Here is a 57,671-nt window from a genome sequence, read left to right on the forward strand (position 1 = left end):
ACTACCAGATCAATGCTTCAGAAGCAAGGCCTGGTAGTAATAATTGAACGTTACCCGAGTAAATAATGAATTCAATTTATTGATTACCCGATTGTTCTGAAAAGATGATTAATTTTTTGTTGCAGGGCTATCTAAGTTTGTCAAAATGGCTGCAATGAGATCATCAATTCCTTTGTCCGTGCTTTCTATTGTAATATAAGGGTCAGTCGTTAACTCCTGAATGGCAGGCCAAAGTTTTGCCCAGGCTTTCCCAGCTTGTTTTGAATATAGTTTAATAAGAGCCTTTGCTTTGAGCTTTTTATCTTCAGCATCATTGGTCATTCCTTCCACTTTATTACTCACAACTGTCAGGTTACTTGAAAGGGAATTCCAAGCATTTTTTACTGTATTGGTATCATTAATTGCCTTTTGGGTCAAATCTTTTGCTTTTGTTAAACCTTCGTTTGCAAGTGATTGAACATTGTGTGCATTAGTAGCAACTTCAAGTTCGCTTTTTGCTGCTGCAAATTGGGCCTTCATTTTATTGAAATTCTTCAGTGCTTGTACTGCTTTATCTCCATAAATCCCGGCAACAACTGTCGCTGCAATGGTTCCAAATGGAAAAACCCAGGCATAGGTAGGGGAAGTAGATGCCACGATAACATTATGGTCATACTCTTTTTGAAAAGTATTCATGAGTGTTTTGAAATTTTCAATTGACCCAGTCATCTCTTTTCCACCTTTTAATTCCTTTATTCGTGTACTAGAAACGTTTGCATCAGATTCTACTTTTTGCTGCGTGGCCTTCACTGTTGACTCTGCTGCTACTAGTTTAGCCGAATAGTCGGCGAGTAATAGCCCCACATTTTCGGCATCAGAAACATTTTTAGCCGCTTGACTTTGAAGGTCTTCAATTAATTCTAAAACGGCAGCAAGAGAATCAGCATCACCAGCATCTATTAATTCATTTATGGCATCAAAAGTGCCATCATCACCTGTTTTAGCTGCTTCTGCAAATCGCCTAAGGGAATTACCCATGGCAACTACTTCGGGAAAAACCTTTTTTTGAAAATGATCAGATGCTTCAAAAATTTGTTGATAGCCCTGTAGCATTGAAGGGTAAAACTGATAAGGCCCTGTGTCGGATATCCCTAGTGTTTGTTTAAGTGTACCGTCAGTGTGTGGTAGCCTTAATCCCCATGTAGAATAAACCTGAAGAAAATGCCAGGCTTTCCAAAGTTCGCCTTTGGGAGAATCTCCAGTCATTAAAACTCCCTGTAATTGGTCCATTGAAGCATTGAGATCCATTACTTCTTGTGGATTGTTGTTTTCTGCCATAATTTATTTGGTTTTTGAGTTAATAAAAATTTCAATTAAAAATCAATACCCATAAAAACTTTCATTTCAAGAAAATGGAAAGGAAGAAAGGGTCTTTATAATATATATTATTTATTCTGTTTTAAGTATAAATTTGTCTTAGTCTTTTTAAGTAGGTTTGTTTCTATTTTCAAGATTAATAACAATTAAATCTTGAAATTTATATTAGCGTAGAGCAAAATTCATCTGTAATTTTTGCTAGAAAAAGAGTCGATTTTACAGAATCACTCAATTGGGAGTTTTAATCTTCGGAAGATTAAAAAACAACTATGGTCCTTTTAATTTTATTTGTCGAAAAATTAACAAAGGTTCTAGTTTGAATACTAAATAGTATTTCTTCAAATGGGTTGTTTTAGTTGATTATAACATTTATTTATAAACCCAAAAGCGTTAATATTTAGTATGTTTTAGTTCAAAATTTTGATTTAATTTAATAAAAATTTTGGGATAAAATATTCTTATCCAAAGAAAAACGATAATAATATTCAATAATCAATTTCCCAAAATCGAAATTTCAACATATTTTAAGCGAAGTGATAAGAATGACAATTTAATTCTGAATCGAAATACCCAGTTTTGGATATTTTTTGATCGGGTTTGAAACCCTAAAAATAGAAAATAAACTTTTATTCATAGGTTCCCTGGGGTTGAACGATTAACCACAAAGCATAATGGGAAACCCAAAAAGTATATCGTTTGACTATCATAAAGAGGGTAGAACCTTGAACTTCGATGATGTAAACTCCAAGTTCGATCTGAATATTTAAAACCTTTGAGGTTTTTGAAACCTCAAAGGTTACCCGGATTACATCCACGATGTTTATCTGGCCCTGAATAGGAGCTTCTTCCAATCAGTCTAAAAAGTATAGCCAGTAAGGCTCAGGAGTATCTAAAACAGGAGGAACAAAGAAAAAAACTAGAAAATGAACTTTTGACTATTCATGGAAGCTACTGTTCTTAGGAGTTATTTTATTGATTCTAAAAATTTTTCGATTCGCTTCTTCTGTTTTAAATGGTGCCTCATATGCATTTCTGAATATTGAATCCATTCGAAACAATTCAAAAATCCAATTCCAGGATGTTCTGATTTTCCATATTTTGAGGTACCAGTCATTTTTACCCAGATTACGTTGGTGTTCTTTTTTAATCGTTCCAATTCTGATTTTAATTGAGCTTTATTGGTGGGCTGTTTGATATTTTCCGAAATAAGTGGGTCGCCTTGAAATCGTTTGTTTTCAAATGAACCCCTATCCAAAAGAATTTTAGCACTATCTGAAGTCTCTTTTTCAATATTCTTTTCGTTACCAAGAGTCATTAGAATTTGATCGTTGTACCAACTAGTCTCTTCTATCAGATGTTGGTAGAGCTGTCCAAGAGACCAACTTCTGTCATCCGGTTTAGTCTGAAGTTGCCCAATATTGAATCGAGTTAGTTCTTCTATCCAAATATCGATTGTATCATTGAATTTTTTAATTCCCATGATTAAATGGTTTGATTTTCTAAAATTTACAAACCGAGGGAACAACGCTTCTTCATGTTCCTGAGCTCCAATGACGTAAACTCTAAGTTCGATCTGAATATTTAAAACCTTTGAGGTTTCAAAAACCTCAAAGGTTACCTGGATCACATCCATGATATTAATCTGGCCCTAAATAAGAGCTTCTTCCAATTGGTTGTACTTTCCTTATTCCTCCAATTCTTTTTCTATTGCTGTTTTTAAATCTAATAAAGTAGTTCTTATTTGAATTAATCGTGAGGTATATTGTTCGTATTTATCTTTCTCTAATTGAAGAGCCCAAAGAAAATCTTCATTAGTTAGGACATCATCCACTTTTAGATTGTTAACTAGATTACTTGAGCCGTTTGGAAGATTTTGCTGCCTTATTCCTATAAGCTTATAAAACAACTCATCAATTTTAGGTTTGGTCTCGTAGTAATATTCATTCGCGAAAAGAACCAATGTTGGTAATCCAGATGTATAGCTGTTGTTGATATGTGTTCTCAGAGAATCATTTCTTATTAAATCCAGACCACTTGATTTAAGTGCTTCAAAGGGGCCATTGCCATATCGAAAATGAACATCTTGTCTTGCCATGTTGTAAAAATTAATAAAAAGAGAATCATTAATTCCTTTGTTATCTATCATGTAAGCATCAAGACTATCGATTCCACTTTTTTTTATCTGAAGCCTGGGATCTAAATAACTATCATATTCATAGAAATCGTTGTTTATTGAATTCAGTAGCTCCTTTAAAACCAATGATTGCTTATGAATGGCTTTTTGCTCTTCATTCCAATTATTTATCTGCAACGCGATTAAAATTCCGATAACCACAAGAATAATTTCTCCAATAGCGTATTTCAGATACCTGCCTACTGGCCAAGAAGGATTTCCGTTTTTGTTTTTTTCCATGAGGTTATATCGGAGTCTCCGAAAGAATTTTATCATTTACCTTTCATTTGATTGATCATTTAAATTCCCCAGAGTCCACATCTTTAATAAACTTGATTATCCCATTAAAATACGTTTCAGGGTCATCCAATTGCGATAAATGACTACCATTGGTCGTAACACTTCTTCCTTTTTGAACTTGCGTTGCCATCCATTTCATATATTCAGGATCCATGGTGTCGTGTGTGGCACCCACCATGAGTGTGGGTACTTTTATTTCTTTTAACCGGTCGGAAATATCCCAATCGCTTAGCGTTGCTTCTTCGGTAATTCCAAACTCGCTTGGACCTTGCATATATACATAGATGTCTGGGTTAAGATGCTGAAAAAGTAATTCTACGGGTTTGGGCCATTTTTCTAAAGGCATACGTAGTGTATGCTCCGTGTAAAAATGTTCCATAAGAAGCTCTTCGTATTTTGGGTTGCCATAGTCTTTATTGGCTTCGATTTCCCTTATTTCTTTTAAAACATCTTCGGGTAATTGTGGACCTAAGACCTCTTCCGCATATTTATTGTACTCAGGAATGCTGGCTACCATATTTGAAACGATCAACCCTTTTAAATTATCCTGGTATTTAAGGGCATATTCCATCGCAAGAATTCCACCCCAAGATTGCCCAAGAAGGTAGAAATTATCTTTGTCCAGGTTTAAAGCCTTGCGGACTTGCTCTACTTCTTCTACAAAATGCTCAATGGTCCAAAGGGATGAGTCGTTGGGCTTATCGCTGTAGTAGGAATCAAGTTGATCGTAATAGATGTATTCAATTTCTTCAACGGGCAGATATCCATCAAAATTTATAAATTCCTCATGCGTTAGGCCAGGGCCTCCATGTAAAAGCAATAAACGCATTTTAGGATTGTTTCCCATGCGTTTGGTATATACATTGAATGTTCCTTTTGGTGTTTCAATAGGGATCATGTTAATACCACCGGTAAGCTGATCCTCACTGTTGGAATAATCCCAATAGCTGCTCTTCTTATCAATACTGATGTCTTTTTCCTGATTATTGGTACAGCTTGAAACCAGCAGCATGATAAATAGTAGGGATGTTGTTACATTTTTCATGGTTTTAGATTTTCCATTGAATGGTATATTAATGACTGAATCAATAATAAATGGAATCAATATGTTATTGAAACTTGTCATCTATACTTTTACTTTTCTTCTTTGGAATAAAAGATAGCTACTGTGAATAAGTTATTCATTTGGATCATTAATTTTTTAATTAAGCCAAATATTTTGAAGGATTTTTATTTTATCTTTATTTCCTTAACTAATGAAGAAATAGGTATAGCATAAACATTTTCGTCATTAAGTATGAAAATCACATCTTTCGTTTTGCCTATTAATTTTCCTGACCTAATTTCATTGTCTTCTAGTCTTATTGAAGTATTTTCAAGACTATTTATTTTATCCTTTGTATATGTTCCATAAAAATCAGCAGATATATATAAATAAAGAATAAAACTTACTCCGAATACAATAATTCTATATGTTTTATACCAAGATTTTTTGTTGCCTCCAAAGTTCAATCTCGCATAAGATTTTGGCCACTTTTTTTCCCAAAACGAGTCCATTTTAATTAAAATAAAAACAATTGTTATTGATCCGACAGCAAAAAGTAGTATATAGAAATCAGAAAAAGGAGCAATGAGAAAGTCAAATACATCCGAGTAATCAAATATATTTATTCCAAATTCCGAATATTTCTGAAAGTTAAAAAGCATCCCTATTCCAACGACAATAATATAAGATAAAGTAATAATTGTCTGTATTTCTTTTAACACCAATTCGTAAGTGTCTTTTATTAAACCTTCTTTCATTTGTTTTTAAATCGATCTAGTCATGCATTTTATAAAATCACTGTCATCAGTTGTATAAGCCAAAGAGGGGTTATATCAAATAGGGTTTTATAGAGGATTGAGTTTAAAAGGTATTGATAAATAATGAGATAAAATATTTTTATTGATAACAAATGGTTAAGATTGGTTTTTTCAACCTTACTATTTCAAAATGAAAGTTTCATTCCTTTTACGCGAAGTAAGAAGATTGTCAACTGAATTCTTTATCGGAATATTCAGTAAAGGGTGTTTTTTGTTTCGGTAGGAATATTATAACTAATTATAATCGGAGTGGTATTAAACTTTGGAAAACGATATGCGATATCGTCCTGATAAATAACATGAAATATGGCATCAGATCATTTATTGTGTGGGTGTTCTTTATAATGCTGCTTAAGTAGATCTTTTCCATAATCATTGCCATTCGGTGTTCGCACAACTGCATGGATATGTTGTCGATGGACTTCAGTTCCGTATAATTTTCTTGTACCAACTGGTGGCTGATGATCAAATTCAATGATAATGACAGGACTTTGAATCCGATAGTAATAGACTGAATTGTCTTCGTCTCCTCCGATCCAGGCAAACCAGGTGTCATCCACATATTTCTCTACCTCGTCCATTTTTACTTTCGCATGACCATCGTCCATATTGTCGACATAAAGTTTTATAAGTTGGAGTAGCTGTGCCTTTTGTTCCGCTGAAAATGAAGATGCTTTAGTACCCGCATAGTCCAACACCACATTATCTTTGAAAGCCTCTGTCAGGTTATTACTTTTTTCTTTGGACAGCTCGATTACAGCCTCACTCTTTTGCTTGTCATTTAATGACCTTAGCATCATTAAGCCTGAATCCTGCTCATCCTGCAGGATCGAAATTCCTTTGTACTTTCCTGTTTCAGCAATGACGGGTTCTGACCCAACAAATAAAGGAGTCATTACAACTTGATCACCTAAAACAAAATAGTTGATGATCAGATGGTGTCCATCCATTTGCCAACCCCATGGTTCAGTATCAGAGGGCTCTCCCATAATAGTTATCCAATAAAGCCATTCACCATATCTGTCGAAGTTCTCGTTGATCTCTCCCAGCGTATAATTCAACTTCATGATGTCTTTGCTCAATTTTAATCCTTTTGCGCTAAGCCCAGCACTCATAAGTTCAAATGCAGCACTACGTTGCTTATCTGACATGTCAACGAAACCAACACCTTGCCGAACATAGAAGTCTTGATTCATCCATTTTCGCCACTCATCGTCATTGATTGAGAATTTTATTTTTTCTTGCTGCTCGGCATCCAGAGATTCCAGGAACGCGACAGCTGCCTTACGGACAGGTTCGGTAGAGACTCCGGTGGAGTGAAGTCCGAAGAGACCTTCCTTAACATTCCCATCAGTTGTAATTCCTTTAAATGGTTCTGCCAAGCCCTTATTTTCAAGCTCAATGGATCTTGTTCTAAATCTTTCTTTTAGCTCTGGGTCCGATACCTGGGCTATTATTTGATTACTGAAAGAACCTAATAAAAACAAAAAGATAAATTGGGCGAAGTACGGTTTCATGGTTTTGAAATTTTTGATGTTGTATCTAACACATATACAAACCCACTAACGTTTATTTCTAATAGGTTTTTTAAATAGAGTTGATTTTTTAAGTTACTGATAAATAGCGAGATAATTTGGTTTTAATCCGACAGCAAACTTTTACAATTGGTATTTCTAACCTTGCTATTCTAAAGGAGAGTTTTATTTCTTGTTTAGCGAAGTAAAAAGTATGTTAGCTAATTGTTTTATCGCAATAAGCAGTATTGGATGAAAGATTAAATAAATCCTGGGAAGGCTGTTATTCAATTGTTTGTTGGGTGTACACGCCTAATAAGTCTATTGGGAGATACAAAAGAATCTCGATTAATATAAGAACTACTACAGAGATACTTTTGATTCCTTTATGGCTACTATAGTAAGGCCTGTTCTTGCCGGCTTTCTATTCTCTTTACTGGTTATTACAGGTTAATCATACTGTCATTCAACATGGGAGGTGTAATTAAGTCTCCGCTAAAATTAACTTGTTCGAAATAATCTAAAAAACCAGCCTCTTTTGCTGCTTTTTCAAGCTTATCTGAAAATTCTTTAGTTGGAAATTTCCAAATTGCCATAAACTGATAATCGATTCTTTCATTTCCGGTGTTATTATTTACTGCACAGCCTAATAATTCAGCTCCTTTTCCAATCATTTCCATTAACAAAGGATTAATTTTATCATCGAAATAGGTTTTTCGTTGAACATCTGTCATTTCTACCCAAGATGGCCTTGCTTTCCAAATTTCCGTTAATATATATCCTGCATTTTCCATAGTTCTTTATTTATTAGTTAATTAGATAATTTTGAAAATTTAATTTTTTATTAGTTGGAGAGAACACTTGTATAAACCTATTAGCATTTATACCTCATTCTGTTTTTATAAAAAGTTGAATTTATAAGGTACTGATAAATAGTGAGATAAAATGGTATCACCCAGAACAAACGGAAATAACCTTTTTTTAAACCTTGCCATTCAAAAAGAAAAGTTTCAATTCTCTTTAAGTGAAGTAAAAGAATGTTAGCTAACTTCTTAATCAGATTAAACAGTAAAGGGTGTTTTTCGTGCTGGAAGGAGGCTGGATAAGTCGAAATCAGCGTATTATTAAAAGGTTTCAAGGAGTTTAATGACTAACCAATTAACCATCCGGAGATATAAAAAGTGACTTATAAAATTCTATTAGCACTCTGGGAGAGAATAACTGGAAGTGGATCTTACATTTTCTGGAGAGCATGCAATATATCCGTTGTTGTGCTTTCGTTATTTTTCCAGTTCTAATTGTATCTCCTTAATCAATGCTTCAATTTCCTGATTCAATTCATTGTATTTTATTAATTGCACGTTTGCCATTTGAGTTCTAATCTGAATAAGATTAAATAGGTTTAGCGCATTCTCTGGTTTTTCTAAAACATCTCTTGAAGCCGAGTATAAATTTTCTAATGATTCTGAGTCGAATATTCTGTTTTGATCATTTGATATGTCTTTAAATACTGTCTTGGTATAATCTGATTCATATTCGTATTTGTGTATAAATACGGTTGACTTAAGCAATAAAGGGTTGTATAGTGCATCAACAATATTGGTATTGTTTTTTGCGCTTATTTCTGATATTCTATCCATCTCATTGAAAAACTGAATTAATTTTCTTCTAAGTTTTTCATTCCTTATTAATCCTATATTTCCAGTGGATATTAGTTCTTGAAAAGTAGTATTAATGGGTTTGAACGTTATTCTTGCTCCCAGAATATTTAGTTTTGAAAAAAGTGTGTCATTAATTTGAAATTCCTTGTTTTTGGCATAATGCTCGGATAAATAGATCCCAGATTCATAATATTCATTTTCTCCTGAAATAAAATCGACTAGCTGATTTGATTGTTCCTCTAAATCCAAAATCAGATTAGCCAAAGCTCTATTTTCTTTTTCAATTGCGATTTGATTTTGATTCCAGTTATTTATTCCCAAGGCAATCAAAATACCAATAACCACTAGCACAATTTCGCCAATCGCATAAAGTAGATATTTGCTGACTTTATTTTCAGTCAACAATTGTTGCCTAATCTTTCGAAAGAATTTTATCATTGGTTAGCGGTATCTTAATGAAGAACGACACGCTTTGGCTATGCCGATCCTAGCTGTTTTTTAGCCTTTCGTTATTTTTAAATTCTTAATATATCTCTTTAATTCAATCAATCAGATTTCATCAATTCAGCCTTTATAAGTTGAAGTATTCTATGGGTTTCTTCAAGACTCTGAAGTAATGACGAGTTAATCCAGAGTCTAATTGCTTTAGTCGAAGCCAACTTACTCTTGAAATGTTTGTTTTTAATCAAATTGTCAAAATCCAAAGGCATGTGACCTATTTGTTGTCTTACAGAATCTGTTTGGAAAAGAAAATGTTGTTCTCTAAAATTATTTAAATCCGGAGTTGATATCAAATTCGTACGATTGTACTTGGCTTGTAAGTCCCTATAAATCCCCTCGAACAAATTGATTATTTCTTTTTTTAGTTGGTCATCATGAATAATTTCGAACCCCTCATTTTTCAAGGATTCAAACCCAACGTAGGACAAAAATGATCCTTCATCAACTGGATTCAGTGCAAAATAAAAGTATGTGTTTAATGAATCAGAATAGGATAAATTATTATCAATTACAGAAGTAATAACATCAGATGCTTGGTTATCTATATTGCCCCTTTCTATCAATGACTGCAACCTTAAAATATTCGCTTCCAGATTTTCGGCTACTTCTTTTAATACCTTGGACTCTGTTTTCCGCTCTTTTTGATACTCATTCCAATTATTAATCTGTAAAGCAATGAGAATTCCTATAACTACAAGCACAATTTCTCCAATGGCATAAATAAGGTATTTGCTGACTTTATTTTCAGTCAGCAATTGTTGCCTAATTTTTCGAAAGAATTTTATCATTGGTTAGCGGTTTCTGATAATAAAGAACAATACGCTTTGGCTATGCCGATCCTATCTGTTTATGGACTTTGGTTATTTTTATTTACACTCCTTAATTATTTTCCCCATTTGGAAATAGTCAATTATCCGATATTAATTTTTCAAGTTCATTATTTATATCTGAAAGAACCGATTCTATTCTTTCAATACCGGTTAAATTCAAATTAATTTTCCGCCTTCTAATCTGAAATGTTTCTTGAAGATCAATTTGTAATCCATTATCATTTCTAATCTCATCAAGTGATTTTAATATTAATTTATATTCAGGATATCGAGAATAACTTATTTGATTCTCCACTAATTGATCTGTTATAATGAAATGCTTATTAACATAAGGATGAAGGGCCATACTAATGTCCCATCTGGGATTCGATTCGTCCCATTCTTTTATCCTCGGGAAAGTAAGTTCATATAGTTCGGCAATTTCTAATCTAAGTGTGTCATTTGAAATTATATTCATTTCAGAGGTTTTAAATGATTCATAACCTACTGAATTTGGGAAAAAATGTCGGTCTTGACTTAGGTAACTAAAGTGCAGAAATATTGAATCCTCTAACATCTTCTCACCCAATAAGAAGCGCTTAAATCTATTGCCATATTTTTGACTTTCCAGATGATACTCATAGTCATCTTTGAGATCAATTAAGGTTCTGTCCAAATCAGTTTTTATAGTTTTAAGTAACTCAATTTCGACAACTCTGCTTTTACGCGATTCATTCCAATTATTAATCTGTAAAGCAATGAGAATTCCAATGACTACAAGCACAATTTCTCCAATGGCATAAACAAGGTATTTGCTGACTTTATTTTCAGTCAGCATTTGTTGCCTAATTTTCCGAAAGAATTTTATCATTGGTTAGTGATTTCTGATAATGAATCACAACACCTTTTTAAACCCAATAGCCTTTATATCTAATAGGATTTTACAAAGAGTTGAATCTTTAAGTTACCGATAAATAGCGAAATAAAATTCTGATGACGACGGCAAACGTTTTCATTCAGTTATTCCAACCTGGATACTCCAAAAGGAAGGGTTCATTCCTTTTAAGCGAAGCAAAAAGGAGACCAGCTATATTTATTATTGAACTGTCCGATACTTGATTTTTTTCTGGTGGAAGATGAAATAACCATAATCAGAAAAGTATAGGAGGGTTACATAACATTTCTATTTTTTTCTGGGCTTTTGCCATTCGTCCCAAACATCTTTTAGGTCAACTCCCGTAGCTTCAGACATAATAGATTCTATTTGATCATATTCAAATGCTCTGCCGTTTTCTTTAGTCCAATTCAATAATCCCAAAATAGCATCTTTAAATGATTTCTCTCCGCTTGTCTTCTCTTGTATTACTACATCAAGATCATGTGCTAAAAGAGCTCCTCTTGAAAATAAATTTTTTCCAATTCTAAAGTCCAATCCATATTGTGTAGATCCAAGTATTGACAAATCTTTTAGAGATTTTTCCTGAATGTAATCAGGAGCCTCATCCATATTTTTATTGAAGAAATAGAATGGAATGGTTTTATCATTCAATACATTATAAAATGATATGTACCACATAAAACCTTCATTCATCCATATGGTCTCTATAATAGGTGCTGTTTGCCATTCAAAGGGACGATAACCAGTTCCATATGAGCGCAAAGGAAGCCAGGAATGACCTATATGATGAACAATAGTCCCAATGTTGGCATTTTCCTGATACGCCAGAATGGCTTTGGAAGTATCCATACTGGCGGTCATGCTGTTAAGATGCTCCATCGAAAACCCATAGTCATGTAATCTGGAAATAGGCTTGAGAAACTCATAACACATAGTATAGTGAGGCATGGGAATATATCCGAAATAATTAGCTAGCCCATTCAGGGACAACAAACCTCTTCTACCAATTTCTTCCATATTTATGGGCGTTTCAGAATAAGCAGCAACAAACAAAGGAATTTCAGCGTCCTTGACCTGAAAAATTTGAACCGCTTTTCCTAATAGGAACTGCGCATCTACTAATAAAGAAAAGTTATCCACCTCATAAAAATCAGTACCTTTTTTTTGTTCGATAGAAGGTCTTAACGTGCTAAAAATAGGCCAGTCCTTGTTTGTGTTTATTGTTAACTCAATTGGCTTACTTTCTAATCCTTCCACAAAACCAAAAACAGAATAACCAAGAATCCCTAAATAATTATCTCTCATTTTAGAACTGGCATAGCTACCTAATAAATCCAATTCCATTTTTCTTACATCTACTTCATAACTTATCTTTTTTACCGATTCATCACTCTCCTCAAATAAAAAATAGGAGCCATCTCCCATTATACCATTTAATGTTTTACCTGAAACAGTATATCCTTTCACTTGATCAACAAATGCAAAATAGTTTGTTAGCTCGTACGTTCCGGGTGCACTTCTTGGGATTACTAATTTGATACTACTAGATGGTAACGTCTCAAATTCTAACACCACTTCAATTTTATCAGAATTAGGAGTATGATTGAGTAGGTATGCTACTTCACTTTGGGCGTAGGAAAAACCAGCAAAAAGAATGAGTAAAAATTGTAAGGTGAGTTTTTTCATTTCTAAGGTTGTATAACATGTTTATTAACCCAATAGCATTTATATCTAAAAGGATTACAAAAAAGAGTTGAATCTTTAAATTACTGATAAATAGTGGGGTAATATATTTTATTGAAAAAATGGTGGTTATCGATTTTTCTTTCTAAAGAGGGCTACATTTCTGAGGGTAAGGTCTATTGCTCTAGCAGGATGATTTATAGTTTCTTTGATATTATCGGCTTCATTTTACAAACAGCACCAAAAAGAGGGATCAAGGAAGGCCGATACTATCTTAAGTTATTCATTAATATCGATGTTAAAAAGCTACATTTATTGCAGCACCGAGTTTGATTAATTATGAAATATTAATATTGCTTGTTTAGGCATTTTTTAAAAAATAGCAATAAGCAAATACGGAAATTTGTTGCTTCGTATTTTCTCGAAAGTCAACAATTAGATTTCGACCAAAAAAACTTTCTTTTTTCAATCTTTTGTTAAGTTTTTAATTTCCTGCTCTATTGCTTCTTTAATTTCAATTAAGATGGATGTTCTTTGATAGCATTGCTTGACAATGCGTGTTTGAATATGGTACATGCCAACCAGCAAAGCCTTAAAATCTTTTTGAGTTTTAATGGATTCTATAAATTGTCCAAATTCCGAAAAATCGTTGAGGTTTTCATAAATACTATCCAAATCAACTTGATTATAAGCAGTTCTAGCTTTTAGGGGTAGAATATGGTTAACTGCCAAATCTACCTGTGTTCTGTTTGGGAGGTAAGATTGATTCCAGTCGTTATGCACTTTTTGGAAGTTATAATAATTAGTCAATTCATTTTTAAGTTCGATATTGGTGAGCAATTTAATATTTCCGGTCGCTCTTAAATCGGTAATGGTATTTTCAAAAATATGAGGAAACTGCACAAAGCCTGCCTGTGAAATAGATAGCCATAAAGCTGCGGTATCTTGAACTATGGTTTGGCCCCATTCGACATTTGAAATTTCAGTTTGCGTAATGTCATAACCACTATCAATAAAGTTTAAGATATTGGTCAATTTCATCATATTTTGTTGGGCATTCCTGCTCTTAAACTCAAACTCTAAAGAATCCTTAACCAAATCAGTTTTTAGATTTTATAATAGCTGAGTTCCAGTTTCCTTAATTTCTGTTGTTCATTCCAGTTATTAATTTTCAGGGCAATCAAAATTCCAATAACCACCAGCAATATTTCTCCTTAGGCATAGAGTAAATACTTCCCAGTTTTGCCTTCTGTAATTATATTCTGTCTTATTTTTCTAAAGAATTTTATCATTGGAATTTCCGCGTTTTAATGAAGGCTAACTGCTTGTATGAAAGGAGTGACAAAGGAATGGGAGCCATAAACATTTTAGGCATTGATACCCCTCCGTCATTTCTTAATCTGATCTATTCAAGTTTTTATTAATCAAAGTAATTAGCTTTTCGGCTTCATCTATTTTTTCAGCCATAATAGTAATGTATTCTTTGTGATAGCCAAATGATTTTTGTAATGCATTTCTTACATCTCTTTTATTAGCGATTTCTTTGAAATTGAAATCAAGTTTATTGGTATTGGGATCTATATAATTGTAATCGACATTTGGATGAATCTTAAGAATTTCCAGCTGTTGTAATGTTTCCCCCAACTTTGTAATAGCAGCATTAATTTCAAGAGTTTCTTGAAGGTATTTAAGGAATTCTTGATTCAGCTCTTTGTCAATTCTATCAATTGTACCTTGTGCGATAATTAGATCATTTCGATTGATATTTTTATCAATTGGAGAAAACATTTGAAATTGACTTAGAGCTGAAACAATTACCTGCTGTTCAGCAGAAGTAAGATTTTCATCACCTCTATCAAAAAGTTTAATTGTATTTGCTATGTTATAATTTATTGCTTGATATTGAGTTTTTCTACTCGAAAGGGAGGAAATATCTACGGTTAATTCAACCTTCAGATTTCTTAGAAACTCATTATCTTGATTGTGAGTCTTTCTTAATTCATTCCAATTATTAATACTTAATGCAATCAAAATACCAATAACAACTAGCAATATTTCACCAAGAGCATATTTCAGATATTTGACAGTATTACCTTCTGTCAGTAAATTATGTCTAATTTTTCTAAAGAATTTTATCATTAGCTTATTGGTTGGGAATGATGAAAGCTAACACTTTTATAAACCCTATAGCGTTTAGGTCTAATCGGATTTTAATAAAGAGTTGAATTTTTAATTTACCGATAAATAGTGAGATAAAATGGTTTTATCCACAACAAACGGAAATTACCTTTTTTTCAACTTTGCTATTCCAAAAGATAAGTTTCAACCTTTTTCAAGCGAAGTAATAAGACCGTCAGCCATTTTTTTATATAGAAATATCTAGTATTGGGTATTTTTTATCCTGGGTGGAAGATTAGAAAAATTATGATGTGGCTTTATTCAATCGTTTATTGGTTTTATAGTCATTTGAAACAGGTTCAGTATTACAGATTCTGAAAAGCAGGTTTGTTTCTTCTCTTGGTATAATCCAGTTTGTTTTACAAACAGAACCAAAAAGAATAGATCATGGACGACCTATTTTATCTTAAGTTATTCATTAATTACGATTTGCATAATCCACATCCAAGTCCACATACTACCCAATCTTGACTTCTTCCAATCAGGCCAAAAAGTAAGCAATCAAAACCAGTCCGCCTCAAGAGGATCAAAAACAGATTAAGCCAAGGAAAAATGCTAGAAAATGAACGCTTTATTATTCAAGGAAAGCGTTGTTCTGCTTTCGTTATTTTTTAAATATTTAAAACCTAACTTTTCAAGTGTTCGAGTTCGTCTCGAATGAGAGACAATAGTTCGTTGATAGCCTCTTGACAATTCTGAAGGGAATCAAGAGCATTACTAACTGTACTAATACTACTACTTAATTCTATTACAAGTTTAGGGTAAAATCTTTCGAATTTCTTTATGTCGAATACGCTTGCAGGCTGTATATTATTACGGTCATAAAAAATTTGAAGATCTCCCTTAATAATTGGCTTGATATGAAATTCCGATTTCTCATCAATGCTTGCGTCTATATGCAAATAGCGTTGGTATCTTCTGTCATATAGCTCTAACAATTTGGATTTTATCTCTTCAGATTGGAGAAGTGCATGGAAACCACCGTTTGACAATTGATTATATGCGCTATATCTAGGAAAAAAACTGGCGCCGATTTGTCCAGCTTTTTTAATAGAATCTTCGAGCTGTTGAATTGTATAGTTCTCAACAAGTTCTTGATATGAATTGCTGATGAAAAATTTTTGAGCTTCCATTCCAGCTCTTATAAGTCCACTAAATGTTACTACATCTGTAGAATCTGCAGTCAAACTTACCAATAGATTTTCATAGAGTTTGATTTCTTGAACTCGCTCTTTTCTGGATTCATTCCAATTATTAACCTGAAGAGCCAATAAAATCCCAACCATAACTAATGCAATCTCGCCAATAGCATAAAGTAGATACTTGCTAAATTTATTTTCAGAGAGTAGCTTTTGGCGAATTTTTCTAAAGAATTTTATCATTAAATTTTCTTTATAATGAAGTGAAACTGTCCTGCTATAACGCCTACCGCTCTAGCAGTATGATTTATTATTCCTCTGAAATAATCTTATTCGTTTTAGCAACAGTACCCAAAATAATAGATCAAGGAAGACTAGGTTACAATACGTTTTTTTATTTATCGGAAAGCCAATGTAACGTATTGATTACAAATTGCTTCCAATCATATCCCTCAAGATTCAATCCAGCTCTTTGTTTAGAACCATCTTCTAATTCAAAAATCATTGCTGTAAAACCGTTAGAGTCTCCAAACGCCACCACTTTCCCTTTTCCTTTTGTTCCAGCTAATCCCTGAGAATTACCCATTCCAATGGGGCCTACTCCCGTTGGATGCATTACGTTTTCAGATGATTCTGATAAAATCAATAAATTTGAATAGCCTTCACCCGAAAGGCCACTTCCTCCGAAAGTTAGAAGCCGATTAACACGATCCGATGGGTTTTGACCTGTGATAATTGGATGTTCACTATTTAGTAATCCATTTTCATTCGAAAATTCAATCCAACCAGTTCTTCCTATATTTTGGTCATAATGGGAGGTGTCAATTGTTGTCCCGATACTTGATGTAATACCAAATTTATTCAGTAAAGGATTAATGGCTTGGTCGAATGGTGCGTGTTCACTAAAAATAAGCAGCGAGCCCCCATTATCTACCCAGTCATACAAACTATTTATCTCTTCTGTTGAGAATGTTGATTCATCAGTGACTTCTTTTTTTGTCGTAAAGTCGAATGGAAGTGCTGTTACAATAATTACAATATCAAAGCGATTTAAGTATTCAGGCGTGAATTCCGAACTATCAACTAGAGTTTGATATCCATCGGCTTTTGCGAGATCAGAAAAGGGTTTAATGAAATCCCACTGAATGAAAAAGTTATGATGAGCCCCATCTAAAAGAATTTTTGGCCCTTTTCCTTTTTCGTATGTTGGCGCTTCAACCTTAGAATTAAATTCTGAGTCGTTTGACATTGGCCATTGAGCAAATGATAAATTGCAAGACAGAGTCAGGACAAAAAGTGTAGAGTATATTTTTCTTAGATTCATTATTTCATAAAAGTAAGCTAACGTTTAGTGTAAATAGGCTTTTCAATTTTTTTTACTTTCAGTTGTAATTTGTTTTGATAGAATATTTCTGCAATTCTATTTTTAATAATTAACACTTTCTTGCATTTACTTACCCGTTATATAGTTTGTTCGCCTTAACAAAAGACTTTTTCAAGAACTCGATTTTTAGTTTTTTATTCCTGACTAAAATCTAAATAGAAATCAAAAAAAGGTAACATCTGGTTAGGAATACGCCCATCTGTTGTATAAATGTTATTAACATGGGTCCCAATGTATTCCTCTGCATAATGTTTAATCCCTACATTTTCCAATTTCTGGCTGAACATTTTGCATTGTATTGTAAACCGGTCACCTGCATTTCTTCCCCAATCAAATTTTATGGCTTTAAGTTTATTTAAATTATCCAGGTAATCATCAATCATATAAAAGGGCATATTTTTATACCATTTTTCCAGTACTTCCTGGTTCACTTCTAGCACTCCTTCATTGTATTCAAAAGGGACATCGCAATAAAAAGGTGGATTGTTTGGATTGGGAGACCACGATTTACCAAAGGCCACGATTACTTTACCAAAATATAGTTTATTGAGGTCTTCTTGATTTTTTACAGTGGCAAAATCCCTATATGTACTGCTGTTTGGTCCATATTCTCTGACAATTGCCAATGCTCCAGGACTTAATGCATATACACTGCTGAATATTTCCGGATGATGCATTGCTATTTTAATTGCACCGTACCCTCCCATACTGTGTCCTGTAATTCCGCGACTTTCACTTTTGGCAATTGTACGGAAATTAGTATCCACATATTCTACTAAGTCGAAAGCTGTAAAATCTTCCCAATTACCGAAAATCTGACTATTACTATAAAAGCTCCCATCATAGGTTGTTTTTTGGTCGGGTATAACGAGTATAAAAGGTCGAATTTTATTTGATGAAATGGCAAAATCCAATAACCCAGCCATTGGAGTTAACATTCTATTATCTCCGGAAAATCCATGAAGAAAATAGATCACTGGATAGCGTTGTTCGCTTTCATCGTATCCTGGGGGAAGATATACTGAAACGGCGCGGTTAGGATTCTCTCCAAAATCATTTTCAAGATTTTCTGAATAAATCGTGTCTGTTAATACTTTCCCTTCATTGCTTTGTGGGTAGGCTATAAAAAGGATACTAAAAAATATTAAGCATACTAGGAATAGGTTTTTCATATTTATAATTTTTTTCACATAGAAGTTAGTTGTCATTTTCTCTATATTTCATATAAAAGACAGACAAATTTATTTATCATTTTACGCTTTTTTTTGTGGGAGACAACGATTAGTGCGTTGTGGATTTTATCTCACAATCCTCCAGGTTTTAAACTAACCTTCATTACATATTTACAACTTCTTTTTATCACTTATACGCCTTGAAAAAAACATAACAGAATAATAAAGTCAGTTACTCAGAAAGTTTTTCAAGCTTTATTCTAAAACCAATGAGAATTAAGAAATAAATTAAAAAAACGCAATTAGATTCTGAACTTTAGTATTATGCCAATAAACTTCCAAAAAACTAATTATGATCAGGAAAACTTATATAGCATTCATCTTCGCTAAGAAAGATGAATTCATAACAATTTGATGAATTTCCCAACGACATTAATCACTGCCTGTTCATATTTCCAGGAATTCCAATGTTCTTCTTTTCCGTAAAATGGATCCGCGGTAGTAACAATGATCATATCTAGGTCTTTTAGTAAAACAATTAATTGTCCACCATGACCCCATGCAAAACTGAATTGATGCTCACCTACTTTTCCAGACCACCATTGATAGCCATATCCAACATCGTGAAAGTAGCGCCCCAGTCTACTGGATTTAACTCCGACTGAATTTATATTTTCTGAATAATTTTGCAATGATGCTTTGATCCAATCGGCTGGAATTATCTGCTTGTCTTTAATGCGTCCTTCATTTAAATATAATGAACCAAATTTGGTCATATCTCTTGCTGTAAACTGAATATCACCTGCGCCTATATTATAACCGTCAAGGTCTTCAGGCCAATCACCCAATTTTACTTTTAGAGGTTCAAACAGGTTTCTTTGACCAAAGGATTTTAAGTTGGTGTTGCAAGCCCGGGCTATAATTATCGCAAGCCAGTTAGATGTCAAATTGCTATATTGAAAAGTAGTTCCTGGATCACTGGTTAGTGGAATAGCATCTATTTTGTCCAAATATTTTCCGGACCATAAAGCATCCCAGTAAGCCGAATCAATTTCTTCTGAGGGAAAACCAGCTCTCATTTGTAACAGCTGTTTAATTGTTATATTCTTCTTTCGGGGATCAGTTATTTTACTTTCAATTTCAGGGAAAAAATCCAACATCCTTTGGTCGATGCTTGAAATGCATTTATTTTCGATTGCAATACCCATTAAAGCCGACATATAACTTTTGGTGACCGATGCGCGTTGTGATAATTGATCTACCGAACCTTTATTAAAATATCCTTCTCCTATGAGATAGCCGTTTTTGACAATCAATAAGCTATACAATGTTTTTAAGTGAGAAGCATCATAGTAAAGTTCGTCAACAAGATTTTTATCTAATCCTTGCGCCGTAGGACTTGAAACTTCCCAATCTTCCAGATTCAAGGGTGTATAGTTAATTGTCTCGTACTCAGAAACCTTTCCTCTAAGCATTTCTGCCATAACAGGTCTGTTGGCTTGAATAATGCTCAAATCAATTACTAATCCCATTGGCCCTAATGCAGATTCTAATTGCTTATATGTTTCCAGATCAATTTCAACAGGTGCGGTAACAATATCGAAAGCAGTGGCGCCATCATTATTTCTCAAGTACTTGTCCGCTCCTTTAACAAGCAACGCTTCCGCAATTTCTTTATAACAAAAGAAAGCCGCTATGTGCAATGGGGTCGAACCCTGACTATTTGGTATATTTAAATCTGCCCCTTCTTCTAGTAGTATCTTAACAATTTCTGTCTTACCAAACGTCGTTGCAATTATCAATGGAGTGGATCCGTACTGATCTTTTTGATTAATATTAGATCCAAATTTCAAGGCTTTCTTAACATTTTCAATATCCCCCTGAAGGATAGCTAAATGCAAATTGGTGTCTGGATTTTGTACTTGCGATTGAACTTGCAAAGAACAAATAACAAACAGAGTAAATAGTATTATTATTACTTTCATAAATCTTGCTTTTAAAGATAATTTATGCTCCTACACCTTTCAACAACTCATATTGTCTATTCTAAATAGTTCATCTTTGCCTAAATTTTGATTTGTCGGTCTTCCCTTATTTCGCCTATGTGGTAATATGCAACGATCTCTTTGATTAGATTATCCTTTGAATAATACCACTCACATACATTCAAAGAAAAATCCTTTCCTTTTTTTGCAGTAAATAGAACACCGGCTTTGTCTCTATCATAAATCGCCTCGGCAAAACGAAAGTCTGACTAAGAAATTTATCTTCATTTTCTTTAACCAAGTTAAGATATGTGCTCTTTCCGTCAATCGATCCAAAAGGACTTGTATGTTTGAAGTCTTCTGATACTTGTTAATTCAGATAATCGCAATTTTTCCCACTTCTTAAACCACAGTTTCACTAAATCTTTTGGTTCCATTTTCAGTGTATTAATTGATCAATTTTGTTTTTGTGATTGCACTATAACATTCGCATAAACCCAATAGGGTTATTTGGCTTAATTCAAGAGATGAATATTAATTTATTGATAAATAGCGAGATAAAGTATTTTTTATACAGATTGATTGAGCTTTCAATTATTCCTTTGACACAGATTTACTGTAAATGACTGGCATTTGACCTTTCCATTTATTCCAAAGTTCATGATCTATAATAAGCTTAGCCATAAAATGTCCTACATTAATTCGGCTGACAGTACCAGCATTAAAAATAGCACTTCTTATTGGTGAAGGGTAAACCTCATATTCGGTAACCTTTTCTTCATTTATCAGATTATCCGGACGAACAGCTACCCATTCAATGAAATCATTTTTTTGGCCAACCTTTGTCCGTAAATAGTCAGCCGCATTTTCATTATCTACGTGAGGAGGTAATACTAATCTTAGTAATGCTATTATGAATCTTTGACCCATCGAAATGGGCTCATTTAGGTCCCTGTTGCGGTTACCAGAAGTATTCATCAAAACAAATTTCACTGGCTTTTCTGCAGCATTTTTTTTTATAGCAGTAGATAGGAGGCTGACAGTATCTGTTACTAACTTACGTGGTTTTCCATATAAGCCTTTCATATTCATATTATGGCCTAAACAGGAAGCGACAGCCTGACAACCCTGGATGTATTCTGCCATTTCGGTCAAGGATAAATTTGATACACTAGCATGGATGATGGAGAGTTGCTCATTGTTTTTCCAGGATTCAGGCAATTTTTCTGGGGATCGGACAATCACCTTTACGTTTTGTTTGTCATTTAGCAACTGCTCCACTAAATGTTTCCCTGTTGCTCCACTTGCACCTACTACCAATGTCGTCATGATGAATGTTATTTTATTCTTATGAATCTATTTCTGCACGAATAGCTTAAAACGGTTTGCACCTACCTATAAAGGTGGGGGTTTTAAAACAATTCATTTCCAACCAATCGCAAGCTTTGAATAAACAGTAAGTTTTATTTAAGCACTGGATCAATTTTTGGGGAAAGGTGCTCTTTTCCCTAATTAGAATTGCAATAAAAATAAAATAGTAGAAAACTTCCTTTTACCCTAGCTATCAAGATGAATTGAGAAAAATACCCCAATCTCAAATTCTCTTATCCGAACTTAAACCCCTGTTTAACTATCTTTCTTTCTTTGTAAGCCACTCACATAAAATATCATTCTGGAATAAACTTGTTTCACTTTACTCAGGTTTATTTAAACACCAACCAACGGGAACCTCTGATAAAAATCCATCATAGTGGTCACCTAAATAGACTAGTTTTGTAATATGTTTAAAAAGGCATTAATCCTTTTGGGACTCTTCTTATGCACCGGTGCAACTATCGCACAGGATATTGTATTTAAGAAAGTTGATAGACCAATTTTAATCGATGGAGAAATTGATGAAATCTGGGCGGAGGCAGATTCTGCCTATGATTGGATGCAACAATTCCCCTATGATTCATCTTTGGCAGTGAATCAATCGGTAGCCAAGGTGCTTTACGATGATAAGAATGTGTATGTACTTGGGATTATGTACAATGCTACAAATGATCGATCCTATGTGACTCCCTCTCTCCGACGGGATTTTAGAGGGGCTGCCAATGATAATTTTACGGTAGTTTTGGACACCTTTCAAGATCGAACGAATGCATTTTCTTTTGGGATCAATCCATTTGGGGTTCGAAGAGAAGGTTTGGTGGCCAATGGAGGAAGTGGCCGAGATTCATTTAGCCTTGACTGGGATAATGTGTGGAGGGGAGAGGCCAAGCGCTATCAAGGATACTGGGTGGCTGAAATCGCCATTCCTCTGAATTCCCTACGGTTTAATGAAGGTCAGGACTTTTGGAATATCAATTTTTACCGAGTGGATAGTGAAAGCGCAGAACGATCCACTTGGGCACCCATTCAACGAAATTTCAGTCTCTATAATCTGGCCTCATCAAGGGTGGCAGAATGGGAACAACCGACTAAAAGAAGTGGCAAGAATCTCTCTTTTATTCCCTATTTGTCAGGTAACTACAATCAAAATTTTGCAGAAGAGCTAGATGTTAATAAAGGGCTCAGTGCGGGTTTCGATGTTAAATACGGGATTACTCCTGGACTGAATTTGGATCTTACGGTCAATCCGGATTTTTCTCAGGTGGAAGTAGATCAGCAAGTAACCAACTTGGACCGCTTTGAGATTTTCTTTCCCGAACGGAGGCAGTTTTTTCTAGAAAATGCAGACCTTTTTTCCAATTATGGATTGAGAGATACCCGCCCATTTTTTAGCCGAAGAATAGGAGTTTCCCGGGATGAAAACACCGGCCAGAATATTCAATCCCGGATTCCTCTGGGATTAAGGTTGAGCGGGAAAGCCAATGACAATCTTCGGGTAGGAGTATTGAGCATGCAGGTGTCGGATAACGAGGCTGCACAATTGCCTTCCTACAATTATTCCATGGTTTCGCTTCAGCAAAAAGTCTTTTCCAGATCGAATATTTCGGCCTTTTTGGTGAATAAGCAAACCTTTGAAGACCCTAAAGAGTACAGCGATAGTTTGTACAATGAGTGGGACCGGACCTTTGGATTTGATTACAACCTGGCTTCGGCAGACAATAAAATTACAGGAAAGTTTTTCTACCATCAAAATATCAACCAGGTAAAGGTAGATAGCGCCTTTGCTACCGGGATGGAACTTCAATACAGTGTGCCGGAATGGGAATTTAATATGCGAGCCCAGATGGTCGGTGCGAATTATGCACCGGAAGTGGGCTTTGTTCGACGGACAGATTTGCAGCAACTCGCCATGACCTACCGGAAACGTTTCTTTCCCACGAGTGGAGAAGTGCAACGACATGGTCCTGGCTTTGACTATGACTTGAAGGGAAACCAAACCTATGGTTTCCTTGATTGGGATGTAAATATCTTGTATGATATCACTTGGCGCTCATCTGCTGAATTTTCCATGCGGCTGCGTAGGCAATACACTTATCTGTTTAGATCCTTTGATCCCAGCGGTACAGGCGGACTTCCCTTGGAGGCAAACACCGAGTACACCAATAATCTGTTGATTGCCCGGTATCAATCTGACGCACGAAAAAAAATATCTTTTGAGCTGAGCACCCGCTCTGGAGAATATTACAATGGGATGCGTTGGAACCTTGAGGGAAGCATTCAGTGGCGCTATCAACCGCTAGGTTTTACCAGTATTGATTTCGCATACAATGGCATCCGATTGCCTGCCCCCTATAATGATGCAAATCTTTTCCTGATCGGGCCAAGGTTTGATTTCACCTTTAGCAAAAAACTTTTTTGGACAACCTTTGTCCAATACAACAGCCAAATCGATAATGTAAATATCAATTCCCGACTGCAATGGAGATTTGCACCTGTTTCTGATATTTTCCTGGTGTATACGGATAATTACCTTGCAGAAACGCAGGAAGGCTTTATTCAATTTGGCGGATCCAAATCCCGTGCTTTGGTATTCAAGATGACTTACTGGTTGAACTTGTAGCGAGTTATTAAGGGGAATACGCTGAGTGGTTGCCTTGCTGTTTTAACTTTAATGGTGCTCGTTAAAGCTGGAGTTACGTTTGGTGAATGGGATTAAGGAATTAGGCTATCTTCCTCTTCAACTTCAGCACCGTAATCTCAGGCCAAATCCCTACTCGACCTGGAAAAGCCAAGAAACCAAAGCCTCGGTTCACATGGAGGTAGCGGCCTAGTTCCTCGTACAATCCGGCCCATTTCGGGTAGCGGAAGGACGCAGGACTCCATTTGATAAAACCCGGGATTTCTATTCCAAACTGCATTCCATGCGTATGGCCACTGAGGGTAAGATGAATAAATTGAGAGAATTTTTTTACTTCCTCATCAAAATGAGAAGGATCATGACTCATCAGAATTTTAAAACTTTGATCACTGAGGTTTGCTGCAGCTTTGTTTAAGTCTCCGTATTGCCCAAATCCCTTTCCCCAGTTCTCCACTCCAATCAAGTCGATGCGTGCGCCGGCTTTTTCAAGCTTCACGTTCTCGTTCCGCAAAAGGCGGAAACCTAATTCTTCCTGAATCTCATATAGACGCTGCATATTCGCATCTTTGGCTTTCTTGCTAGGCCAAGACATATAGTCCCCATAGTCGTGATTTCCTAAAATGGAATATTTGCCCATGGGAGCTTTGAGCTTTTTAAAAGTCTCGATCCAAGGCTCCATTTCTTTTGAATGGTTGTTAACCAAATCCCCTGTAAATAGAATAATATCGGATTCCTGTTTGTTGATTAAATCCACCCCGTATTCCAGTTTCTTTTTGTCGTCAAAACTGCCTGAATGTATATCTGAAATTTGAGTGATGGTAAAGCCGTCAAAAGCCTCTGGTAAGTCATCAAACTCTAGGGTATGATTTACTACGCGGTACCGGTATTTGCCAATTAACACTCCATGTAGGATCCCTAAAAAAGGAATGGCGGAAAGCACTAATGCGGTTTGACTTATAAATTTTCTACGATCGGGCAAAAAATCGCCTTCAGAGTTTCCAGAAACAGATTGGAAAATCCCTGTTAAAAATCGGAATATATCTTCACCAAACATCAAACTCAGGATGATTAGCTTCGGAATTAAAGAAAGTACCAAAAGGGAAACAAACCTTCCAAAGTTTAAACTGACATCACCCCGGGTGAAGGTCAGAAAAACATAGCCTGCAAAGAGGTATATGGAGACTGAAAAGACCCAATAACCAATTTTAATCCAGATTTGATTTGAAAAAAGAGTTTTAAAAGCTTGGTAGGAATACCAGTCGATAAAGAAAACAAAAAGGAGGAAGATTAGAATACGAATTAGGATTGCAATCACTAGCTAAGGAAGTTATTTAAGAGAGGAATTTCATAAAGATTGGCAAATCGCTTTTCTTCTATAAAGGATTACTAAACTAAAACTTGTACGGATTAAAACAGTTCAATGGTTTTAAAAAATGCAAGTATTTGTGAATCATGGTAATGTGGAAGTGATGAAATGTAGGGGATCTCGAAATAATGACTAAAGAATTAAAAGTTCGAGGTCCGAAAAAAAATTGTGATTTTTCGGATTTATGGTTTTGATAGGCAGAACGGTTTTGTACAATTAGTTGCAGACACTGCCGTAGGGAACAGTCCGCTTGACTCACTTGCTCTTCGAGATTTGCAATCTCGAAGCTGTATCCAAAGATTTACAATCTTAATAATCAAACTAGTCTCGATTCTTTTAAGTTAATTTCTCAATTACCCGGATTTGATATCCTATGATCTAGGTTCTTGATTGCAAATCCTGAACAGCAGAGGAACGATGAATGTCCCGAAGGATATGGACTATACCCGTAGTTGTGCTTTCGTTATTTTGTTAATTCAGTCTCAATTAAATTCAAGACCTCTTCTTGAAAAATGTTTAATTCTTGAGCCGCATCGAGTATATCTCTAGCATTGATTATTCTATTGGACAAAATACTCTCAAAACCTAAATCCGATAATAAATCATCTTTTGAATATTCAAATTTACTGTTCCCTGTACTTGCATTTCCGAAATATCTAAGTGTTCTCCTGAACGGATATTTAGTTTTAATATAAGGTAATACTTGTTCAAAAACGTCATTTTCGGTCCATTTATAAGTTGTGTAATAGGTGTTAATGAGACTATTCCAAGATGAGAGTTTAGAACTTAATTCATTATTTTTTATCAATGAAATTTTACCAGAATTTACTAACGAATTAATAACACCGTCTTTTGGTGTAAATTGAGGTAGCCAACCTATTCCGAACATAAGAGAGTCTAATTTTTGATCATCTAACTTTTTTGGTTTTGGAGAAATCTCTTCATTTAATTCGGCCAATAATTCTAAAACTTTTTTATGCCTTTTTAATTCGGAAGAAAGTATCTCTTTATTTTCCGTAAACTTTCTTTTCAATGCTATTAGAATAACCTCTTCTTCTTTATTATTTTCTGCTTTCATTCCAATTGTTAATCTGTAAGGCAATCAAAATTCCGATAACCACTAAGACGATTTCTCCAATAGCATACTTAACGTATTTTGACGTGTTGTTTTCACTCATGAGATTATATCTAATTTTTCTAAAGAATTTTATCATTGGTTATTGGTTGGTTTCGATAACTTTCGGGATGAAGCACAACACTTGCATATTCGCAATTGCGAATATATTTCTTATTACAGTAGAGTTAATGGTAACTCTAACTAATTGAAAAACAGTTTTTTATTAATTTTTTTTCGACAACAACCGACAACAAATGTTATTATCGGGGATTTATGATTCCTTTAATATTCAGAACAATTTAACCAGTTTCTCCAAAATCTGAAGATTCAGGAAAAAGAACTACGTTATAAGTTCCTATACCCAGTACAGAAATGCCATGAAGGTTAATTGTGTGGTAAAGTACCTGTCGTAACAAAATACTATCTTAGTGTCTTAATTTAAACTCAAAATTATCTATCCATCTCATGTGTCTTTTTTCAACTACATTCCCATCCCCCTCTGTTTATCTATTAATTCTGTTTCTAATGCTTGGATTTCAGAATCCAGTTATAGCACAAGATAATTCCAACCGAACATGGCTGGCAGGAGATCATCATATTCATTCCAGATATAGTGTAGGCTGGAATCGTGAAGTGGATCCTCCTAGCCCTATTATAGGAGGTGATGCCATTTATCCAACTCCCATGAATGCCTTAATGGCTAAGTATTATGGACTTTCGTGGATGGTAACCACCGATCATGGCGGCCCCAATCACAGTAAAGTAAATCTTGAAATGGCTTATCCTGAATTGTTGTATTCCAGAAAAGTTGTTTCAGAAGTGATTCAGTTTTATGGGATGGAATTCGATACTCCCGGAGCCGATCACTCCAGTTTAATTGTCCCGCATACGCATGATGAATCTACCCAATTACACAGCATAGAATCTCAATTCAGTAAAAGAGAACCTTACCCATCTGATTCAACTTGGGATACCGAACCAAGAATGCTTGAAGCATTGGCATTCATGAATAAAATGGCCACAAAACCGGTGGTTATTGCTAATCACCCTTCCCGATCTGCATCAGATTTGGGTGTGTATGGAAGAGATGATCCTGCCGAATTTCGGGACTGGAATGATACAGCCCCTGACATTGCCGTTGGTATGGCAGGAGCACCTGGTCACCAAGCTGCTACCTTAAATCCCGACAGTACTTTTCGTGAAAGTTCCCGGGGAGGATATGGACAATTCCCTACTATGGGAGGTTTTGATCAGATGACTGCTAAACTGGGCGGTTTTTGGGATTCAATGTTGGGCGAAGGTCGTCGGTGGTGGATAACCGCAAACTCCGACTCACATGTTAACTGGAGGGAAGGTGGTAGCGATTTCTGGCCGGGCGAATATTCCAAAACCTATGTTTTCGCTCAAAAAAATCATGATGATATTATAGATGGCATTCGAAATGGACGTGTTTTTGTAACTCTGGGAGATTTAATCTCAGAGCTTTATCTTAGTGTAGAAGGAGGCCATCATACTGCTGATATCGGAGGTGCAATTCATATTGCCCAGGGGGAAGATGTAACTGTTACCATACGCTTTAAAGACCCTGATACCCTGAATTCATGGGGAAAAAACCCTGAGGTTACCCGTGTTGATTTGATAATGGGAGAAGTAACAGGGCCGGTTACCGATCGAAATGACGATAGCAATCCTACTACACAGGTTATTGCACGTTTTACCGAGTCTGACTGGATAGTCAATGGTGAATATAGGGAAATAAGATACACGATTTCGGAGCTGGGTAATGAAAGTTATATCCGTATCAGAGGTACCAATAGTAATGAATTGGAACCTCAAGAAGATGAAGAAGGCGAAAGTCCGTGGGATGAATTATGGTTCTATTCTAATCCTATATTTATTGATATAGAATGATTGGCACAGATTATATAATTTTGCAGAAAAGATTTAAGTAGCAAGTACATGCTCGTTGATATATTTCCCTCCAACGGATCTCTATTCTGTTGAAGGTAGGGCCAAAACACCCATGCTAAAAAAATTAAATGGGTTGTACTCAGAAGTTCACAAGTGTTGCAAAACCTTTGGACTGAACTGTAGAGCAGTGCCCGATCTTGGGTAAAAAAATCTCTTAACTAATTTCAAGGGCTTGTCCTATTCGGAATATTAATGGTATGCCAGATCATATTCATGCTTAATTTTTACTCAACCCCCAGAAATCAATTTCCGATTAATCAAGCAAACCAAAAGATGTAGCTCCCATTATGTGAATCAGCAGAATCATCTTCAAAAGAATTAGGCTCCAGAGAAATAGTAAGAATTATTAAAAAAAATGGTCCTGATTAATGAATCCGAAATGGCTAAAGCCATTCTTAGGATAATAGGAATTTTACATTAACCCTCGGGTTAAAATTCGAGGCTATGTTTTTGCTATCCAAATCCATAGCCCATATTTTCAACCATGGGTTAATGGTCATGTAATCTTGAAGTTTGATCCGAAGATTTAAAACCTTTTTTGTTTCTTTACACCCGAATTAGTTGAAATTCAGCCTAGCAAACCTATGAGACAGTTACTCCTAAGACCCGGAGCAGAAGAGTTGACCTATGAGATTCGAGGAATCGTAAAGAAAGCTCGTCAAGTTGAAGCATTGGGATATTCTATGACTTGGGAAAATATCGGTGATCCAATCCAAAAGAGCAATCATGTTCCAGATTGGATGAAACAGATTATTGCCGATTTATTAAAAGAAGACAAAACATACGGCTATGCCGATTCCAAAGGAGTTTTGGAAACCCGTAGATTTCTTGCGGACCTGAATAATGAAAAGGGAGGGACTCAAATCAGTGCTGAGGATATTTTGTTTTTTAATGGTCTTGGGGATGCTATTGCAAAGCTGTACCAGTTTTTAATTCCAACTGCTAGGATTATTGGCCCATCACCAGCTTACTCAACTCACAGTTCTGCTGAGGCGGCACATGCAAATGCAGCTCCTATCACCTATAAACTTGATCCGGATAATCAATGGCTTCCGGATATGGACGATCTGTATTTAAAAGTAAAATATAATCCATCGATTGTAGGCATCCTGATTATCAATCCGGATAATCCAACTGGGATGGTTTATCCAAAGGAAGTTTTGGAGGGCTTTGTAAAGATTGCCGAAGAGTTTAATCTGCTTTTGATTACAGATGAGATCTATCAGAATATTACCTATAACGGTATCACTGCTGTTCCACTTGCAGAAGTAATAGGTAATAGACCCGCGATTTCTTTGAAAGGAATATCAAAGGAATTCCCATGGCCAGGAGCACGCTGTGGCTGGATGGAATTCTACAATCGGGAATCATCCAAAGAATTCTCGAAGCTATGTCAGACTTTGGAGAATGCTAAGATGATAGAAGTTTGTTCTACCATTTTACCGCAGTTAGCCATCCCAAAAATCATGAGACATCCTGCCTATTTCAAATACCGGGAAGAAGCCAATAAACAGATTGGAAAACGAAGTGATTGGATGCGTGAGATATTGGGGGGTATTCCTGGGATCAAGTTCAATCCCACCCAAGGGGCATTCTACAATACAATTGTTTTTGAGGAAGGAGTCCTATCTAAGCGTCAATCTTTACCTATTGAAGATGAAAAATTGCAAAGCTTATTGGATTCTTGGTTAGAAGAAAAGGAAATGCCTCTGGACAAGCGATTTGTTTATAATTTATTGGCGGCAGAGCAGATATGCGTTGTACCTATTTCTTCTTTCTGTTCTGATTTAAGAGGATTTCGCGTGACACTTCTGGAAGAAAATGAGGAAGTCTTTAAGAATACATTTAGGAGATTGGGGAAGGCTATTGAGAGGTATTTGAAATCGGAAGTCGTTGTTTAGTAGGCCGTTGCAGTATTCAATCCAGCTATAGAAAGCACCATTTTTTTCGAGATTGCCACGGTCTTACCTCCCTCGCAATGACGTTCTAAAACTGACTAGCTAACCTCAGTAGACTTGCTTCTTCCTGTCTAACTGGCCTTCCGTCACTGCGAGCGAAGCGCGGCAGTCCAGTTAAAGTACGTACCAATTTTATTGAGATTACAACCGTCATACCTCCCTCGCTTTGACGTTTCAATACTGACCACTTACCTCTGGATTTCAAGTTTAATGACTTCCAAAGCGAATACTTTTGTTCTTTGCTTGAGGTCTTTACCCATGATGGTGTACTTTTTTAGCTTTCATAATTTAGAATTCTGACTTTCAATGTTCTCTAACTTTTATCCTTCTATCAGGTACAATATCTTCCTCAGGAAGCATATTAGCGATGGTTGGTAAATCAGGTTGTCCGGCATTTACCCAGGCTGTAAACCAAAAATCTGCAATCATCTTGATCGAGTTTTTCATTTGGCGTTCTATTTGATGATCCAGAGCTTGTGCAAAAGCTTCTGAAAATTCTTTAGAATAAACCCGAACCGTCAAGCTGCTCCTCTCTTCAAAGCTATATTTCTGATCTTGGGAAAATTCATTTGTTAAAATCTTTTCAAAAGTCAGTACCGAATCAACTTGAGCATGAGCACCCTTTACAGCATCCCAAATCGCGCTTTGAGGTTTCTCTATATATTCTGCCTTTCCAACCCAAAGTTGATAGTCTGCAGCTTGAAGCTCAGGGATTCTACTTTCCCAAAAACCATGAATTCCTTCCTGTCCAGTTAGTTGACCGTTGTAATTTTTGGTCGTATGCAAGGGTACATTCAGATCAGCTAGATAATGACCTAGATCTGCAGATAGTTTTAAAATTGCATCTGTGTTTTTTTCTTCGAAAGCTTTTGTCAGATTCTGAAAGGTTAAATAGGCAGACCAAGGCCCAATTCCCCTTGATCTTAGGCTGTCTTCAGAAAATTTTTCTACTGCATCAAACCAAAATTCAGGAAGTTTTTCCGACCAATTTTCTCCGTATTCATCCAGGTCGATGTAATGTTTTTCAGCCTCTCCTTTTACAGCGTATCTTCTACGATCAGGATTGGTAGCTTTCTCTGTAATAAATTGAATATGAGGCTTGTAAAATCCAATGAGTTCAGGTGGCAAGGAGTAAACAGCAAGGCGGTTTATTAAAGAATGTGCGTAAAAGCCCCAATTTTCTGATGGATAAAAATAAAATATTTGAGAAATCACAAGAATAAATCTTAAAACCATAACTAAAAATGTTAATATTTTTCACTGTGAAATCTTAGGAAAAAGCCTATCTTTGGGCCTGATTAGTTGAAAAAGTACAATTTTACAGTTTTGGTAAGCATGCCTTTTTCGGAGTAATCTTAGAAATTAATTGGCAGTGTGAATTATTTCCAATAAATTTGCACTCCAATTCGGAATAGGGGAACGTAAAGATTTATTTAATAACAAGATATGGCAAATCACAAATCAGCACTTAAAAGAATTCGTGCAAACGAAGCAAAGCGTTTGAGAAACAGATACCAAGCCAAAACAACCAGAACTTTCATCAAAAGATTGAAAGCTACTACTGATAAAGTTGAAGCAACTGAGCTTTACAAAAAAGTAGTTTCTATGTTGGATAAATTGGCGAAGAAGAATGTGATTCACAAAAACAACGCTAATAACAAGAAATCAAGATTGGCCAAATTTGTTAGTGCCCTTGGTTAATCCTTAAAGATTTAATCTTTATTTAAAACCCTGCTTGTCAGGGTTTTTTTATTACTGTTAAGTTAGTATTATTAGTTGAACTTTTTTATCCGTTATCATGGAAAATAATTATTCAATTAAAATTTCTCAACTGGCAGAAGAAGATAGGCCTAGAGAAAAGCTCTTGCTAAAAGGGAAGTCCGCATTAACCGATGCAGAGTTGATTGCTATTCTGATTCGTTCAGGTACTCCCTCCATGAGTGCGGTAGATCTATCAAGACACATTCTTTCTTCGGTAAATCATGACCTATATTCTTTGGCAAGACTAAATATTCAGGATCTCAAAAAATTTAAAGGTATCGGTGAAGCAAAGGCCATATCAATCATTGCAGCACTTGAGTTGGGTAGGAGGAGGAAGGATTCCGAGCCAATCCTTAAACCTAAAATCACCTGTTCCCAGCATATTTACGAGTTGATGAAACCTGAGCTGCAGGATGAACAAATTGAATATTTCTATTTAATCCTTTTAAGCAGATCCAATCAGGTATTGAAGAAGCATATGATTTCTCAGGGAGGCACAGCTGGAACAGTCGTAGATACCAAATTGGTGTTTAAAGCGGCCTTGGAACACCTTGCTCAATCCATGATTTTGGTTCATAATCACCCAAGTGGCAACCTGAAACCCTCCGAACAAGACAAAAGATTGACTGAAAGATTGGTCAAAGTGGGAAGAGAATTGGATTTACCTGTGCTTGATCATGTTATTTTTACAGATGTTGGCTACTTTAGCTTCGCTGATGAAGGAATGATCTAATCGAATGAGATCGATCGAAACTTAGCCTGACACAGAGGAATGATTTTAGCGAGTGGGAGATTTCTACCGATAGCTGAGAAGAACGATTGAAAGACAGATTTAAACACATGAAACCAAAAAATATTTTAACACTATTTGTAGTGGCTGTAGTAATAGCGGCTGTTGCTTATACATTGACCGGGACTGAAAGCCCCGAAGCATATATTGAAAAAATCGAATCAGAAAGAGAAAGACAGTTTAAATACATTCGTTTCAATATCGATTCTCCCTTATCCGAGGAGCAAAAGCAAAACTTCAAAACCCTAAATTTTTATCCCATTGATCCTGCATACAAAGTTAAAGCTTTGATGGTACCGGTGGAAAATAGAAAGGTGAGAGAAGTTCCTTTAACGGATGGCTCAAAAGAGCGGTATATTGAACATTCATGGGCAGAATTTGAGCTAGGGGGAAAACCTCAAAGACTTTTATTGATGCAGTCGATGGATGAACCTGATAAAAGAAATTTCTTTCTGGCTTTCGCTGATGAAACCAGTGGTTTAGATACTTATGGAGGAGGGAGATATATCAATGCAAGACAAGATGGGAAAACCAGTATCACATTAGATTTTAATCTGGCCTATAATCCGTATTGTGCCTATAACCCCGATTATGCATGCCCGATTCCACCAAAAGAGAACATCATGGATATTCCGATTCCAGTTGGGGAGAAAAATTACGATAAATAGCCTTTTAGCCTAAAGCAATTCTCTTAAATTTGTACCTTATTCTAATCAATTTGGGGTTTTCGAACCCTTTTTGTTTATCTAGTCGAATCTCAGATTCAATAGCAACAGGAAAATATTCATGAAAATTTCAATAAATAGACTCAAGGCTCATCTGAACTTAACAGAAAGTCCGGATGAGATTGCCGCTTTACTTACAAGATCCGGATTGGAAGTGGAAGGAATAGAGGATTTTGAGTCCATTAAAGGGGCATTGGAAGGAGTGGTAATCGGTGAAGTGCTGACTTGCGAAAAGCATCCTGATGCAGATAAGTTAAGTTTGACAACAGTGGATATTGGAGAAGAATACCCTGCCCAGATTGTCTGTGGAGCCCCAAATGTAGCTAAAGGCCAGAAAGTATTGGTTGCTAAAGTTGGAGCTACAATTTATCCTACTTCAGGAGATCCACTGACTTTGAGAAAAGCAAAAATCAGAGGTCAGGTTTCAGAGGGAATGATTTGCGCTGAGGACGAATTAGGCTTAGGTACAAGCCATGCAGGTATTTTGGTTTTGGATACGGATCTCCCAAATGGTACTCCAGCTTCTGAATACATAGAAATCTCTCAAGATCAAGTGTTAGAAATCGGTTTAACCCCGAATAGAGCTGATGCAGCATCTCATTTGGGAGTAGCAAGAGATTTGAAGGCTTTACTGGGAAGAAAAATCCATATGCCTGCCGAAAATGAATTGTCCGTTGAAGCTTCTGGCCCTTCTATTTCCGTGGAGGTTGAAGATTCAATTGACTGTCCTCGGTATGCGGGAGTGGTAGTTACAGATTTAAAAATAGCTCCATCTCCACAGTGGCTTCAAAATTTCCTAAAATCTCTTGATCTTGAACCGATCAACAATGTGGTGGATATCACCAATTTCATTTTACATGATCTAGGTCAGCCGTTGCATGCTTTTGATGCGGATAAGATTTCGGAAGGTAAAATAATTGTTGGAAAACTTCCTAGGGACACTAAGTTCATCACACTGGATGAGAAAGAGCGAAAGCTTTCTGGTGAAGAATTGATGATCAAAGATCCAAAAGGAGGGCTTTGTATTGCGGGTATATTCGGAGGACAAGGTTCAGGAGTTTCTGACGAAACCACTTCAATTTTCCTTGAATCTGCCTATTTCTCCCCTGATGTTATTCGTAGGGGAAGCCAATTTCATGGATTAAAAACGGATGCTTCATTCCGATTTGAAAGAGGGATAGATCCAAATATGCCGGTTTATGCTTTGAAGCAAGCAGTGAAATTACTTCAGGAGATAGCAGGAGGTAAAGTTGCTTCTGAAATTGTGGACCTATACCCAAATCCTATTCAAGACTTTGTAATTGATGTGGAATACGGTCATGTGAATCGACTGATTGGGAAAAAGATTGAGCCTTCTGAGGTAAAGTCTATTCTTGAAAGTTTAGAGATCCAGGTTAAAAATGAAACTGAAGTTGGTTTCACGGCTATCGCAAAACCTTATCGTGTAGACGTGACTCGTGAGGCTGATATCATTGAAGAGATCTTAAGAATCCATGGTTTCCATCAGGTGTTGCTGTCAGAAAATCTTAAAACAGATTACCTTGCAGAGCATCCAGTAAAAGACCTGAACAAACTTCAATATCGGATGACGGAAATACTTTCTGCTCAAGGATATTTTGAGATCATCACAAACAGCTTGACGAAGCCGGGCTATGCTGAGAAATCAGGACACTTAGATGCATCCAAAAGTGTAGAGATTTATAACAAGCTGAGCGAAGACTTGGGTGTGATGCGTCAAACTTTGTTGTTTACCGGGTTGGAAGTTTTAGCCAGAAATATCAACCGAAGACAAACTGATTTAAAAACCTTCGAATTTGGAACAGTCTATCACAAAACTGAAGAAGGTTATAAAGAGGGTAGAAGATTGGCGATATTTCTTTCAGGAAATAGAACATCCGAAAGTTGGTTAGAACCTGCTAGGCCATTCACTTTTGCAGATCTTTATTCTACAGTAGAAAAGGTACTAGAAAAGCTAAACATAAATGTTGGTGATATCAACATGGTCGAAACAGCCCCTTTTGTTTATGGGTTGAAATTAATGTTGGGGCAAAAAGAGATCGGGACGATAGGATTATTGGATGATAAAATCCTGAAGCTAGCAGAAGTAAGGCAAGAAGTATTCTTCGCAGAATTGGATTGGAACTTATTATGCAAAAAGGCAAGTGGGCTTAATCGCTATCAGGAAATCTCCAAATTCCCTGAAGTTAGACGGGATTTATCCTTAGTCATTGATAAATCTGTAAGCTTCGATCAGGTAAAATCTGTAGGAATTAAGTTTGGAGGAAAATTATTAAGGCGAATTGGCGTTTTTGATGTGTATCAAGGAGACAAGATTGATGCAGGTAAAAAGGCTTATGCTTTAAGTTTTCACTTACAAGATCAGGAAAATACCTTGACTGATAAGGTAATTGACAAAACTATGAGTAAATTGATTCAAGCCTTTGAAAAAGAAGTTGGTGCACTGATCCGTACTTAGAAAATGATCCACGACGAACTGCATAAATTGGAAAAACTGGTCCACCAAGCCAGTAAGAAATTACTTCATCTGACTGAAGAAAATGATCAATTGAAGTCAAGATTGACAGAAATGGAAGGTGAATTAGGTAAAAAAGAGCAGGAAATCGAACATTTTAAAAATAAGATTAAAATTAGTAACATTGTGGATAACCGACCGGAGAATTCTGGAGATTCCGCCGAAATGAGTGAATTAATCAATAATTATATACAAGAAATCGACCATTTAATCACCTACTTATCCGAGTGATATGGAGACACTTGCCATAAAAGTAAAAATAGGGGATAGAGAGTATCCCATGCGCGTCAAAATTGAGGATGAAGCCAAGATTAGGCATGCAGGCAAGTTGATAAATGAAAAATTGAGAAGGTATAAAGAGGAGTTTGGATTGGACGATAATCAGGATTTGCTAGCAATGGTTGCTTTTGACTGTATGGTAGAGTCATTGGAGACCAACGAAGTAAATGCAGAAGATAGTGAACATATCAATAATAGTTTAGCCCAATTAAACTCATTACTTTCCAAAGCCTTGTAATTATTTCTTACCCACTTATTTCAGGAACTTTAAGCTTCTCCGTAGGTCAATTACATTTATAAAATAACCTATGGGAGAGATGATATACATAATCCTGGCCGCCCTGGTGGGGATTGGCGTTGGAGCCGCAATAGCGGGTTTGTTGATTAAGAATAAAAACCAGAAACTCGAAGAAGAGACAAAAGAGCGGATCAAATCCATGCTCAGAGAGGCAGAAATCAATGCCGAATCCATTAAAAAAGACAGAATCCTAGAAGCTAAGGAAAAGTATTTAAAGCTAAAATCTGATTTTGATGTGGAGATGAGTAATAAGAAAAATATTATCATCACCAATGAAAACAAAGTCAAACAAAGAGAGCAACAGGTTTCTAAAGAGCTTGAACAAGTAAAAAGGAAAGAGGCGGAACTAGATAGTAAAAAGGAGGTTTTAAGCGCTCAGCTACATGCTGTTCAGGTCAAAAAAGAAGAACTCGAGAAAGTAACAAATCAGCGAATTGCAGATTTGGAAAAGGTAGCAGCATTAACTCGAGAAGAGGCAAGAGATCAACTGGTCAAAATGCTTACTGAGGAGGCACAGACGAGGGCTTCTTCCCAGATCAAAGATATTCTGGATGAAGCGAAACTTACAGCTACCAAGCAAGCAAAAAAGATTGTATTAGATACTATCCAGAGAACTGCCACTGAGCATGCCGTTGAGAATTGTGTTTCTGTATTCAATATAGAAAGTGACGATATCAAGGGTAAAATCATTGGTAGGGAAGGAAGAAATATCCGAGCATTGGAAGCAGCGACAGGCGTTGAAATTGTAGTAGATGATACACCCGAAGCGATTATTATTTCTGGTTTTGACCCGGTTCGCAGAGAGATTGCCAAATTATCACTTCATCGATTGGTTCAGGATGGCAGAATCCATCCAGCCAGGATTGAGGAGGTAGTTGCCAAAACTGAGAAAAATATAGAAGAAGAAATCGTTGAAATAGGCGAAAGAACTTGTATCGATTTAGGTATTCATGGTCTTCATCCGGAATTGATCCGAATGGTCGGAAGAATGAGATTCAGATCTTCTTATGGGCAAAACCTTCTTCAACACTCAAGAGAAGTTGCCAAGCTATCCGCTACGATGGCAGCAGAAATGGGCTTAAATGCGAAGATGGCTAAGCGTGCAGGCTTGCTTCATGATATTGGAAAAGTTTGGCCGGAAGAGCAAGAACTTCCTCACGCAGTATTAGGGATGGAACTTGCCAAGCGATATAAAGAACATCCGGAAATTTGTAATGCTATCGGAGCTCACCATGATGAAATCGAGATGACTTCCATGATCTCCCCAATAGTCCAAGCTTCAGATGCTATTTCAGGTGCTAGACCGGGAGCAAGAAGAGAAGTGATGGATAGCTATATAAAGCGATTGAAAGAGCTCGAAGAGCTTGCTTTAAGTTTTGATGGAGTGAATAAATGTTTTGCGATGCAAGCAGGTAGAGAGTTACGCGTGCTAGTGGATGCAGATAATGTTGATGATTCTACAGCTGGCAAACTATCATTCGATATTTCTCAGAAAATCGAAAAGGAAATGCAATATCCAGGTCAGATTAAAATAACTGTGATACGTGAAATGAGAGCAGTTAATTATGCGAGATAAAATTTATTGTGAATAATTAAATTGGCAGTTACTTTTAGGTTTCTGCCATTTTTTTTGAGTCGAAAATGATCTACAGTTTTAGGAGTGCCATATGGGTTTTAGAAGAACTTAGGTTTAAAGTTTTCAAACGAAAACTTGAAAAATCTGATTTAGAGATTCTGGAAAATAAATTTTCCTATTTTAGCAGGCTTTCCAACAAACATAAAAGAGAGTTTTGTGAGAAGCTTGAAATGATTCTTACTACGAAGGAGTTTATCGGAAGAGGGGGAATTCGTCTTGTGAGCCAGGAAATGGAAATTCTGATAGGAGCTACTATTGTCATGGTAACTTTTGGATGGAAAAAAATAAGACTTCCCCATTTCAAAAAAATTCTTGTTTATCCAAATGCTTATTACAGCACAATTTCAAAGACTTATCATAGGGGAGAAGTTAATCCAAAACTTGGGATCATTGTAGTTTCCTGGAACTGTTTTTTGGAAGGGATTTCGGATGATCATGATGGGGTGAACTTGGGTATCCATGAGATTGCCCATGCGCTTCAATTAGAAAACCTGATAAAAAGTAATGCTGAAAGCAATTTCCTAGATCCCGTTTCATTCAAGGAATATAGTTTACTTGCTAAACAAGAACTTGAAAAACTCATTTCAAACCAGCCTTCTTTTTTTAGAAAGGCTGGAGGAATTAATGAACACGAGTTTTTTGCGGTGGCCCTAGAGAATTTTTTTGAAAGACCACTTGAGTTTTTTAATTATAATCCACCATTGTATGCTACGATTGTTCGTCTGTTAAGGCAGGATCCACGTGTTTGGGTTAAAGGGCAAGAATGATTTTTGCCTCATCAACAACTTGTTTAGAAAGTCCGCCCATTTTACTCAAGTCCATACCCCAGTATTCATCGGTTGAAAGCAGCTTATGAACCGTTTCATCTACCGTTTTTAATTGCCAAGCGTCTTTAAAGTTTTGTAAAATTTTAGGATCATCTTTCAATGGAATGCTTTCTCCTTTGAATTCTCCTTTATAGAAGACTAATAAAGCCGCTAATGATTTTACCAAAAGCGGAGGCCACTCCTTCTTTTTTTGTTTGTATTCGAGTAAAGAAGGCAGGACTCTTACTTTAAATTTTGAAATAGAATTCAAAGCGATTGAAATCAGCTCGTGATGAATAAATGGGTTGGCAAATCGTTCTAGCACATCATTTGCAAACTGGACGAGTTCTTCCTCTGGCATATCGAGCGAGGGAATGATTTCATGGAAGATCACTTCTCTCATAAATTTTCCTATTTTCTTATCCTCTACCGCTTCCCTTACAGTTCTTATGCCTAATAAATAGCCATATGGTACCATAGATGTATGCCCACCATTTAAAATTCTAACTTTTCTAGTTCGAAAGGGACTAAGGTCTTTGACAAATTTCACATCCAAGCCGGCTAAATGCAATGGAAACTCTTCTTTGACTAGATCAGGGCCTTCAATCACCCAAAGATGAAAGGGCTCAGCCATGACCGCAAGCTTATCTTCAAAACCTATTTTTTTCTGGATATCTTCAATGGAATCTTTTGGGAATCCCGGGACAATTTGATCGACCAGCGTATTACAAAAAATGCATGAAGAATAGAGCCACTCAGTAAATGAATTCGGGAGTTTCCAGAGTGTTGCATATCGATCAATACAGTCCTTTAGGCTACCTCCATTATTTTCTATCAATTCACAAGGAATAAAAATCAAACCTTTTGAAGGATCACCTTTGAAATATTGAAATCTTCGGTATAGTAATGCGGCTACTTTTGCAGGAAAGGAATCCGGAAGCCTACTGGGGTCTATATCGGTTGGATCAAACTGAATACCCGATTCAGTGGTGTTTGAAATGATAAATCTTAAATCAGGATTTTCACCAAGCTGAAGGTAGGATGGATAATCTTCATTTGGATTGCTGATACCGGAAATTGAAGTGATCAGTTTTGCCTCGTCAATTCTTTTCCCATCTTTCAAACCCCGTATCAAAACATGGAAAAGACAATCTTGCTGAATCATTTTTGGATCAGCGATTTGGGAGTGAACCTGAACTACCTGAATATTACCATCGAAAACACCTTGATCATTTGCTTGCTCTATCATATAATCAGTAAAACCCCGAAGGAAATTCCCATTTCCAAACTGGAGGATTTTTACGGGCCTTTCTTTTTTTTGGACTTCTGATTTTGATAGTGATTTCATGTGAATTTTTGATTTAGTGATTGAGGAATAATTTGCCTTAGGATAATTAGCGTTTATTCTGGTTTTCTGAATCAAATTCGATAATTTATTAATCCTAATTCTATTGAGAAGATCCCCTAATTATTAATTCAGGTTTTAAAATCGTTTTTTTAGTCATAGGATTAGAATTTTCATCATTAATTAATTCGAAAAATGTCTCCGCAGTAATCTTTCCCATTGGAATACTTTTTTGATCTACGGTGGTAATCGTTGGGTCAGTAAAAGAAGTAAATGGCTCATTCCCGAAACCTACTAATTTAACTTGTTGTGGTATTTTAAAACCATGCTCTTTAAGTACTTGCATGGCTCCCATGATGGAATAATCTGAAGAGGAGAAAACTGCATCAAATGTGATCCCTTCGCTGATTACCCTTTCCATCATTTCTCTCCCGTCCTCTAATTGCATATTACTATACAAAATAAGCTCTGGATCTATTTTTATACCATTGTCTCTGAGCGCATCTTCATATCCTCTTTTTCTTTCCTTGTAGATGTTTATCCGTTGTGAACTAGAGAAATGAACAATTCTACGTGCTCCATTTTCAATCAAATGGGAAACTGCTTGATATGCTCCTAAATAATCATCAATTATTACCTGACTTACTTCTAGTTTATTTGAAACGCGATCAAAAAGAACCAATGGAATTCCTTTGTTTATGATTTTTCTAAAATGCTCAATGTTTTCGGTACTTTTTCCTATTGAAGCTATAATCCCATCTACTTGAGCATTCAATAATGTCTCAACGTTTTGAACTTCCTTTTCAAATTCATCATAGGATTGAGAAATGACAATCCTATAGTTGAGCGTGGTAGCTATTTCTTCAATTCCCCTGATAACAGATGAGAAAAAATTCCTATTTGCTGTGGGTACGATTACACCAATCAATCTACTTTTACCGCTTCTCAGTGCCGAAGCGATATGATTTGGCTGGTAGTTTAATTGTTTGGCAACCTTTAAAACCTTTTTCTTGGTTGCGGCAGAAATCCTTGGATTGTCATTTAATGCTCTGGAAACTGTGCTAGCAGTCACGTTTAACTTCCCTGCAATGTCATGAATGGTGGTTTTTCCTTTCTTCATCTTCATTTTAAATCTGAAGGTTTTACCGTATCCATGTCACTGTAATCAAGGTTTTCTCCAGCCATTCCCCAAATGAAAGAATAATTGGATGTGCCTGAACCGCTATGAATTGACCAAACAGGTGAGATGACTGCTTGGTGATTTTTTATCCAAATATGTCTCGTTTCCTCAGCTTGACCCATGAAATGAGAAACTACATTTTCCTCTTTCAGGTCAAAATAAAAATAAGCTTCCATTCGTCTGTCATGGGTGTGAGCCGGCATCGTATTCCATACTGAGCCTGGCTTTAATTCAGTCATTCCCATTTGAAGTTGACAGGTTTTCACAACCGAATTCACCAAAAGTTTATAAATAGTCCGATGATTCGAGTTTTCTAATGAGCCCAACGTGACTACTTCAGAATCATCTCTGCTTATTTTTTTAGTGGGATAGGTTTTGTGAGCAGGAGCAGAATTGAAATAAATAAAAGTTTTTCCTGTTTTGGATGGGTGAAAAACAACTTTTCTTATTCCTCTTCCAATATATAATGCTTCCTTTTGTGCCAGTTCTATGATTTCTCCATCAACCTCTATGCTGGTGTTTGAACCAACATTAATGACCCCTAATTCTCTTCGATCCAAAAAGTTATCAGATTTAAGCTGATCAACAGAGTTAAGTTCAAGAGGAGAATTGACTGGATGAACCCCGCCAACTATAAGTCTGTCTTCCATCGAATATACCCCACTGATTTTATCAGGAATGAATAAATCCTCGATTAAAAATTTTTCACGGATTTCGGAAGTTTGATATTTTTTGAAGTCTTCTGGATGTGATGAATATCTGGTCTTTATTAAAATAGACATTTAAAATCTGTGTAATCGTTTGCACAAGATATATAAAAAATCATTTTTTGTAGATAATTTTGGCTTTAAGCTGATTAAAATCACATTACTTTTAATTGATTAAAAATGATTTTTAAATTAAACGTGACTTTAAGTTTTACTTATCTCGATATTTTCAATATACAACCGATTGCCTTTTCTTTTTTTGATTAAAAAATCCTACAACATGAAATTTGAACACTTTGCCCTTAATGTTCCCGATGTCCAAGCTACTGCTCTTTGGTATGAAGAGCATTTAGGACTTACTGTAAAAAAGAAAATGGTAGAATCTCCATTCATGACTTTTCTGGCAGATGATAGTGGCACAGTGATGCTGGAACTTTACAGCAATCCTAAAGGAGAAACACTTGAGTTTAAAAAACTACACCCCCTTGCAGTTCATTTGGCCTTAGTTTCAGAAGATCCGAAGGCAGATAAAATTAGGTTGATTGCAGCTGGGGCCACTGAATTTTCAGATGATATATTGGAAGATGGATCTCATCTTGTAATGCTTAGAGATCCATGGGGTATTTGTTTACAGCTTTGTAAAAGAGCTAATCCAATGATTTAAATTTGGAATTGGGTAATTCGAATTGCCCAGTTAACTTGTAGAGAACTTTCTATTACTTTTTGCAAAAGAAGAATGAGCGATATCCTGATTCCATTTTCAGAAATATGTCAAAGTTTAACTACTATTTTGAGATCTTACGGATTATCATCCGAACGGGCGGAAGCCTGTGCAACACTTTTTGCAAAAGCTGATTTGGATGGAGTCAGGTCTCATGGGGTAAATAAATTCCTCAAATTTATCGAATTTATCAGGGTAGGGAATGTTAATCCGAGCAATGAACCAGAGCTGGAAGGTAGCATAGGTGTTTTTGAACGTTGGGATGGCCTTCTTGGAGTTGGAAATCTCAATGCTGAGTTTGCTATGTCTCGGGCTATCAAAATATCGGAACAATTTGGAATCGGTTGTGTAGCATTGAAAAATTCCAACCACTGGATGCGTGGAGGTAATTTTGGCTGGCAAGCCGTGGATTCAGGTAAAATCGGGATTTGCTTTACTAACACCAAACCTAATATGCCCGCTTGGGGTGGGAGTGAGCCAGTACTTGGGAACAATCCCTTAGTAATAGCAATCCCAAGAAAAAATGGTCCTGTAGTTTTAGATATGGCTATGTCTCAATTTGCATATGGAAAGCTTGAAAATTATTTACGATCTAATAAAAAAGCACCTTTTCCTGCAGGTTTTGATGAGGATGGTAATCTCATAAATGATCCTGAATCTATTTTAAAAAATGATATGGCTCTGCCGGCAGGATTGTGGAAAGGTGCTGGTCTATCTTTGGTTTTGGATATGCTAGCAGCGACACTTTCAGGAGGGGACAGTACACATCAGGTAAATCGAACAGGTTCAGAAATCGGTGTTTCGCAAGTTTTCCTTTGTTTTGATCCTTTGAAACTTAGGATGGACAAATGGATCGACCATACATGCGATGCTATCATTGAGAATCTTAAAAGTTCAAAAGTATTTGAAGGACAAAAGATCTTTTACCCTGGGGAAAATGTGTTGAATACCAGAAAGAAAAATAAAATACAAGGGATTCCAATAGATAAAAAAGTGTGGAATCAAATTTTAAAGGAATTAGAATCATGAAAAAGTACGGGATAGGAATAATCGGAACAGGTTCAATTGCAATCAAGCATGCTCAAGCTATTGATGAATTAAAGCATGCCGAATTAGTGGCTCTTTTTAACCCAAATAAAAAAAGTGCTGAGCTGGCAAAAGAAAAGTTTCCCGCTCCCGTTCTATCCGATTTTGATGCGTTTTTAAATTTGTCAGATTTAGATATTGTATGTATTTGTACTCCTAGTGGAATGCATTTAGAGCCAGGCCTTGCTGCTGCAAAAGCTGGTAAGCATCTCATGGTAGAAAAGCCAATTGAAATCACTCTTTCAAGAGCCGATGAACTGATTCAGGTCTGTGAGGAGAATGGGGTTCAGTTAGCAGTAATTTTCCAAAATAGATTTTCTGAGGATTACCAAAAACTCAAAAAAGCTGTGGATAGAGGTGTATTTGGTCGGTTGATCATGGGAAATGTCTACGTAAACTGGTTTAGAGATGCAGCGTATTATTCAACCAGTAAATGGAAGGGTACCTTAGCTGCGGATGGAGGGGGAGCCTTAATAAATCAGGGAATTCATACGATAGATCTGCTTTTAGATTTAATGGGAGATGTCAAAAGCGTTTTTGCACAGGTTCAAACAACTTTATACCCTATAGAAGGGGAAGACTTAGGTTTGGGACTAGTGAATTTTAAAAACGGAGCATTGGGTAATGTCAGCTCTGCAACTTCTCTGTATCCCGGATATCCTGAAAGAGTGGAGATTTTTGGTACAGAAGGAAGTGCGATTTTAGAAGCCGGAAAGATTACTGCTTGGAATATCAAAGGTGAAAAGCCCACAGAAATAAATAGTGATTCAGAATCAGGCTCAGGTTCTTCTGATCCAAATGCTATAGGATACCAATTACATCTAAAGCAATGGGAACTCTTTTTAAAAGACATTGAGGAAAATAAAACACCGACAGTAGATGGTAAAACAGCCAGGAAATCAGTGGAGTTAATTCGGGCAATGTACCACTCTTCAAAATTGGAAAAGAAAATTGATTTTCCTTTTAAAGATAAATCCTGAATTATTTTTTAGGTTTTTGAATAAGAAATAACCCGTGTAACAGGAGTTTTAAAACGATTCCGTAAATCATCAGGTATCTAAGTCAGGAAAGACTTATTATTGTTAAATACCTACTAGTTACAATAGACCCATGAAGAGAACCTTTCCTATTTTACTTATTCTTATTTTTTTAGGACTTGTGTCTTATTCCTGTACATCCCCACTTGGTTTTAAAGTAATCAAACTTGGGCATGCTCAAGTTACAAGTCATCCAGTTCATGAAGCCATGCTTTTTATGGCAAAGCAAATTGAGAAAAAATCGGATGGAAAAATTAGAGTTAAAGTATATCCCAATCAGCAGCTGGGTTCAGAAAGAGAGCTTTTGGAACTGCTTCAAATTGGAAGTTTGGGAATGACAAAAGTTTCTGCAGCGGCATTGGAAGGTTTTGCCCCGACTATGCAGGTATTTGGGATGCCCTATTTATTTCGCGATGATGAGCATCAAAGAAAAGTTCTTGAAGGTCCAATTGGAAAGCAATTGTTACTTGACGGAGAGGAGTATTGGCTTAGAGGATTAACTTATTATGATGCAGGTAAAAGAAGCTTTTACACGAAAGACAAGCCTGTAGAAACTCCAGAAGATTTAGCTGGACTTAAAGTAAGGGTAATGGAAAGTGTCACTGCTTCCAACATGGTGAAAGCTTTGGGAAGCTCACCTACTCCCGTTTCTTATGGGGAACTCTATACTGCTTTGCAACAAGGAATTGTAGATGCAGCCGAAAATAATCCTCCTAGTTTATACACCTCAAAGCATTACGAAGTTTGTAAATTTTACAGTTTGGATGAGCATACGGCACTTCCTGATGTGGTTATTATCAGTACCAAAGTTTGGGATAATTTGACGGAAGAGGAACAAAAATGGGTTCAAGAAGCGGCAGATGAATCCGCTATTTATGAATATAAACTTTGGGAAGAATCTTCAGCTGAGTCGATGCGGGAATTAGAAAAAGCCGGTGTGACTATTACATATCCTGACAAAGAGCCTTTCAGAAAAGCTGTAGAAGGTGTTTATGATCAACTGAAAATTGACCAACCTGAAATTTATGAGATAGTACAAGCGATTCGGGAAGTGAAATAAATTAAACCCAAAAAATTGATTCACATGTTTTCATTAAATACAAAATCCAAACTCGATAAAATTATCTCCCATATGTTGGTCATTTTAATGGCTTTGATGGTAATAAATGTGACTTGGCAAGTTGCCTCAAGATATATTTTTAAAGATCCCAGCTCATTTACTGATGAGCTCTCCCGGTATATGATGATTTGGGTTGGAATGCTTGGAGCAGCCTATGTCGCTGGGAAAAATGAGCATTTGGCTATTGATATTTTATTGACAAGTCTCAAGGAAAAAGCTCAGAATAAATTAATGGTTCTGATCAGTTTTTGTATTATGCTTTTTGCGATAGTTGTAATGGTTATTGGCGGATCGAATTTAGTATACATTACTTTTATTTTGGGGCAAAAATCAGCTACCCTTCAGATTCCGCTGGCTTACGTATATTCGATAATTCCCTTTAGTGGAGTTTTGGTGACTTATTACCAGATCGTTTCTATTATTCAATTGTCTCACTCAATTAAAATCGCTGAATAATGGAAACGCTTAGTGTATTAGTACTCGTTTTATCTTTTCTATTCTTCTTAGGTATTGGCGTTCCTGTTGCATGGAGTTTAGGTCTTTCCAGCATGTTTACATTGATGGTAACGGTAGCAAGTATGCCTGCTATTACCACTGTGGCTCAAAGAATGGGGACAGGTCTGGATAGTTTTTCTTTGTTGGCAATTCCGTTTTTTATTCTAGCCGGTGAACTTATGAACCGGGGAGGAATTGCTAATCGATTGATTGAATTTGCAAAAGCCCTTACAGGAAGGCTTCCTGGAGGTTTATTGCATGTAAATGTCATAGCAGCGATGTTAATGGGAGCGATTGCTGGCTCGGCCGTAGCAGCAGCATCCTCAATGGGAGGGATTTTGGGTAAAAGAATGGAAAAAGAGGGGTATCCTAAAGAACTGGGAGCGGCCGTGAATATCACTTCTTCTACCACAGGATTGATTATTCCTCCATCAAATGTCCTTATCGTTTACTCTTTAGCTTCCGGAGGAGTATCAATAGCAGCACTTTTTGTCGCAGGGTATTTGCCAGGACTTCTAGTTGGATTACTGTTGATGATTACTGCTGCGGTGATGGTTAAAATTAAAAAGTTACCATCAGGTGAGACGACTACTTTTAAGCATTTATTTATCACCTTCTGGCATGCTATTCCAAGCCTTTTTCTTTTGGTGGTTGTTATTGGAGGTATAATCGGAGGTGTTTTTACCGCAACTGAGGCATCTGCGATAGCGGTAGTCTATAGTTTGGTACTCACCCTAGTCTACAATGAAATAGGAATTAAAGATCTTCCAGCCGTCCTTTTGAAATCAGCAGAGACAACCGCAGTGGTCATGCTTCTTATTGCTACTTCTATGGCAATGTCATGGGTAATGTCTAGCGAAGAAATTCCACAAAGCATTTCCAATTCACTTCTTTCATTAAGTGATAATATCTTTGTAATTCTAATCATGATTAACGTGCTGCTACTATTTGTGGGAGTTTTCATGGATATGACTCCAGCAGTTTTAATTTTTACTCCGATATTCTTGCCTGTTGTAACTTCTTTAGGAATTGATCCGGTTCATTTCGGAATTATGATGGTACTAAATCTTTGTATCGGACTTTGTACGCCGCCAGTTGGCTCTGTACTCTTCATAGGAGTGGGGATTGCACAAACAACGATTCAAAAAGTGATTAAGCCATTGTTGCCATTTTTCTTCGCCATGATTTTGGCTTTAGTTTTAATCATGATATTCCCTGAGATTTCTCTTTGGTTACCCAGAGTATTTGGATTGTAGTTTTTTGGTGCTGACTCCCCCAAACTGTGTGAAAATACCCTAGATTTCTTCACTGATATTCCTTCTATTATCAAGATTAACTAAATGATAATGAAGGAATAATTTTTGTAATTAGGACGACATGAACTCCATTTTAATTAATCCTAAAAACGAAAAGGAACTCAATTTTATATCTGAGTTATTAGCTAAGTTGGGTGCTAGGTATAAAATTATTACGGCCGAAGAAAAGGAGGATTTAGGTCTTTCACATTTGATGGTGAAAGTGAAGCGTGACGTGGAAATCCCAAAAGAAGAGGTTTTAAAGAAGCTATTGCAACATGAAGACTAGATTTTTAAAATCATTTTTGGAAGACCTTGAACAAATTTCTGATGAGCAGGACAAAATAGAAATTTCGCAAATGATCAAGGTTTGTGAAAAGGCCAAGTTTTTATCAGAAATAGGAACCTTGAAAAAATTGGCAGGATTTAAAAATGTATTTAGAATAAAAAAAGGTAACTACCGAATAGGGCTTTTCATTGAAATAAACGTACTCGTTTTTGCTAGAATTTCTCACAAAAACGAGCTTTATGAAATGTTTTCCTAATAGCGAATTTTAGCGTTCCACCTCTTTTAGATTTTCAATTTTCTTATTTCTTAAAAATCCATTGATATCCTCGAAGTGTTCTTTCACGCGCTTATTTCCAAACTCGAAGACCTTGGTAACCAACCCATCAAGAAAATCTCGATCGTGAGATACAACAACTAAAGTTCCATCAAAAGCCTTCAAAGCATCTTTGATGATGTCTTTGGTTTTCATGTCCAAGTGGTTGGTTGGTTCATCTAGAATCAATAGGTTCACCGGCTCCAAAAGGAGTTTGACCATCGCCAAACGTGTCTTTTCTCCACCAGATAAAACCTTTACTTTCTTATTGATATCGTCACCTTTGAACATGAATGCGCCTAAGATATCTTTGACTTTCGTTCTAACCTCACCAACAGCGATTTGGTCGATAGTTTCAAAAATACTTAAGGTTTCATCAAGTAGAGAGGCCTGATTCTGGGCGAAGTAACCAATCATTGCATTGTGGCCTAACTCGCACTTCCCCTCGAAATCAATTTCTCCCATAATCGCTTTGATCATTGTAGATTTTCCCTCTCCATTTTTTCCAACAAAAGCGACTTTTTGACCGCGTTCTATAGTCATTGAAGCATTTTTAAAAACTATATGATCATCATAGCTTTTGCTCATTTCATCTACAATCACAGGGTAATTACCGGATCTAGGAGAAGGAGGGAATCGAAGTTTTAAAGCTGAAGTATCCACTTCATCCACTTCAATTATTTCCATTTTCTCAAGCATTTTTACTCGGGATTGCACCTGCAGCGTTTTGGAATAGGTTCCTTTGAAACGATCTATGAATCCCTGTATGTCAGCAATCGTTCTCTGTTGTTCTTCGTAATGTTTCTGCTGCTGCTCGCGACGCTCTTTTCTGAGTTCAAGGTAATGACTGTATTTAGCTTTGTAATCGTAAATACGGCCCATTGTCACCTCTATGGTGCGAGTTGTGATGTTGTCTACAAATGCTCTATCATGTGAAATAACAACAACAGCTTTGGCTTTAGTCATCAGGAAATCTTCAAGCCACTGAATCGATTCGATGTCAAGGTGGTTTGTAGGCTCATCAAGTAAAATTAAATCAGGGTTTTGTAAAAGGATTTTTGCCAATTCAATCCGCATTCTCCATCCTCCAGAAAACTCCGAAGTCAATCTGGTAAAATCCTCCCGTTCGAATCCAAGACCCAAAAGTACTTTCTCAACTTCTGCCTCATAATTAACTTCCTCAATGGCATAAAATTTTTCACTCAATTCAGAAACCTGCTCAATCAATTTGTAATAATCCTCGGACTCATAATCAGTTCTCACTGTCAGTTCTTCATTGATCCGGTCAATTTCTGATTTCATATTTAGATAGCTTGCAAAAGCTTTGGAAGTTTCCTCCATTACCGTACAATCATCTGTAGCCAATAAATGCTGTGGTAAGTAAGCAATAACAAAATCTTTAGGCGCAGATACGGATCCAGAAGAAGGTTTAGTTTGACCGGCAATGATCTTTAGAAGGGTCGATTTACCAGCTCCGTTTTTGCCCATCAAAGCGATTTTGTCTGTTTCATTAATGGCAAAAGAAACATTGCTAAAGAGAGTGGAGCCGCTGTGAATTACCGCTACGTTATCTACTGAAATCATAATTATATGAATTGAAGCGGCAAAGGTAGATTTTTAAAGCTTAAATCAGAAATGAAATCAAAAAGCTATCCTGAATTTGATGAGGATAGGTTGAAAAGTTACCGGTATTCCTAATTTCCTGCTTTAACTGAGATTTCAAGAGTAAAATCAGCAGTTTCATTTCTTCTTGCTGCACTTCGCATGAGATAGACTCTGATTTTTTGATCCCCACTTTTTTCTAAAATCCCATGAAAGTTATTTTCATCCATTGATGAATTGGAGAATGCGACATAATCCTCTCCAGGAGCCATCAGATTGAAATAATTAGAAGAATTCGAACTAGTGAATTTTATATCCAAGGTTTGCCCTTCTTTCGCATTGATAACATAATCTATTGTTTGATACCCTTTTATTTTCCCTTTAATCACAGTGGACGATTTTCCTTTTTCAAATTCAAACTTTTTGACTTGTATTTCTTCTTGTGAAAATGACTGAAATGGAGTCGAGAGAAGCAAAAAGAGAAATAAGCACCTGTTGAATGATCGGGAAGGAATAATCATAATTTCTGAAAATTTATTCTGTTGGAAGTTTAAAGGAAATTAGAAAAAATAATTTAAGAATCACGTGTGATTAAATTGAGAGAACAAAAAAACCGCCCCGAAATTAATCGAAGCGGTTATCTAAATACTGACATCAAAAATCCGATATCTTTTATTAATTAAGCATCTACGCCCAAAGCTTTCGCCATTGTAGCACCGATCTCTGCTGGAGACTCTGCTACGTGAATTCCATTTTCTCTCATGATTCTCATTTTTGCAGCTGCAGTATCATCTGCTCCACCAATTATGGCGCCGGCATGGCCCATTCTTCTTCCCGGAGGTGCGGTTTGTCCTGCGATGAACCCTACTACAGGTTTTTTGTTTCCAGTCTCTCGGATCCATTTTGCTGCTTCAGCTTCATAGTTACCACCGATCTCACCGATCATGACGATAGCCTCGGTCTCTGGATCTTCCATTAATAACTGAACAGCTTGTTTTGTAGAAGTCCCGATGATTGGATCACCGCCAATACCAATTGCTGTAGAGACACCTAATCCAGCTTTTGCAACCTGATCAGCTGCTTCATAAGTCAAAGTACCAGATTTTGAAACAATACCAATCTTTCCTTTTTTGAATACGAAGCCAGGCATAATTCCAACTTTTGCCTCCCCTGGAGTGATAACGCCTGGGCAATTTGGTCCAATTAAAGTGGCTCCTCTTTCTACGATGTAAGGTTTAGCTTTCATCATATCAGCCACAGGAATACCCTCAGTGATAGCAATGATTACTTTGATACCTGCATCTGCAGCTTCCATAATTGCGTCAGCTGCAAAAGCTGGCGGAACAAAAATGATGGACGTATCAGCTCCAGTTTTATGGACAGCTTCTTCTACAGAATTGAAAACAGGTTTATCCAAATGAGTGGATCCACCTTTTCCCGGAGTTACACCACCGACTACGTTAGTTCCGTACTCGATCATTTGCTGTGCGTGAAAAGAGCCTTCTGACCCGGTGAACCCTTGTACGATCACCTTGGAATTTTTATTTACTAGTACACTCATGATGCGATTTCTAAAGTTTGGCACAAAAATAAAAGAATCAGGTCGCTGACAAAAGAAATGAAGAACATTATCTAGGTAATTTGACGACGAAATACTTTTTATATCTTAGGCTTCAAAAGTACACCTATAAAATGAAATTCTTTCTTTCTCTGATCATTTGTTTTGGTTTATCCAACTTAGCTAGGGCCCAGAATTTCAAATATAACGCTCAACTGAGGGGTGTTAAGCTCCCTGTGCAGAATGTTTTGCAAATAGATCAAGACAGTTTAGGAAGGATGTGGTTTTCAACTCCCATGGGGGTTTACTTTTCTGATGGTATAGAGACTTTTTCACTTCCTGACTCTGTTTTAAAGGAATTCAACTATAGAGTTTCAATTCATATTGATGACGATGGGATCGTTTGGCTCTATAATTCTACAGGAATGCCGCGTCTCATTAAAGGGGGGTACGGGGAGTGGGAATTTATAGATATGGAAGTTCAATTTCGGGATAAGTTTAGCTCGGGAATTAGTTTTTTTACCATTGGAAAAGGTAAAAACAAAAAATTCTATTTGGATACCAAGTATCAATTATTGCATTGGACCAATGAAAATAATGAAAAAGTATTAATTGATCGAGCTTATGCAAAATATGGTCAATTGGGCTCTATCAACGAGCTTATTCAAGGAAGGACATTCTTTTTTTTCGAAAATGGGGTTTTTACCGATATTAATGGAAAACTGGAGCCAGTTCAGCTAGGGGGAATTCAACTTCCATCATCTCCTTTCATTGTAAAAAGAAACGAATCAAGCAATTTATTCTATTTTCTTGGTAGGGAATATCTGGCTGTAGGAGAGGATCCTTTATCACCTAGTAAAATCTTAGATCAGAATTTTTCCGCACAAAAATACTCTTCTCTTGATTTTTATGATTTGTTTTTTGATCAAGAGGCCGTGCTTTATCATTTTAACTCCCAGCTTTTCAAATACTCAAAGCAATACAGATTTCCTTTATTGATAGATTTAAGTGATGAGCTTCGTGTTTATTCTATTAATAAATCTATGATAGATAGGGAAGGAATACTCTGGGTTGGTACAAGTCGTGGTTTAGTAAACTTCATTAGTCTGGCTTTTCAAAATTATGGTGTAAACCAAACTACTTTGATGGCGGAGGAAGTGACAGCAATCGGAAAATTAAATGAGGGTGAATACCTTTTTGGTTTTAATAATGGGATTCAAAAATATTCCAGGCTTGCGGTAAAGACAGTATTAAGGGATTCCTTTCCTGATGGCAACCCAAATGGGAGAATTGTGAATTTTGCAAATGATGGAAACGGCACGATCTGGTTTTCTTCGAATTGGAGTGGTGTTGGAAAATATGATATAGAAAGTGAAAAAATAAATCTGTTTCCACCTCCTCCAGATGTAAATATTTCATTTGTAAAAGTTGAGGGTGATTCTTTAATAATTACTGGACCGAAAAATATATATATCTATAAAATTGGAAGTAGTACCTCAAGGCTTTATTCAAATGATATTAACAGTTCTGTAGAAGAATTACTGCAGGATGATAACTTTTATATGCGAAAAGCTGGCAAGCTTTCGGATGGGAGATTAATGATCATGAAAGCTGGCCAAACATCAAATGAAAAGCCATTTCATGAGAATGATCAATTACTCATAAAAGATGGATATGATTTTTTAGAACTTAAGCCAAATCGGATTTTATTTGGAACAGAAACGGGGCTAAAAATTCTTGAAGGGGATAGTATAGCACCTTATTATATTGATGGACAAGAAATAAACAGGCCTGTTTATGCAATTCTAAAAGACAGTCAAGATAGACTTTGGGTTGGTACAGACGATGGGGTCTTTTTATTAGAGGGCAACATTCTAACTCATTTTAATGAAAAGAATGGATTGATAGGAAATGAGATTAACAGAGGAGCATTGTTAGAGGCTTCCTCTGGAAGAGTAATGATTGGTACTTTGAAAGGTTTCTCTCTGTTTTTTCCAGAAGAAAAATCAGAAATTAAAAGTGCACCAAGTGTAATATTTAATAACATAATTCTCGATTCATTAAAATTAGATACCAATGAGCAGCATGAAATTCCTTTTGCAAAAAATTCTTTTGAGATAGATTATTCTGCAATTGGATTTAATCAGGTAAAAGACCTTTGGGTGCATTATAGAATGAATCCAAGTGAAAGTTGGAATGTTATTAAAGATCCCAAAACAACTTCTATTTTTATTTCAAACCTCCCTTACGGTAACTATCAAATTGAATTAAAAGCGTCTTATGAAGGCGAAAACTTTTCCGAAACCGTTGTTTCTCAACCTTTCATTATTTTAAAACCTATCTATCTACAAACTTGGTTTATTTTGTTATGGGTATTGTTTTTAATAGGCTTGGGTATCTTAATCAACAAGTTTTACCAGCAACTACAGAAAGTTGGTGTATTGAAATCAGCTTTCGACCAAAAAACGAAAGAAAAGCAAATTGCGGAAGTGCAGTTTAAAAATGTTTGGAGCAGTTCCAAAGATGGGTTGATGCTAACTCTAGATGGAGAAAAAATAGTGACCGTAAATCCAAGTTTTTCCCAATTAGTAAACAAGGAAATATCCGAATTGGAAAATACAATGGTCGTGGATTTATTTAGCTATTCAGAGTATTATACGAAGTATTTGAAGTCCTTTCTGAAACGTATAATTAAGAGAAAATCTACCGGATTCACGTATGAAAGTGTAGTTCCATGGAAATCAGGCAATTTGGAAATGGAGGTATTTTCTATCCTTATCCAAGAGAATTTTGATGGTAAAAATCTGATTCTAAGTGTTTTCAGAGACCTTTCTTCAAAGAAGGCTATCGAACAAAAATTAAGGGATGCCAAAGAGAAAGCAGAGCAGGCAAACCGATATAAGACGAGTATGCTCTCCAATATTAGTCATGAAATTCGAACACCATTGAATGGGATAATTGGTGGGGCAGAACATATTATCATGATGAGGCAAGATGACCCTGAATTGGTTTCACAATTGGATATTATCCTTAAAAGTGGAGAGAGGCTTTTAAATACAATTACTTCTATTTTAGATATTGCCAAAATTGAGGCAAATAAAATGAATGTAGTCTACTCGGATACAGAGATAAATGAGTTTTTAGCTACTATAATTACTCCATTGAAAAATCTTGCCATGAGAAAAGGTTTGTCGGTCAAAACTGTTTTTCTCAAAACCCCATTTTATGGCAAGATAGATAGACGATTTATGGAAATGATCGTAAATAACTTGATCAGTAATGCCTTAAAGTATACAGATAGCGGAGAAATAAAGTTAACAGTGGATAAGAGAAAAAATAATATTCTGTTATCTATTGAAGACACCGGAGTAGGTATGTCTGAAGACTTTTTAAGAAAAGCATTTCAACCATTTGAACAGGAAAGCACTGGTAACCAGCGATTATATGAAGGGACTGGTTTAGGTTTGAGTATTACTAAAAACTTGGTTTCTCTCCTTAATGGAGAAATACTTCTTCAAAGTTCAAAAAATGCAGGTACTATTGTGACAATAGAAATCCCATTGCCAGAATGATAAAATTTGTAATTTCGATCTTGAAAAGATTTTTAAAGCCCTCCATCACGAATGTTTAGTCTAAAAATTCTCATAGTAGAAGATGATTCTGTTTCCGCTTTATTATTAAAAAAAGCACTTGAAAAAAACAATCATGATATAATCGGAATAGCAGATTCTGGAGAAAAAGCCCTTGATATTTTAGAAGAAAACATGGCGGATATCGTCATGATGGATATCAACTTGGCTGGGGAATTGGACGGTATTAAAACCACCGAGATCGTAAATGAGAAATATGATATTCCTGTAGTTTATTTAAGTGCAAGTTCTGATGCAGAGACTTTAAACAAGGTGGTTGGAACTAATCCAAGTGCTTATGTCATAAAGCCTTTCAATATTCGGGAATTAAATATGGTGATTGAACTTGCCATTTTTAAAGACCGTAAAGAAAAGGAGCTTCAAAAGCTTAATAATGAACTTGAAGAAAAAGTAAGGCAACGAACTGCTGATTTGCATGAAGCGAATAAAGAGTTGACTAAAGCCTTGGAAAAAGAGCGAGAAATAAATGAGCTAAAATCCAGAATTGTACTTAATGTATCTCACGGTTTCAAAACTCCATTAACCTCGATATTAAGCTCTGCCCAATTATTACAGATTTATGCTGAGAAGGATCATCCATTTAAAGCGAAAATTGCAAAACATGCTTCAAAAATCGAAAATTCGGTAAGAGCCTTGAATAATCTCTTGACAAGTGTTTTATTCTTTGGTAAAGCAGATGCAGACAAGATGGAATTTAAGCCTAAAAAGATGTATTTGGGAGCTTTTGTGAAGGAAGTTCTTGACACGGTAAAGGCAGGAATAGAAAATGATGTTTCTATAAAAGTAAATCTTGGAAACCTTCCCAAAACAATTGTTTCAGATTATGATTTACTTTATCAGGTTTTTGAAAATTTGCTATCAAATTCAGTCAAATACTCCAAAGACGGTGATATAGTAAATTTCAGTTTAGAATTTGAGGATCAAAAATTGAAAGCATCTTTTACAGATCATGGGATCGGTATCCCAAAAAAAGAGCAGGTACAACTCTTTGAAAGGTTTTTCAGAGCCCACAATGTTGGAATCAGAGAAGGTTCCGGATTGGGGCTTGCGATCGTCAAAAAATGTTTGGAGGTTTTAAAAGGGGAAATTTCCTTTGAAAGCGAAGAAAATAAAGGGACAACTTTCTATGTGTCAATCCCAGTTAACTGATATGCTTTTAAGGACAACAGACTTAACTTTTACTCACCCAGGTCAAAAGGCAATCCGATTTGATAATATAGAACTCAGTGAAGGTGAAAGCTTGTTGATTTTAGGAAAATCGGGGAGCGGAAAAACAACGTTGCTTAATTTATTATCAGGCCTCTCAGCACCGGATACGGGTGAGGTAGTCATTAATGGCCAGGATATTTCTAATTTATCCGGTCAAAAATTGGATCAGTTTAGAGGTCAAAATATTGGAATAGTC

Annotated in this window: 52 protein-coding genes (1 of these 52 running past the window's edge); 22 read left to right on the plus strand and 30 right to left on the minus strand. The window is 36.1% G+C overall.

The genetic code is table 11. The features are described 5' to 3' along the window. Positions 1-108 precede the first annotated feature (108 nt). From AAGF08_RS04160 to AAGF08_RS04250, 20 genes are all read right to left on the minus strand, one after another. On the minus strand, positions 109-1,317 hold the full coding sequence (locus AAGF08_RS04160) for a hypothetical protein (RefSeq protein WP_343509772.1): 1,209 nt from the start codon (positions 1,315-1,317) through the stop codon (positions 109-111). A gap of 665 nt (positions 1,318-1,982) precedes the next feature. Then, the gene (locus tag AAGF08_RS04165) at positions 1,983-2,207 is read right to left on the minus strand and encodes a hypothetical protein (RefSeq protein WP_343509774.1); all 225 of its coding nucleotides are present in this window, start codon (positions 2,205-2,207) and stop codon (positions 1,983-1,985) included. Positions 2,208-2,320: 113 nt separating this feature from the next. Beyond that, complete coding sequence (locus AAGF08_RS04170; protein ID WP_343509775.1) at positions 2,321-2,983, minus strand: hypothetical protein; 663 nt, start codon at positions 2,981-2,983, stop codon at positions 2,321-2,323. 57 nt (positions 2,984-3,040) lie between these two features. Further along, positions 3,041-3,769, minus strand: a complete 729-nt coding sequence (locus AAGF08_RS04175) for a DUF6090 family protein (RefSeq protein WP_343509776.1) — start codon at positions 3,767-3,769, stop codon at positions 3,041-3,043. Positions 3,770-3,824: 55 nt separating this feature from the next. Then, a complete protein-coding gene (locus AAGF08_RS04180) occupies positions 3,825-4,874 on the minus strand; it encodes a proline iminopeptidase-family hydrolase (protein ID WP_343509777.1) in 1,050 nt (349 codons plus the stop codon). 185 nt (positions 4,875-5,059) lie between these two features. Further along, positions 5,060-5,632 carry a hypothetical protein gene (locus tag AAGF08_RS04185; RefSeq protein WP_343509778.1) on the minus strand — a complete coding sequence of 191 codons (573 nt, stop codon included), beginning with the start codon at positions 5,630-5,632 and terminating at the stop codon, positions 5,060-5,062. Positions 5,633-6,009: 377 nt separating this feature from the next. Then, positions 6,010-7,209, minus strand: a complete 1,200-nt coding sequence (locus tag AAGF08_RS04190; RefSeq protein ID WP_343509779.1) for a DUF3500 domain-containing protein — start codon at positions 7,207-7,209, stop codon at positions 6,010-6,012. Between the two features lie 440 nt (positions 7,210-7,649). Further along, positions 7,650-8,000 (minus strand): DUF6616 family protein, encoded by a 351-nt coding sequence (locus tag AAGF08_RS04195; protein WP_343509781.1) that lies wholly within the window; start codon positions 7,998-8,000, stop codon positions 7,650-7,652. Between the two features lie 486 nt (positions 8,001-8,486). Continuing rightward, on the minus strand, positions 8,487-9,305 hold the full coding sequence (locus AAGF08_RS04200; RefSeq protein WP_343509782.1) for a DUF6090 family protein: 819 nt from the start codon (positions 9,303-9,305) through the stop codon (positions 8,487-8,489). A gap of 107 nt (positions 9,306-9,412) precedes the next feature. Then, positions 9,413-10,156, minus strand: coding sequence for a DUF6090 family protein (locus tag AAGF08_RS04205; RefSeq protein ID WP_343509783.1), 744 nt, complete (start codon positions 10,154-10,156; stop codon positions 9,413-9,415). A gap of 118 nt (positions 10,157-10,274) precedes the next feature. Continuing rightward, positions 10,275-11,048, minus strand: a complete 774-nt coding sequence (locus AAGF08_RS04210; RefSeq protein ID WP_343509785.1) for a DUF6090 family protein — start codon at positions 11,046-11,048, stop codon at positions 10,275-10,277. Between the two features lie 312 nt (positions 11,049-11,360). Then, positions 11,361-12,761, minus strand: a complete 1,401-nt coding sequence (locus AAGF08_RS04215) for a hypothetical protein (protein WP_343509786.1) — start codon at positions 12,759-12,761, stop codon at positions 11,361-11,363. 462 nt (positions 12,762-13,223) lie between these two features. Beyond that, positions 13,224-13,802: a hypothetical protein gene (locus AAGF08_RS04220; RefSeq protein ID WP_343509787.1), complete on the minus strand. Its 579-nt coding sequence runs from the start codon at positions 13,800-13,802 to the stop codon at positions 13,224-13,226. 62 nt (positions 13,803-13,864) lie between these two features. After that, a complete protein-coding gene (locus tag AAGF08_RS20545) occupies positions 13,865-13,957 on the minus strand; it encodes a hypothetical protein (protein WP_353527392.1) in 93 nt (30 codons plus the stop codon). A 196-nt stretch (positions 13,958-14,153) separates the two neighbouring features. Beyond that, the gene (locus AAGF08_RS04225; RefSeq protein ID WP_343509788.1) at positions 14,154-14,897 is read right to left on the minus strand and encodes a DUF6090 family protein; all 744 of its coding nucleotides are present in this window, start codon (positions 14,895-14,897) and stop codon (positions 14,154-14,156) included. A gap of 665 nt (positions 14,898-15,562) precedes the next feature. Continuing rightward, positions 15,563-16,318 (minus strand): DUF6090 family protein, encoded by a 756-nt coding sequence (locus AAGF08_RS04230; protein ID WP_343509789.1) that lies wholly within the window; start codon positions 16,316-16,318, stop codon positions 15,563-15,565. A 151-nt stretch (positions 16,319-16,469) separates the two neighbouring features. Then, positions 16,470-17,324: a hypothetical protein gene (locus AAGF08_RS04235; protein ID WP_343509790.1), complete on the minus strand. Its 855-nt coding sequence runs from the start codon at positions 17,322-17,324 to the stop codon at positions 16,470-16,472. A 269-nt stretch (positions 17,325-17,593) separates the two neighbouring features. Beyond that, a complete protein-coding gene (locus tag AAGF08_RS04240) occupies positions 17,594-18,631 on the minus strand; it encodes an alpha/beta fold hydrolase (RefSeq protein WP_343509792.1) in 1,038 nt (345 codons plus the stop codon). Between the two features lie 401 nt (positions 18,632-19,032). Continuing rightward, positions 19,033-20,616 (minus strand): serine hydrolase, encoded by a 1,584-nt coding sequence (locus tag AAGF08_RS04245; protein ID WP_343509793.1) that lies wholly within the window; start codon positions 20,614-20,616, stop codon positions 19,033-19,035. Positions 20,617-21,210: 594 nt separating this feature from the next. Then, positions 21,211-21,945 (minus strand): NAD(P)-binding oxidoreductase, encoded by a 735-nt coding sequence (locus AAGF08_RS04250; protein ID WP_343509794.1) that lies wholly within the window; start codon positions 21,943-21,945, stop codon positions 21,211-21,213. A gap of 451 nt (positions 21,946-22,396) precedes the next feature. Between AAGF08_RS04250 and AAGF08_RS04255 the strand changes: the two genes are divergently transcribed. Beyond that, positions 22,397-24,610, plus strand: a complete 2,214-nt coding sequence (locus AAGF08_RS04255; RefSeq protein ID WP_343509795.1) for a DUF5916 domain-containing protein — start codon at positions 22,397-22,399, stop codon at positions 24,608-24,610. Positions 24,611-24,710: 100 nt separating this feature from the next. On the opposite strand, the gene AAGF08_RS04260 is transcribed toward AAGF08_RS04255, so the two are convergent. From AAGF08_RS04260 to AAGF08_RS04270, 3 genes are all read right to left on the minus strand, one after another. After that, positions 24,711-25,943, minus strand: a complete 1,233-nt coding sequence (locus AAGF08_RS04260; RefSeq protein WP_343509796.1) for a metallophosphoesterase — start codon at positions 25,941-25,943, stop codon at positions 24,711-24,713. Positions 25,944-26,457: 514 nt separating this feature from the next. Then, on the minus strand, positions 26,458-27,072 hold the full coding sequence (locus AAGF08_RS04265; RefSeq protein WP_343509797.1) for a hypothetical protein: 615 nt from the start codon (positions 27,070-27,072) through the stop codon (positions 26,458-26,460). Next, positions 27,056-27,208 (minus strand): DUF6090 family protein, encoded by a 153-nt coding sequence (locus tag AAGF08_RS04270; protein ID WP_343509798.1) that lies wholly within the window; start codon positions 27,206-27,208, stop codon positions 27,056-27,058. Before AAGF08_RS04270 ends, AAGF08_RS04265 begins: the two co-directional genes overlap by 17 nt. Positions 27,209-27,636: 428 nt before the next feature. Here AAGF08_RS04270 and AAGF08_RS04275 point away from each other — a divergent pair, with 428 nt between their 5' ends. After that, positions 27,637-29,022: a hypothetical protein gene (locus AAGF08_RS04275; protein ID WP_343509800.1), complete on the plus strand. Its 1,386-nt coding sequence runs from the start codon at positions 27,637-27,639 to the stop codon at positions 29,020-29,022. Positions 29,023-29,666: 644 nt separating this feature from the next. After that, entirely contained in the window at positions 29,667-30,983 is a 1,317-nt protein-coding gene (locus tag AAGF08_RS04280) for a pyridoxal phosphate-dependent aminotransferase (RefSeq protein WP_343509801.1), read from the plus strand. 360 nt (positions 30,984-31,343) lie between these two features. On the opposite strand, the gene AAGF08_RS04285 is transcribed toward AAGF08_RS04280, so the two are convergent. Next, on the minus strand, positions 31,344-32,276 hold the full coding sequence (locus AAGF08_RS04285; protein WP_343509802.1) for a zinc dependent phospholipase C family protein: 933 nt from the start codon (positions 32,274-32,276) through the stop codon (positions 31,344-31,346). Between the two features lie 210 nt (positions 32,277-32,486). Between AAGF08_RS04285 and rpsT the strand changes: the two genes are divergently transcribed. The 8 genes from rpsT (at position 32,487) to AAGF08_RS04325 (ending at position 39,829) form a co-directional block, all read left to right on the plus strand. Continuing rightward, positions 32,487-32,741, plus strand: a complete 255-nt coding sequence (gene rpsT, locus AAGF08_RS04290; RefSeq protein WP_296700357.1) for a 30S ribosomal protein S20 — start codon at positions 32,487-32,489, stop codon at positions 32,739-32,741. A gap of 97 nt (positions 32,742-32,838) precedes the next feature. After that, positions 32,839-33,534 carry a DNA repair protein RadC gene (gene radC / locus AAGF08_RS04295; RefSeq protein WP_343509803.1) on the plus strand — a complete coding sequence of 232 codons (696 nt, stop codon included), beginning with the start codon at positions 32,839-32,841 and terminating at the stop codon, positions 33,532-33,534. Positions 33,535-33,641: 107 nt separating this feature from the next. Next, positions 33,642-34,259 carry a DUF1684 domain-containing protein gene (locus AAGF08_RS04300; protein WP_343509804.1) on the plus strand — a complete coding sequence of 206 codons (618 nt, stop codon included), beginning with the start codon at positions 33,642-33,644 and terminating at the stop codon, positions 34,257-34,259. A gap of 118 nt (positions 34,260-34,377) precedes the next feature. Further along, the gene (gene pheT / locus AAGF08_RS04305) at positions 34,378-36,792 is read left to right on the plus strand and encodes a phenylalanine--tRNA ligase subunit beta (RefSeq protein WP_343509805.1); all 2,415 of its coding nucleotides are present in this window, start codon (positions 34,378-34,380) and stop codon (positions 36,790-36,792) included. Between the two features lie 3 nt (positions 36,793-36,795). After that, positions 36,796-37,080: a hypothetical protein gene (locus tag AAGF08_RS04310; RefSeq protein ID WP_343509806.1), complete on the plus strand. Its 285-nt coding sequence runs from the start codon at positions 36,796-36,798 to the stop codon at positions 37,078-37,080. A 1-nt stretch (position 37,081) separates the two neighbouring features. Continuing rightward, positions 37,082-37,366 carry a cell division protein ZapA gene (locus tag AAGF08_RS04315; RefSeq protein ID WP_343509807.1) on the plus strand — a complete coding sequence of 95 codons (285 nt, stop codon included), beginning with the start codon at positions 37,082-37,084 and terminating at the stop codon, positions 37,364-37,366. Positions 37,367-37,436: 70 nt separating this feature from the next. Beyond that, a complete protein-coding gene (rny, locus tag AAGF08_RS04320) occupies positions 37,437-39,002 on the plus strand; it encodes a ribonuclease Y (protein WP_343509808.1) in 1,566 nt (521 codons plus the stop codon). Positions 39,003-39,067: 65 nt separating this feature from the next. After that, entirely contained in the window at positions 39,068-39,829 is a 762-nt protein-coding gene (locus tag AAGF08_RS04325) for a zinc-dependent peptidase (protein WP_343509810.1), read from the plus strand. Here the strand turns inward: AAGF08_RS04325 and AAGF08_RS04330 are convergent. The 3 genes from AAGF08_RS04330 to kduI form a co-directional block, all read right to left on the minus strand. Beyond that, positions 39,813-41,216 (minus strand): tagaturonate reductase, encoded by a 1,404-nt coding sequence (locus AAGF08_RS04330; protein ID WP_343509811.1) that lies wholly within the window; start codon positions 41,214-41,216, stop codon positions 39,813-39,815. The genes AAGF08_RS04325 and AAGF08_RS04330 overlap by 17 nt on opposite strands. Positions 41,217-41,316: 100 nt before the next feature. Further along, positions 41,317-42,333 carry a LacI family DNA-binding transcriptional regulator gene (locus AAGF08_RS04335; protein WP_343510192.1) on the minus strand — a complete coding sequence of 339 codons (1,017 nt, stop codon included), beginning with the start codon at positions 42,331-42,333 and terminating at the stop codon, positions 41,317-41,319. 2 nt (positions 42,334-42,335) lie between these two features. Beyond that, positions 42,336-43,175 carry a 5-dehydro-4-deoxy-D-glucuronate isomerase gene (gene kduI, locus AAGF08_RS04340; RefSeq protein ID WP_343509813.1) on the minus strand — a complete coding sequence of 280 codons (840 nt, stop codon included), beginning with the start codon at positions 43,173-43,175 and terminating at the stop codon, positions 42,336-42,338. 205 nt (positions 43,176-43,380) lie between these two features. Here kduI and AAGF08_RS04345 point away from each other — a divergent pair, with 205 nt between their 5' ends. The 8 genes from AAGF08_RS04345 to AAGF08_RS04380 all read left to right on the plus strand — a co-directional run bounded on the left by AAGF08_RS04345 (position 43,381) and on the right by AAGF08_RS04380 (position 49,399). Continuing rightward, complete coding sequence (locus AAGF08_RS04345; protein WP_343509815.1) at positions 43,381-43,764, plus strand: VOC family protein; 384 nt, start codon at positions 43,381-43,383, stop codon at positions 43,762-43,764. A gap of 72 nt (positions 43,765-43,836) precedes the next feature. Beyond that, a complete protein-coding gene (gene yiaK / locus AAGF08_RS04350; RefSeq protein WP_343509817.1) occupies positions 43,837-44,850 on the plus strand; it encodes a 3-dehydro-L-gulonate 2-dehydrogenase in 1,014 nt (337 codons plus the stop codon). Further along, a complete protein-coding gene (locus AAGF08_RS04355; RefSeq protein ID WP_343509819.1) occupies positions 44,847-45,887 on the plus strand; it encodes a Gfo/Idh/MocA family oxidoreductase in 1,041 nt (346 codons plus the stop codon). The genes yiaK and AAGF08_RS04355 overlap by 4 nt, the downstream gene beginning before the upstream one ends. Positions 45,888-46,017: 130 nt before the next feature. Beyond that, positions 46,018-47,004, plus strand: a complete 987-nt coding sequence (locus AAGF08_RS04360) for a TRAP transporter substrate-binding protein (protein WP_343509821.1) — start codon at positions 46,018-46,020, stop codon at positions 47,002-47,004. A 24-nt stretch (positions 47,005-47,028) separates the two neighbouring features. Then, positions 47,029-47,520 carry a TRAP transporter small permease gene (locus tag AAGF08_RS04365; RefSeq protein WP_343509823.1) on the plus strand — a complete coding sequence of 164 codons (492 nt, stop codon included), beginning with the start codon at positions 47,029-47,031 and terminating at the stop codon, positions 47,518-47,520. Next, positions 47,520-48,815: a TRAP transporter large permease subunit gene (locus AAGF08_RS04370; RefSeq protein WP_343509824.1), complete on the plus strand. Its 1,296-nt coding sequence runs from the start codon at positions 47,520-47,522 to the stop codon at positions 48,813-48,815. Before AAGF08_RS04365 ends, AAGF08_RS04370 begins: the two co-directional genes overlap by 1 nt. 121 nt (positions 48,816-48,936) lie before the next feature. Further along, positions 48,937-49,143: a hypothetical protein gene (locus AAGF08_RS04375; protein ID WP_343509826.1), complete on the plus strand. Its 207-nt coding sequence runs from the start codon at positions 48,937-48,939 to the stop codon at positions 49,141-49,143. Next, the gene (locus tag AAGF08_RS04380; protein ID WP_343509828.1) at positions 49,133-49,399 is read left to right on the plus strand and encodes a hypothetical protein; all 267 of its coding nucleotides are present in this window, start codon (positions 49,133-49,135) and stop codon (positions 49,397-49,399) included. The genes AAGF08_RS04375 and AAGF08_RS04380 overlap by 11 nt, the downstream gene beginning before the upstream one ends. Before the next feature lie 9 nt (positions 49,400-49,408). On the opposite strand, the gene AAGF08_RS04385 is transcribed toward AAGF08_RS04380, so the two are convergent. From AAGF08_RS04385 to sucD, 3 genes are all read right to left on the minus strand, one after another. Beyond that, positions 49,409-51,040 carry an ABC-F family ATP-binding cassette domain-containing protein gene (locus AAGF08_RS04385; protein WP_343509830.1) on the minus strand — a complete coding sequence of 544 codons (1,632 nt, stop codon included), beginning with the start codon at positions 51,038-51,040 and terminating at the stop codon, positions 49,409-49,411. A gap of 110 nt (positions 51,041-51,150) precedes the next feature. Beyond that, positions 51,151-51,579, minus strand: a complete 429-nt coding sequence (locus AAGF08_RS04390; protein WP_343509833.1) for a hypothetical protein — start codon at positions 51,577-51,579, stop codon at positions 51,151-51,153. Positions 51,580-51,737: 158 nt separating this feature from the next. Then, positions 51,738-52,619 (minus strand): succinate--CoA ligase subunit alpha, encoded by an 882-nt coding sequence (gene sucD / locus AAGF08_RS04395; RefSeq protein WP_343509835.1) that lies wholly within the window; start codon positions 52,617-52,619, stop codon positions 51,738-51,740. Between the two features lie 1,601 nt (positions 52,620-54,220). Between sucD and AAGF08_RS20550 the strand changes: the two genes are divergently transcribed. The 3 genes in view from AAGF08_RS20550 to AAGF08_RS04410 are tightly spaced (at most 51 nt apart) and all read left to right on the plus strand, a layout consistent with a single transcriptional unit that may run on beyond the window. Continuing rightward, positions 54,221-56,188 (plus strand): ATP-binding protein, encoded by a 1,968-nt coding sequence (locus AAGF08_RS20550; RefSeq protein WP_353527393.1) that lies wholly within the window; start codon positions 54,221-54,223, stop codon positions 56,186-56,188. A 51-nt stretch (positions 56,189-56,239) separates the two neighbouring features. Then, positions 56,240-57,415 carry an ATP-binding protein gene (locus tag AAGF08_RS04405; RefSeq protein WP_343509838.1) on the plus strand — a complete coding sequence of 392 codons (1,176 nt, stop codon included), beginning with the start codon at positions 56,240-56,242 and terminating at the stop codon, positions 57,413-57,415. 1 nt (position 57,416) lies between these two features. Continuing rightward, on the plus strand, positions 57,417-57,671 hold the beginning of the coding sequence (locus tag AAGF08_RS04410; protein WP_343509840.1) for an ATP-binding cassette domain-containing protein. It continues 378 nt past the right edge of the window; only the first 255 of its 633 coding nucleotides appear in the window; the start codon lies at positions 57,417-57,419; its stop codon lies beyond the right edge, outside the window.

This window comes from Algoriphagus sp. SE2, from assembly GCF_039563885.1.
GTDB lineage: Bacteria > Bacteroidota > Bacteroidia > Cytophagales > Cyclobacteriaceae > Algoriphagus.

Coding starts and splice junctions, on each gene's coding strand:
- AAGF08_RS04160 (WP_343509772.1), bottom strand. CDS start 1,317: ATGGCAGAAAACAACAATCCACAAGAAGTAATGGATCTCAATGCTTCA.
- AAGF08_RS04175 (WP_343509776.1), bottom strand. CDS start 3,769: ATGGAAAAAAACAAAAACGGAAATCCTTCTTGGCCAGTAGGCAGGTAT.
- AAGF08_RS04180 (WP_343509777.1), bottom strand. CDS start 4,874: ATGAAAAATGTAACAACATCCCTACTATTTATCATGCTGCTGGTTTCA.
- AAGF08_RS04185 (WP_343509778.1), bottom strand. CDS start 5,632: ATGAAAGAAGGTTTAATAAAAGACACTTACGAATTGGTGTTAAAAGAA.
- AAGF08_RS04190 (WP_343509779.1), bottom strand. CDS start 7,209: ATGAAACCGTACTTCGCCCAATTTATCTTTTTGTTTTTATTAGGTTCT.
- AAGF08_RS04195 (WP_343509781.1), bottom strand. CDS start 8,000: ATGGAAAATGCAGGATATATATTAACGGAAATTTGGAAAGCAAGGCCA.
- AAGF08_RS04200 (WP_343509782.1), bottom strand. CDS start 9,305: ATGATAAAATTCTTTCGAAAGATTAGGCAACAATTGTTGACTGAAAAT.
- AAGF08_RS04205 (WP_343509783.1), bottom strand. CDS start 10,156: ATGATAAAATTCTTTCGAAAAATTAGGCAACAATTGCTGACTGAAAAT.
- AAGF08_RS04210 (WP_343509785.1), bottom strand. CDS start 11,048: ATGATAAAATTCTTTCGGAAAATTAGGCAACAAATGCTGACTGAAAAT.
- AAGF08_RS04215 (WP_343509786.1), bottom strand. CDS start 12,761: ATGAAAAAACTCACCTTACAATTTTTACTCATTCTTTTTGCTGGTTTT.
- AAGF08_RS04220 (WP_343509787.1), bottom strand. CDS start 13,802: ATGATGAAATTGACCAATATCTTAAACTTTATTGATAGTGGTTATGAC.
- AAGF08_RS04225 (WP_343509788.1), bottom strand. CDS start 14,897: ATGATAAAATTCTTTAGAAAAATTAGACATAATTTACTGACAGAAGGT.
- AAGF08_RS04230 (WP_343509789.1), bottom strand. CDS start 16,318: ATGATAAAATTCTTTAGAAAAATTCGCCAAAAGCTACTCTCTGAAAAT.
- AAGF08_RS04235 (WP_343509790.1), bottom strand. CDS start 17,324: ATGTCAAACGACTCAGAATTTAATTCTAAGGTTGAAGCGCCAACATAC.
- AAGF08_RS04240 (WP_343509792.1), bottom strand. CDS start 18,631: ATGAAAAACCTATTCCTAGTATGCTTAATATTTTTTAGTATCCTTTTT.
- AAGF08_RS04245 (WP_343509793.1), bottom strand. CDS start 20,616: ATGAAAGTAATAATAATACTATTTACTCTGTTTGTTATTTGTTCTTTG.
- AAGF08_RS04250 (WP_343509794.1), bottom strand. CDS start 21,945: ATGACGACATTGGTAGTAGGTGCAAGTGGAGCAACAGGGAAACATTTA.
- AAGF08_RS04255 (WP_343509795.1), top strand. CDS start 22,397: ATGTTTAAAAAGGCATTAATCCTTTTGGGACTCTTCTTATGCACCGGT.
- AAGF08_RS04265 (WP_343509797.1), bottom strand. CDS start 27,072: ATGAAAGCAGAAAATAATAAAGAAGAAGAGGTTATTCTAATAGCATTG.
- AAGF08_RS04270 (WP_343509798.1), bottom strand. CDS start 27,208: ATGATAAAATTCTTTAGAAAAATTAGATATAATCTCATGAGTGAAAAC.
- AAGF08_RS04275 (WP_343509800.1), top strand. CDS start 27,637: ATGCTTGGATTTCAGAATCCAGTTATAGCACAAGATAATTCCAACCGA.
- AAGF08_RS04280 (WP_343509801.1), top strand. CDS start 29,667: ATGAGACAGTTACTCCTAAGACCCGGAGCAGAAGAGTTGACCTATGAG.
- AAGF08_RS04285 (WP_343509802.1), bottom strand. CDS start 32,276: ATGGTTTTAAGATTTATTCTTGTGATTTCTCAAATATTTTATTTTTAT.
- rpsT (WP_296700357.1), top strand. CDS start 32,487: ATGGCAAATCACAAATCAGCACTTAAAAGAATTCGTGCAAACGAAGCA.
- radC (WP_343509803.1), top strand. CDS start 32,839: ATGGAAAATAATTATTCAATTAAAATTTCTCAACTGGCAGAAGAAGAT.
- AAGF08_RS04300 (WP_343509804.1), top strand. CDS start 33,642: ATGAAACCAAAAAATATTTTAACACTATTTGTAGTGGCTGTAGTAATA.
- pheT (WP_343509805.1), top strand. CDS start 34,378: ATGAAAATTTCAATAAATAGACTCAAGGCTCATCTGAACTTAACAGAA.
- AAGF08_RS04310 (WP_343509806.1), top strand. CDS start 36,796: ATGATCCACGACGAACTGCATAAATTGGAAAAACTGGTCCACCAAGCC.
- AAGF08_RS04315 (WP_343509807.1), top strand. CDS start 37,082: ATGGAGACACTTGCCATAAAAGTAAAAATAGGGGATAGAGAGTATCCC.
- rny (WP_343509808.1), top strand. CDS start 37,437: ATGGGAGAGATGATATACATAATCCTGGCCGCCCTGGTGGGGATTGGC.
- AAGF08_RS04325 (WP_343509810.1), top strand. CDS start 39,068: ATGATCTACAGTTTTAGGAGTGCCATATGGGTTTTAGAAGAACTTAGG.
- AAGF08_RS04330 (WP_343509811.1), bottom strand. CDS start 41,216: ATGAAATCACTATCAAAATCAGAAGTCCAAAAAAAAGAAAGGCCCGTA.
- AAGF08_RS04335 (WP_343510192.1), bottom strand. CDS start 42,333: ATGAAGAAAGGAAAAACCACCATTCATGACATTGCAGGGAAGTTAAAC.
- kduI (WP_343509813.1), bottom strand. CDS start 43,175: ATGTCTATTTTAATAAAGACCAGATATTCATCACATCCAGAAGACTTC.
- AAGF08_RS04345 (WP_343509815.1), top strand. CDS start 43,381: ATGAAATTTGAACACTTTGCCCTTAATGTTCCCGATGTCCAAGCTACT.
- yiaK (WP_343509817.1), top strand. CDS start 43,837: ATGAGCGATATCCTGATTCCATTTTCAGAAATATGTCAAAGTTTAACT.
- AAGF08_RS04355 (WP_343509819.1), top strand. CDS start 44,847: ATGAAAAAGTACGGGATAGGAATAATCGGAACAGGTTCAATTGCAATC.
- AAGF08_RS04360 (WP_343509821.1), top strand. CDS start 46,018: ATGAAGAGAACCTTTCCTATTTTACTTATTCTTATTTTTTTAGGACTT.
- AAGF08_RS04365 (WP_343509823.1), top strand. CDS start 47,029: ATGTTTTCATTAAATACAAAATCCAAACTCGATAAAATTATCTCCCAT.
- AAGF08_RS04370 (WP_343509824.1), top strand. CDS start 47,520: ATGGAAACGCTTAGTGTATTAGTACTCGTTTTATCTTTTCTATTCTTC.
- AAGF08_RS04375 (WP_343509826.1), top strand. CDS start 48,937: ATGAACTCCATTTTAATTAATCCTAAAAACGAAAAGGAACTCAATTTT.
- AAGF08_RS04380 (WP_343509828.1), top strand. CDS start 49,133: ATGAAGACTAGATTTTTAAAATCATTTTTGGAAGACCTTGAACAAATT.
- AAGF08_RS04385 (WP_343509830.1), bottom strand. CDS start 51,040: ATGATTTCAGTAGATAACGTAGCGGTAATTCACAGCGGCTCCACTCTC.
- AAGF08_RS04390 (WP_343509833.1), bottom strand. CDS start 51,579: ATGATTATTCCTTCCCGATCATTCAACAGGTGCTTATTTCTCTTTTTG.
- sucD (WP_343509835.1), bottom strand. CDS start 52,619: ATGAGTGTACTAGTAAATAAAAATTCCAAGGTGATCGTACAAGGGTTC.
- AAGF08_RS20550 (WP_353527393.1), top strand. CDS start 54,221: ATGAAAGCTGGCCAAACATCAAATGAAAAGCCATTTCATGAGAATGAT.
- AAGF08_RS04405 (WP_343509838.1), top strand. CDS start 56,240: ATGTTTAGTCTAAAAATTCTCATAGTAGAAGATGATTCTGTTTCCGCT.